48 protein-coding genes (2 of these 48 running past the window's edge) are annotated in these 57671 nt (G+C 65.0%); 23 read left to right on the top strand and 25 right to left on the bottom strand.

Annotation, left to right across the window (positions count from 1 at the left end; genetic code table 11):
- Both O1A05_RS05565 and O1A05_RS05560 read right to left on the bottom strand, forming a co-directional pair.
- Nucleotides 1–1287: the 5' portion of a hypothetical protein gene (locus tag O1A05_RS05565; protein WP_270107058.1), read on the bottom strand. The gene continues 246 nt to the left of window position 1, outside the view; 1287 of the gene's 1533 nt are visible here — the first part of the coding sequence; its start codon is at nucleotides 1285–1287; the stop codon falls past the left edge of the window.
- Nucleotides 1281–1742 carry a hypothetical protein gene (locus O1A05_RS05560; protein ID WP_270107057.1) on the bottom strand — a complete coding sequence of 154 codons (462 nt, stop codon included), beginning with the start codon at nucleotides 1740–1742 and terminating at the stop codon, nucleotides 1281–1283. Before O1A05_RS05560 ends, O1A05_RS05565 begins: the two co-directional genes overlap by 7 nt.
- 144 nt (nucleotides 1743–1886) lie before the next feature.
- On the opposite strand from O1A05_RS05560, the gene O1A05_RS05555 reads away from it, so the two are divergent.
- The 5 genes from O1A05_RS05555 (at nucleotide 1887) to O1A05_RS05535 (ending at nucleotide 7766) form a co-directional block, all read left to right on the top strand.
- Nucleotides 1887–2507, top strand: coding sequence for a flavin reductase family protein (locus O1A05_RS05555; RefSeq protein WP_270107056.1), 621 nt, complete (start codon nucleotides 1887–1889; stop codon nucleotides 2505–2507).
- 9 nt (nucleotides 2508–2516) lie between these two features.
- Nucleotides 2517–3962, top strand: coding sequence for an adenylosuccinate lyase (purB, locus tag O1A05_RS05550; protein WP_270107055.1), 1446 nt, complete (start codon nucleotides 2517–2519; stop codon nucleotides 3960–3962).
- 23 nt (nucleotides 3963–3985) lie between these two features.
- Nucleotides 3986–4696 carry a trimeric intracellular cation channel family protein gene (locus tag O1A05_RS05545; RefSeq protein WP_270107054.1) on the top strand — a complete coding sequence of 237 codons (711 nt, stop codon included), beginning with the start codon at nucleotides 3986–3988 and terminating at the stop codon, nucleotides 4694–4696.
- 244 nt (nucleotides 4697–4940) lie between these two features.
- A complete protein-coding gene (locus tag O1A05_RS05540; RefSeq protein WP_270107053.1) occupies nucleotides 4941–6443 on the top strand; it encodes an MFS transporter in 1503 nt (500 codons plus the stop codon).
- A 471-nt stretch (nucleotides 6444–6914) separates the two neighbouring features.
- Nucleotides 6915–7766: a methylenetetrahydrofolate reductase gene (locus tag O1A05_RS05535; RefSeq protein WP_270107052.1), complete on the top strand. Its 852-nt coding sequence runs from the start codon at nucleotides 6915–6917 to the stop codon at nucleotides 7764–7766.
- 422 nt (nucleotides 7767–8188) lie between these two features.
- Here O1A05_RS05535 and ligM read toward each other — a convergent pair whose 3' ends face one another.
- From ligM to O1A05_RS05510, 5 genes are all read right to left on the bottom strand, one after another.
- Nucleotides 8189–9601, bottom strand: coding sequence for a vanillate/3-O-methylgallate O-demethylase (ligM, locus tag O1A05_RS05530; RefSeq protein ID WP_270107051.1), 1413 nt, complete (start codon nucleotides 9599–9601; stop codon nucleotides 8189–8191).
- A 337-nt stretch (nucleotides 9602–9938) separates the two neighbouring features.
- Complete coding sequence (locus tag O1A05_RS05525) at nucleotides 9939–11342, bottom strand: aldehyde dehydrogenase family protein (RefSeq protein ID WP_442867680.1); 1404 nt, start codon at nucleotides 11340–11342, stop codon at nucleotides 9939–9941.
- Between the two features lie 70 nt (nucleotides 11343–11412).
- Complete coding sequence (locus O1A05_RS05520) at nucleotides 11413–12894, bottom strand: APC family permease (RefSeq protein WP_270107049.1); 1482 nt, start codon at nucleotides 12892–12894, stop codon at nucleotides 11413–11415.
- A gap of 106 nt (nucleotides 12895–13000) precedes the next feature.
- Nucleotides 13001–13939, bottom strand: coding sequence for a helix-turn-helix domain-containing protein (locus tag O1A05_RS05515; protein ID WP_270107048.1), 939 nt, complete (start codon nucleotides 13937–13939; stop codon nucleotides 13001–13003).
- Nucleotides 13940–14062: 123 nt separating this feature from the next.
- The gene (locus tag O1A05_RS05510) at nucleotides 14063–14665 is read right to left on the bottom strand and encodes a TetR/AcrR family transcriptional regulator (RefSeq protein WP_270107047.1); all 603 of its coding nucleotides are present in this window, start codon (nucleotides 14663–14665) and stop codon (nucleotides 14063–14065) included.
- 90 nt (nucleotides 14666–14755) lie between these two features.
- On the opposite strand from O1A05_RS05510, the gene O1A05_RS05505 reads away from it, so the two are divergent.
- The 6 genes from O1A05_RS05505 (at nucleotide 14756) to ehuA (ending at nucleotide 20733) form a co-directional block, all read left to right on the top strand.
- Nucleotides 14756–16699, top strand: a complete 1944-nt coding sequence (locus tag O1A05_RS05505; protein ID WP_270107046.1) for a primary-amine oxidase — start codon at nucleotides 14756–14758, stop codon at nucleotides 16697–16699.
- Entirely contained in the window at nucleotides 16683–17261 is a 579-nt protein-coding gene (locus O1A05_RS05500) for a hypothetical protein (RefSeq protein ID WP_270107045.1), read from the top strand. Before O1A05_RS05505 ends, O1A05_RS05500 begins: the two co-directional genes overlap by 17 nt.
- 303 nt (nucleotides 17262–17564) lie before the next feature.
- Nucleotides 17565–18452, top strand: a complete 888-nt coding sequence (locus O1A05_RS05495) for a transporter substrate-binding domain-containing protein (RefSeq protein WP_270107044.1) — start codon at nucleotides 17565–17567, stop codon at nucleotides 18450–18452.
- 22 nt (nucleotides 18453–18474) lie between these two features.
- Complete coding sequence (locus O1A05_RS05490) at nucleotides 18475–19215, top strand: amino acid ABC transporter permease (RefSeq protein WP_270107043.1); 741 nt, start codon at nucleotides 18475–18477, stop codon at nucleotides 19213–19215.
- Complete coding sequence (gene ehuD, locus O1A05_RS05485) at nucleotides 19212–19922, top strand: ectoine/hydroxyectoine ABC transporter permease subunit EhuD (protein ID WP_270107042.1); 711 nt, start codon at nucleotides 19212–19214, stop codon at nucleotides 19920–19922. The genes O1A05_RS05490 and ehuD overlap by 4 nt, the downstream gene beginning before the upstream one ends.
- Nucleotides 19906–20733, top strand: a complete 828-nt coding sequence (gene ehuA, locus O1A05_RS05480) for an ectoine/hydroxyectoine ABC transporter ATP-binding protein EhuA (protein ID WP_442867667.1) — start codon at nucleotides 19906–19908, stop codon at nucleotides 20731–20733. Before ehuD ends, ehuA begins: the two co-directional genes overlap by 17 nt.
- A gap of 35 nt (nucleotides 20734–20768) precedes the next feature.
- On the opposite strand, the gene O1A05_RS05475 is transcribed toward ehuA, so the two are convergent.
- The 4 genes from O1A05_RS05475 to O1A05_RS05460 all read right to left on the bottom strand — a co-directional run bounded on the left by O1A05_RS05475 (nucleotide 20769) and on the right by O1A05_RS05460 (nucleotide 27777).
- The gene (locus O1A05_RS05475) at nucleotides 20769–22058 is read right to left on the bottom strand and encodes an MFS transporter (protein ID WP_270107041.1); all 1290 of its coding nucleotides are present in this window, start codon (nucleotides 22056–22058) and stop codon (nucleotides 20769–20771) included.
- A gap of 113 nt (nucleotides 22059–22171) precedes the next feature.
- Entirely contained in the window at nucleotides 22172–26044 is a 3873-nt protein-coding gene (locus O1A05_RS05470; RefSeq protein WP_270107040.1) for a hydantoinase B/oxoprolinase family protein, read from the bottom strand.
- Between the two features lie 405 nt (nucleotides 26045–26449).
- Nucleotides 26450–26752 (bottom strand): MFS transporter, encoded by a 303-nt coding sequence (locus tag O1A05_RS05465; protein ID WP_270107039.1) that lies wholly within the window; start codon nucleotides 26750–26752, stop codon nucleotides 26450–26452.
- Nucleotides 26753–26991: 239 nt separating this feature from the next.
- Nucleotides 26992–27777, bottom strand: coding sequence for an isochorismatase family protein (locus O1A05_RS05460; RefSeq protein WP_270107038.1), 786 nt, complete (start codon nucleotides 27775–27777; stop codon nucleotides 26992–26994).
- A 190-nt stretch (nucleotides 27778–27967) separates the two neighbouring features.
- Here O1A05_RS05460 and O1A05_RS05455 point away from each other — a divergent pair, with 190 nt between their 5' ends.
- The 3 genes from O1A05_RS05455 (at nucleotide 27968) to O1A05_RS05445 (ending at nucleotide 31269) form a co-directional block, all read left to right on the top strand.
- The gene (locus O1A05_RS05455) at nucleotides 27968–28759 is read left to right on the top strand and encodes an IclR family transcriptional regulator (RefSeq protein ID WP_270107037.1); all 792 of its coding nucleotides are present in this window, start codon (nucleotides 27968–27970) and stop codon (nucleotides 28757–28759) included.
- A gap of 241 nt (nucleotides 28760–29000) precedes the next feature.
- Nucleotides 29001–30803, top strand: a complete 1803-nt coding sequence (locus O1A05_RS05450) for an HNH endonuclease signature motif containing protein (protein WP_270107036.1) — start codon at nucleotides 29001–29003, stop codon at nucleotides 30801–30803.
- A gap of 4 nt (nucleotides 30804–30807) precedes the next feature.
- Nucleotides 30808–31269: an acyl-CoA thioesterase gene (locus O1A05_RS05445; protein ID WP_431521119.1), complete on the top strand. Its 462-nt coding sequence runs from the start codon at nucleotides 30808–30810 to the stop codon at nucleotides 31267–31269.
- A gap of 20 nt (nucleotides 31270–31289) precedes the next feature.
- Here O1A05_RS05445 and O1A05_RS05440 read toward each other — a convergent pair whose 3' ends face one another.
- Nucleotides 31290–34400: a DUF3427 domain-containing protein gene (locus O1A05_RS05440; protein ID WP_270107035.1), complete on the bottom strand. Its 3111-nt coding sequence runs from the start codon at nucleotides 34398–34400 to the stop codon at nucleotides 31290–31292.
- 57 nt (nucleotides 34401–34457) lie between these two features.
- The gene (locus tag O1A05_RS05435) at nucleotides 34458–36299 is read right to left on the bottom strand and encodes an IS1096 element passenger TnpR family protein (RefSeq protein ID WP_270107034.1); all 1842 of its coding nucleotides are present in this window, start codon (nucleotides 36297–36299) and stop codon (nucleotides 34458–34460) included.
- A 122-nt stretch (nucleotides 36300–36421) separates the two neighbouring features.
- Here O1A05_RS05435 and O1A05_RS05430 point away from each other — a divergent pair, with 122 nt between their 5' ends.
- The gene (locus tag O1A05_RS05430; protein WP_270107033.1) at nucleotides 36422–37135 is read left to right on the top strand and encodes a GAP family protein; all 714 of its coding nucleotides are present in this window, start codon (nucleotides 36422–36424) and stop codon (nucleotides 37133–37135) included.
- Nucleotides 37136–37168: 33 nt separating this feature from the next.
- Here O1A05_RS05430 and O1A05_RS05425 read toward each other — a convergent pair whose 3' ends face one another.
- Together O1A05_RS05425 and O1A05_RS05420 are read right to left on the bottom strand one after the other, a co-directional pair.
- A complete protein-coding gene (locus tag O1A05_RS05425) occupies nucleotides 37169–39856 on the bottom strand; it encodes a hypothetical protein (protein ID WP_270107032.1) in 2688 nt (895 codons plus the stop codon).
- Nucleotides 39857–39944: 88 nt separating this feature from the next.
- Complete coding sequence (locus tag O1A05_RS05420; RefSeq protein WP_270107031.1) at nucleotides 39945–41186, bottom strand: acyl-CoA dehydrogenase family protein; 1242 nt, start codon at nucleotides 41184–41186, stop codon at nucleotides 39945–39947.
- Between the two features lie 190 nt (nucleotides 41187–41376).
- Between O1A05_RS05420 and O1A05_RS05415 the strand changes: the two genes are divergently transcribed.
- Both O1A05_RS05415 and O1A05_RS05410 read left to right on the top strand, forming a co-directional pair.
- The gene (locus O1A05_RS05415) at nucleotides 41377–42834 is read left to right on the top strand and encodes a benzaldehyde dehydrogenase (protein WP_270107030.1); all 1458 of its coding nucleotides are present in this window, start codon (nucleotides 41377–41379) and stop codon (nucleotides 42832–42834) included.
- 143 nt (nucleotides 42835–42977) lie between these two features.
- A complete protein-coding gene (locus tag O1A05_RS05410) occupies nucleotides 42978–43607 on the top strand; it encodes a DUF6037 family protein (RefSeq protein WP_270107029.1) in 630 nt (209 codons plus the stop codon).
- 33 nt (nucleotides 43608–43640) lie between these two features.
- Here the strand turns inward: O1A05_RS05410 and O1A05_RS05405 are convergent, their stop codons facing one another.
- Complete coding sequence (locus tag O1A05_RS05405; protein ID WP_270107028.1) at nucleotides 43641–44753, bottom strand: hypothetical protein; 1113 nt, start codon at nucleotides 44751–44753, stop codon at nucleotides 43641–43643.
- A gap of 69 nt (nucleotides 44754–44822) precedes the next feature.
- Here O1A05_RS05405 and O1A05_RS05400 point away from each other — a divergent pair, with 69 nt between their 5' ends.
- On the top strand, nucleotides 44823–45989 hold the full coding sequence (locus O1A05_RS05400) for an MFS transporter (RefSeq protein WP_270107027.1): 1167 nt from the start codon (nucleotides 44823–44825) through the stop codon (nucleotides 45987–45989).
- An 11-nt stretch (nucleotides 45990–46000) separates the two neighbouring features.
- Here O1A05_RS05400 and O1A05_RS05395 read toward each other — a convergent pair whose 3' ends face one another.
- Nucleotides 46001–47209, bottom strand: coding sequence for an aminotransferase class I/II-fold pyridoxal phosphate-dependent enzyme (locus O1A05_RS05395; RefSeq protein ID WP_270107026.1), 1209 nt, complete (start codon nucleotides 47207–47209; stop codon nucleotides 46001–46003).
- 9 nt (nucleotides 47210–47218) lie between these two features.
- Complete coding sequence (locus O1A05_RS05390; RefSeq protein WP_270107025.1) at nucleotides 47219–48514, bottom strand: AI-2E family transporter; 1296 nt, start codon at nucleotides 48512–48514, stop codon at nucleotides 47219–47221.
- Between the two features lie 231 nt (nucleotides 48515–48745).
- Between O1A05_RS05390 and O1A05_RS05385 the strand changes: the two genes are divergently transcribed.
- Together O1A05_RS05385 and O1A05_RS05380 are read left to right on the top strand one after the other, a co-directional pair.
- Nucleotides 48746–49363: an ATP-binding cassette domain-containing protein gene (locus O1A05_RS05385; RefSeq protein ID WP_270107024.1), complete on the top strand. Its 618-nt coding sequence runs from the start codon at nucleotides 48746–48748 to the stop codon at nucleotides 49361–49363.
- A 254-nt stretch (nucleotides 49364–49617) separates the two neighbouring features.
- Nucleotides 49618–50232 (top strand): methionine ABC transporter permease, encoded by a 615-nt coding sequence (locus O1A05_RS05380; protein WP_270107023.1) that lies wholly within the window; start codon nucleotides 49618–49620, stop codon nucleotides 50230–50232.
- 64 nt (nucleotides 50233–50296) lie between these two features.
- Here the strand turns inward: O1A05_RS05380 and O1A05_RS05375 are convergent, their stop codons facing one another.
- Complete coding sequence (locus tag O1A05_RS05375) at nucleotides 50297–51103, bottom strand: ATP-binding protein (RefSeq protein ID WP_270105186.1); 807 nt, start codon at nucleotides 51101–51103, stop codon at nucleotides 50297–50299.
- An 8-nt stretch (nucleotides 51104–51111) separates the two neighbouring features.
- A complete protein-coding gene (gene istA, locus O1A05_RS05370; protein ID WP_270105187.1) occupies nucleotides 51112–52695 on the bottom strand; it encodes an IS21 family transposase in 1584 nt (527 codons plus the stop codon).
- A 180-nt stretch (nucleotides 52696–52875) separates the two neighbouring features.
- On the opposite strand from istA, the gene O1A05_RS05365 reads away from it, so the two are divergent.
- Nucleotides 52876–53019, top strand: coding sequence for a hypothetical protein (locus tag O1A05_RS05365; protein WP_270107022.1), 144 nt, complete (start codon nucleotides 52876–52878; stop codon nucleotides 53017–53019).
- A gap of 52 nt (nucleotides 53020–53071) precedes the next feature.
- On the opposite strand, the gene O1A05_RS05360 is transcribed toward O1A05_RS05365, so the two are convergent.
- Nucleotides 53072–53257 (bottom strand): hypothetical protein, encoded by a 186-nt coding sequence (locus O1A05_RS05360; protein ID WP_270107021.1) that lies wholly within the window; start codon nucleotides 53255–53257, stop codon nucleotides 53072–53074.
- A 25-nt stretch (nucleotides 53258–53282) separates the two neighbouring features.
- Between O1A05_RS05360 and O1A05_RS05355 the strand changes: the two genes are divergently transcribed.
- Nucleotides 53283–53960 (top strand): MetQ/NlpA family ABC transporter substrate-binding protein, encoded by a 678-nt coding sequence (locus O1A05_RS05355; RefSeq protein WP_270107020.1) that lies wholly within the window; start codon nucleotides 53283–53285, stop codon nucleotides 53958–53960.
- Nucleotides 53961–53981: 21 nt separating this feature from the next.
- Here the strand turns inward: O1A05_RS05355 and O1A05_RS05350 are convergent, their stop codons facing one another.
- From O1A05_RS05350 to rlmN, 3 genes are all read right to left on the bottom strand, one after another.
- Nucleotides 53982–54881, bottom strand: a complete 900-nt coding sequence (locus O1A05_RS05350; RefSeq protein WP_270107019.1) for an SDR family oxidoreductase — start codon at nucleotides 54879–54881, stop codon at nucleotides 53982–53984.
- A gap of 57 nt (nucleotides 54882–54938) precedes the next feature.
- Nucleotides 54939–55358, bottom strand: coding sequence for a ChaB family protein (locus O1A05_RS05345; RefSeq protein ID WP_270107018.1), 420 nt, complete (start codon nucleotides 55356–55358; stop codon nucleotides 54939–54941).
- 302 nt (nucleotides 55359–55660) lie between these two features.
- Nucleotides 55661–56872 carry a 23S rRNA (adenine(2503)-C(2))-methyltransferase RlmN gene (gene rlmN, locus O1A05_RS05340; protein ID WP_270107510.1) on the bottom strand — a complete coding sequence of 404 codons (1212 nt, stop codon included), beginning with the start codon at nucleotides 56870–56872 and terminating at the stop codon, nucleotides 55661–55663.
- Nucleotides 56873–57187: 315 nt separating this feature from the next.
- On the opposite strand from rlmN, the gene O1A05_RS05335 reads away from it, so the two are divergent.
- Complete coding sequence (locus O1A05_RS05335; protein WP_270107017.1) at nucleotides 57188–57424, top strand: hypothetical protein; 237 nt, start codon at nucleotides 57188–57190, stop codon at nucleotides 57422–57424.
- Nucleotides 57425–57447: 23 nt separating this feature from the next.
- On the opposite strand, the gene O1A05_RS05330 is transcribed toward O1A05_RS05335, so the two are convergent.
- On the bottom strand, nucleotides 57448–57671 hold the 3' portion of the coding sequence (locus O1A05_RS05330) for a GMC family oxidoreductase (protein ID WP_270107016.1). 1288 nt of this gene lie beyond the right edge of the window; the window shows 224 of its 1512 coding nt (coding positions 1289–1512); the start codon falls outside the window, past its right edge; the stop codon is at nucleotides 57448–57450.

Raw genomic sequence — 57671 nt, 5'->3', positions numbered from 1 at the left:
GTCACCGGAGGCTTCCATCTCGGGGGTATAGCCGGAAAACATCACCGTGGTGCGCTGCATCCCCACCGGGTTGGGCGCCCCGTCCAGTGCGATGGCGACGTCTTCCTCATGCTCCAAGTGCAGGGCCACCACATCGTCGGGCAACTCCACATTGGCCGAAAGCCCACCGTAGGTGACCACTGTGTCGACGTCGTAGACCTCGGCGATGCGCGGATCCGTCGCCACATTCACCGCATGGGATCCGCCCTGGCTGTACCCCACCGTCACGATGCGCTCCCCCGGCTGTGCGCCGGCCGCCACGAGCGCCTCGTCCACGGCGGTCACCACGTGCTGCGAGCGCAGCGCCATCGCCTCCCGCACCCCGGAGGCACCCCAGGCGTTATCCTCGTGCTCCACCGACGACAGTAACGCGCCGAGCCCCGTCTCTTCTGGGGTGCATATTTCCACGGAGTCGGTGGTGTTGACCGAGCCGAACTGGGTGCCCGGGATCGCCACCACCCAGGTCGGTTGCCCGTCGGACGCATCAATGCGGGTCACGCCCAACGCCGAGGAACCCGCGGTGTCCTCGAAGGTGCGGCGCAGGTTCTGGGTCAGCCACGTCATCGACCCGTCCGACACCGACTCATGCGACGGCGCCGCCGACCGCTGCACCTGATATCCGCCCAGCTGCAATACGCCTGCCGCAGACACCGCCCCGGAAAGGGTCTGCCACATGCGCTCATTCCGGGTCCGCGGGTCGGTCGACTCCAGCGGCCCGGAACTTTGTGCCCAGGCATCGATCCGGCCCATCCCCACCGCGGTGACCGTGGCCACCCCGAGCAGATTGCTGCCCCCCGGGAACACTCCGTTGAGCACTCCGGCCAGGGCACGGGGGCCGTGGGAGAGCACTCGCTCCAGATCCGCCGTACGCAGCGGGGCGCCCCGCGCCAGATCCAGCGCGAGCTGCCCCGCCGAGGCTGGCAACATCAGCGCGTCGATGCTCTTGGTCACGGCGGACTCCACCGTCCGGTACGCCTCAATCGAGGCCACCACGCCCCGATGCAGCCCCGCCAACTGCGTTCCCAACGTCACCAACCCGGTCGACACGCTCGCCACGCGCGCCAAGAGCAAGCTGCCCGAGGGTGCCGACCAGGTAATCAGGGATGAGACAGCACCCCAGCCGGCCACCCGCGCTCCCATCGCCTCGGCGTCGGAAACGCAGGCATCCAGCAGCACCGCCCCGCGCTGCAATTCCTCAAAATTCGCGTGCAGACTGGTGTGCCCGCCCAGCACCGTGGTCATCAGCACTGCCCCATCGTCGCCACCGATGCCACCGCTGCCTTCGCCGCCGTGATCAACTGACGCATCCGGGTCATCCGCTGCTGGATTTCCTCGAGCCCCACCCGGGCCAGTGCGGCCGATTCTTCCGCCTGCTGCGCCAATTCGTCAGCCCGTCCCCGCACCCGCAGCGCCTTTTCGGCGAAAGCCTGCCCCGCCGGCGAACGCCAGTCCAACTGTGAGACGGCCAGGATCCGCTGGCACATCTGCTCGATGTCGGTCTGCACCGCGCGCAGCCGATCGGCCAGCACCCCCAGCTCGGCCAGCCCGGCCTCCAACTGGATCAAGCTTCGCTCTGCCTGAGTGCTCGGCAGTGCCACCCACGGCGCCAACGGCTCACACATGGCCCGGCCCGCCATCGCCCACGCCTGCAACGGGACCTGCGCCACCTGCTGCTCCACCTCTCCGAATGACGCTCCGATCATGATCTCCTCCTCCACGTCCGCCCATTGCGCTGCTCGCCTCCCAGCCTTCGTCACCACCACCATCGCCCGGTCTCATGGTCGCCGAGAGTGTGGACAACATGCCTCACTGGCGCCGCGGTGGAGGAGTCGCGCACACTGAGAACCATGACCCTGCCTGAACACCGCGACCACCGACTCTCCGAGATGGACCCCCGTGAGGCGGGATTGCTGCTGAAATCTGTGGTGATTCCGCGCCCCATCGCCTGGGTGGGCACCGTGTCCAGCGACGGGGTGACCAACCTGGCCCCGCATTCGTACTTCACCATGGTCTCCGCGGACCCGCCGATCATCCTGTTCTCCGCCACCCGCCTAGCCGGCGCCCTCAAAGACACCGCCACCAATGTGTTGTCCACCGGGGAATTCACGGTGTCGCTGGTGTCGTGGCCCTTGCGCACTCAGGCGAACCGCACTTCAGCCCGGTTAGGCCCGGAATCGTCAGAATTCGACGACGCCGAACTCACCCCGCTGCCCTCGCACACCGTCAGCGCGCCGGGCGTCGCTGAGTCCCCGGCCATACTGGAATGCCAGCTGCACCGCGCCGAAGACGTGGGTGATGCCACCGTGTTCTTCGGGCAGGTGCTGCACGTGCGCATCGACGAGACCGCCCTGCGCGCTGACGACCGCGGCCGAGCGCTGCCGGATCCCGCTCTGTTAGACCCGGTGACGCGCCTGGGCCGCAATGAATGGGCCCGCCTGGGGGATGTGTTCACGCAGGACCGCCCATGATGGGACAATATGGCTATGCCTGAATCTGTCTCTGATGCTTCTGTTGCTTCCACCGGTCGTGTCCGCCTCGCCGACGCGAACATCCCGCTAGGTCCGCTGGATGGCCGCTACCGCGCCGCCGTCGCCGATCTCAGCGACCACCTTTCCGAGGCCGCGCTGAACCGCAACCGCATCCACGTCGAAATCGAGTGGTTCATCCACCTCGCCAACCACCAGGTGCTCCCCGGGCTGTCCCCGCTCACCGACGAGCAGCGCGCCGGACTGCGCGCCATCGTCACCGATTTCGGTCCGGCAGAAGTCACAGAACTCGCCGAGATCGAAGCAGTCACCGTGCACGACGTCAAGGCGGTCGAGTACTTCATCGGCAACCGTCTCGAAGCACTGGGCCTGGGCGCGCTGAAGCCGCTGGTGCACTTCGCCTGCACCTCCGAAGACATCAACAACCTCTCCTACGCCGTCGGCATTCGCGACGCCGTTCAGCAGGTCTGGCTGCCCGCCGCCCGCAAGGCCGTGGGGGCCATCGCCGCCGCAGCCCGCGCCGCGGCTGACACCCCCATGCTCTCGCGCACCCACGGCCAGCCCGCCACACCCTCCACCCTGGGCAAGGAACTCGCCGTGTTCGTGCACCGGCTGAACCGCCAGCTCGCCCGCGTGGAATCCCAGCAGTACCTGGGCAAGATCAACGGCGCCACCGGCACCTACGCCGCCCACACCGTGGCCGCCCCCGAAGCCGACTGGCCCGAGGTCGCCCGCACCTTCGTCGAGCACCTGGGGTTGACCTTCAACCCGCTGACCACCCAGATCGAATCCCACGACTGGCAGGCCGAGCTCTACGCCGACATCGCCCGGTTCAACACCATCCTGCACGGCTACTGCGTAGACGTCTGGTCTTACATCTCCATCGGCTACTTCGCGCAGATCCCCGTGGCCGGCGCCACCGGATCTTCCACCATGCCGCACAAGGTGAACCCGATCCGCTTCGAAAACGCGGAGGCGAACCTGGAGCTCTCTACCGCGCTGCTGAACTCGCTGGGCGCCACCCTAGTGGAATCCCGCTGGCAGCGTGACCTCACCGACTCCACCTCGCAGCGCAATATCGGCGTGGCTCTGGGGCACTCCGCGCTCGCACTGTCCAACGTGACCAAGGGTATGGGCCAGCTCCAGGTGGCCGCCGGCGTGCTCGCCGAAGACCTCAACACCAACTGGGAGGTGCTCGGCGAGGCCATCCAGACGGTCATGCGCGCCGAGGCTCTCAACGGCGTGCCCGGCATGGACAACCCCTACGAGCGGCTCAAGGAACTCACCCGCGGCCACCGCGTCGACGCCGAGCGAATGCGCGAATTCGTCGGCTCCCTGGGACTGTCCGAAGCTGCCGAACAGCGTCTGCTCGCACTCACCCCGGACACCTACACCGGCCTGGCAGCACGGCTCGCACACGAGCACGCCGACGGCTGACGCGCTGAGCGGACCCTCAACCGGTGGACGTCGAACTGATCGCATCGTATCTGCCCAGCGCCCTGCAGCTCGCTGACCTGATCGGCGTGCTGTTCTTCGCCGTCTCCGGGGCCCTGCTCGCCGCGCGCCGGCGTTTCGATGTGGTGGGCTCCCTGCTGCTGGCGTCCCTGGCCGGGCTCGGCGGTGGCGTGGTGCGGGATGTGATTCTCAACGACGGCGTCCCGAACGCCTTCGCCCAGCCGATCTACCTCGTCCCGGTGGTCATGGCCGTGCTCGCGGTCTACCTGCGTGCGGTACAACCTGACCGGCTGCGCCGCACCCTGCTGGTCTTCGACGCCGCCGGACTGGCGCTCTTCTGCGTCACCGGCACCCAGATTGCTTTGGATGCCGGCGCCCACCCCGTCTCCGCCGCACTGCTGGGCACCACGACCGGTGTCGTCGGGGGTCTACTGCGCGACGTCGTCGCCAACCAGGTTCCCGACCTTTTCGACCCCCGCGGCGTCTATGCCGTCCCCGCCCTGTTCGGTGCCGCGCTCGTGGCCGCACTCGATTCCCTGGGCTGGTATAGCACCTGGTCCGGACTCACCATCGTGGTCCTGGTCTTCACCACCCGCCTGCTGGCGCTGAAGTTTCGCTGGCGCGTTCCCGGTGCCGCGCTCGGGCAGCGCCGCACCGAACCGCTCACCCAGCCGGTTCCGATCATCGACCCCGAAGGTGACCAGCGTCGCAGCTGACGTGGGCAAACTCACAGTCTGATCGAGGCGCAAATCACGGCGGATTCCCGCGGAATCTCGAGATTTTCACCGCGAGACGAATTGACGTCACCCAGGTCACGTCGGCTAAAGTACTTCTCCAGTGAGGGCAATCACACCGTCCTCTGCAAGCAATTGCAAACGCTTGCATACTGCAGCGCCACCGCCGATGCATGAGGATTGCGGACCGCTGCGCATGCAGCCGCACGGAAAGTCACGACAGATCATGAACGAGAACACCTCGTCGACTGCAACCGGTCTCAACGGGCAGCCGAGCACCACCGAGGCCAACCTGATGGCCACGGACAACATCAGCGAAGCCGAGCAGGCTGAGCGCATGCGCCGCGCCAAGAAGGCTGGCTTCTCCGCCTTCCTCGGCGCCGCGCTCGAGTACTACGACTTCTTCATCTACGCCACCGCCGCGTCGCTGGTCTTCGGGCAGGTCTTCTTCCCGGAGGCCGAAGGTCCCGTCGCATTGGTGGCCTCCTTCGCCACCCTCGGCGTCGCCTACGTCGCCCGCCCCTTCGGCGCCATCTTCTTCGGCCACCTCGGCGACCGCGTGGGCCGTAAGAACGTCCTGGTCATCACCCTCGTCTTGATGGGTGCCGCCACCTTCATCATCGGCCTGATCCCCAGCTACGAGACCATCGGCATCTGGGCCCCGATCATCCTGGTGCTCATGCGACTGGCTCAGGGCATGTCCGCCGGCGCGGAAATCGCCGGCGCGTCCACCCTGACCACCGAGGAATCCCCGGTCGGACTGCGCGGATTCTTCCCCTCGCTGTCCATGTCCGGCATCGCCGCGGGCATCACCCTGGCCTCACTGGCCTTCATCCCCGTCTCCGCTCTCGACGACGAGGCGCTGCACTCCTGGGGCTGGCGCATTCCGTTCCTGCTCTCCATCCTGGTGCTCGCCGCCGCCCTGTGGGTCCGCACCCACCTCGAAGAGCCCGAGGACTTCCAGGAAGTTCAGGCCGAGCGCGAAGAGCAGGAAAAGGCCGGCAAGAAGGAACAGGCTCCCTTCCTGGTCATGATCAAAACCCACCCGGCCCAGTTCTTCCAGGTCTCGGTCATGGGCTTGCAGGCCGTGACCAACACCCTGGTCCAGGCGTTCGGCCTGGCTTACGGCGTCTCTCAAGGTGTCTCAGCCACCACCATGCTCTGGGTCACTGTGGTCGCCAACGTCATCGCCATCTTCACCACACCCGCCGCCGCCTTCCTGTCGGACAAGATCGGCCGCAAGCCGACCTTCATCATTGGCATCGTGGGTTCGGCGATCATGATCTGGATCTACTTCTCGGTCCTGGAGACCGGCAATGTCCCCGGGATCTTCGTCGCTACCATCGCCCTGCTGGCCGGCACCTACGTGATGTCCAACGGCGTCTACCCGTCCTGGTTCTCCGAGCTGTACAACCGCAAGGTGCGCTATTCGGGCATGGCGGTCAGCCTGCAGGTCGGCATCATGCTCTCCGGCTTCACCCCGATGATCGCCTCGGCTCTGGCCGGCGAACGCACGGAAGAAGTCGTCAACGAGTTCGGTGAGATGGAGACGATCACCATTATCGCCAACTGGCATCCGGCTGCTTGGCTCGTGGTGATCTGCTCGGCCCTGGCCTTCATCGGCGCCATCACGGCCCGTGAGACCTTCAAGACGCCGCTGAAGGAACTCGGCAACCCCGTCTCTGACGAGGAAATCGCCGCCGGCCTGCACCACGGCTCCAAGAAGTAATCTCGCCGACTCGGATCATTCCGAGCCAGCGACCTCAGCACCGGGGCGCCATGTCTTTTCAGATATGGCGCCCCGGTGCTGTCTGCCGCAACAAGTGCAGACCTGCTCTGGTGCGTTCTTGACGGGAACGTGCAGCCTAGAGGCCCAGCGAAGAGACGAGATCGACCACGAATGCGCCGAGATCGCCGGTAATTCCGCCAGCCAGTGCCAACACGTCGTTAAGAAGTCCAGAAATCATGGAGTTCACCTTTCCTCGGATGAGGGATCAGAGTTATTCACGTCGCGCCCGGTGCTCCAGGCACGCGTCCATCCTGGCAAGCCCGTGTTTCCGTCGCACTGTGCCCCTGTAAAAGGCCGGTAAATTGCCCGACGACGAACCATACCGAACCCCTATACCTAAAGAGATAGTTATTGTAGGCTCGAAGAGAGTGACGCAGACCACGTCGTACGCACATAAGAAATGAGGCTCCCATGACCGAAACGTCCGGCATGTCCGATTCCGTGATGACCGATCCCTCCCTGGAGATGACCGGGAAGGACGTCGACGCCCTCGCCGAGGCGCGTGCTTCCATCCGCCCCGGCACCCGCATCAACGTGACCTTCCTGGGCAACGAAGACCTGGAGATGCGCGTCACCGCCGCCACCGCGGTGCGCGACGCCGGTTTCATCCCGGTCCCCCACGTCTCCGCCCGGCGCCTGAGTTCACAGGCCGAGCTGGAGGAATTTCTGGGCGCTCTGCGCGACCGTGTGGGCGGCGAGCATATGTTTGCCGTCGGCGGTGACCCGTCCGAGCCCATGGGCCCGTACGCGTCCTCCGCCGACCTGATTTCCTCGGGGTTGCCGAAGCAGTATGGATTCACGCAGATCTCCATCGCCGGCTACCCCGAGGGCCATCCCGATATCACCGACGCCCAGCTCTGGGAGGCGCTGGAGCAGAAGGACGCCAGCCTCAAGGAGCAGGGGCTCAACGGCACGATCCTCACCCAGTTTGGCTTCGACGTCGACCCGGTGTTCACCTGGATCGAGGAGGTCCGTTCCCGCGGCATCGACCTGCCGATCCGTATCGGTGTCCCCGGCCCGGCCGGCATCAAGCGCCTGCTGAGCTACGCGAAGCGCTTCGGCGTCTCCACCTCGGCTGGCATCGCCAAAAAGTACGGCTTCTCGATCACCAACCTGCTGGGCACCGCCGGCCCGGACAAGATGATCAACCAACTCGACGCCGGCCTCACCCCGGCCCACGGCGACGTGAAGCTGCACTTCTACACCTTCGGTGGCATGAAGACCACCGCCGACTGGATTAAGGACTTCCAGGCGAAGCACTGACGCGCAACATTTCGACTGTCAGAGTCTGTCACGCAGGGCCCATGCATCCTGAGGGGGATGCTCGTGGGGTCCTGCAGACCGCGAACCCCCGGCATGACCGGGGGTTCTTGCGTTTCTACTCACCCCAGCGCCGGGAAGTGGCCTTCCGCCACTCACGAGGATCCGTGTGGAACCCAAGACATCAAAGAATGCACCTCATGAGATGAGACCCGCATACAGGAGAAGCGCCAAGAATGTCGGACTGATCCATCCGAAGGTGAACAGACTCACGGGCCCACCGGTGAGATTTCTCCACACACTTTCAACAAGCCGCACGACACCTTTTATATGTCATCCTCACAACCAGAGAACCTACCGTTGCGCGTTAACCACAACGGCGCCCCACCGGATAGGTGAGGCGCCGCCGTCGCTAGTGAGTTAGATCAGCTCTCGTAGTTGGTGCGCCAGCCGGTCTGGTACTGCTCACGGGCCACCGCGGAGTACGGTACCGGGGAGACGGTCACGGTGACTTCGGTCTGCTGGTGCGGCTCGACGGTGGTCTTGGCGGTGCCGCCGTCCTCCTCGCCCCAGACGACCTTGAGCTGTGCACCCTCGGGCACGTCATGGTTAATGATGGCCAGGGACAGGGCGCGCTTCTCGTTCGCGGAGTAACCGGTGAACATGGAGAAGCCGACCACGTTGCCGTCGGCGTCGATGACCTTGTCGTAGTTCGACGAACCATAGTTGGCCAGCGGCAGGTCGAAGTACTTGAAGGGCAGCTCCTCACCGTCGGTGTACAGCGAGGACTGGATGCGCTGGATGTCAGCGTTGTCCCAGGCCAAGGTGACCTTCTTGCGTTGGGTGGCCGGGTCGATCTTCTCCAGGGCCTCGCGGCCGATGAAGTCGTGGTCGAACTTCACGAACGAGCCGTAGCCCAGCTCCCACGGGGTGAGGTAGTAGTCCTCGATGTTGTCGGAGACAAAAGACCCGGCCACCGCGTTGTTGGCCTCGTAGGAGTCAGCGCCGAGCCAGGCACGGTACTCGGCCATGATCCCGTCACCGGTGTAGATGGCGGGCAGGGGCGAGGGAATCCAGCCGGACTCCAGGGTATTGGAGGGGTAGGCGCGGGAGCCGACAGCCAGCATGCCGAATTCTTCGCCGGCGGCGAGGATGGCGTCGCGGATGCGATCGTAGTCGGCGTAGGGACCCCAGATCTCCAGACCCGGCGCGCCGGACATGCCGTGGCGCAGGGTGCGGACCTGAGTGCCGTCGATGTTCATCCAGGACATGTTGAAGAACTTCAGCTGCTCGAGCTCGCCGCCGTGCAGTTTCTCGATGATCTCCCAGGCACGCGGTCCCTGGATCTGGAAGCGGTAGTACTCACGCTTGACCGGCTTGCCCATGGGGCGCGACGGCGAGCGGCGGTCCTCGATGATCTCGAGATTCTTGTAGCCGTTGCGCTCGGCGTTGAACAACAGCCAGTTGGTCGAGGGGGCGCGGCCCACGTAGACAATCTCGTCTTCTTCCTGGCGGAAGATGATGCCGTCGCCGATGACGTGACCGGCCGGGGTGGTCGGCACGTACTGCTTCGCTTTGTTCACGGAGAAGTTGGCCACCGAGTTGATGGCGGTGTCCGAGATGAGGTTGATCGCATCAGCACCGCGCAGGATCAGGTTGTCCATGTGGTGGGACTGGTCGAAGAGCACGGCGGTCTCACGCCAGGCGCGCTGCTCCGAACGCCAGTTGCTGAATTCCGGGGCGACCACGGGGTAGATATAGGCGCCGATCTTCGAGTTACGGAGACGCTCGACGACGTTGCCGGAGGAGTCCAGAACGTCCTGCAGTGACTGTGCCATCTGCGGTTCCTTTCGTGAGGGTGGGTGACACGCGTCCTCGTGATGCGCGCCACGTTGTTCACGACCGAGCATATAACTAAGTCCATAGTTATGTCGAGAGGTAGATCACATGAAAAGAATCGCTCGCAGACACACAACGGCGCCCGCCAGGACAACCCGGTGGCGGACGCCGTCTGCTGTGATCAATGTGATCGGAGGTGCGGCTCGTGCGCTCCGCCCCTCATCACCACACGCTACTCAGCGAATGTTTCACCGTCGTGCTCGCCATGTGTCGACGGTGTTTCGTATGGAATCTCCGTATCTCCGGCGCGCGCGGGCGCGTGCGCGATCACCGCAGTCACCACGAGGTGACCTTCGGCAGACCCATGTGCTTAAGCCCTTCGACGCCGAACTCGAGACCGAACCCGGATTCTTTCACGCCGCCGAACGGCACGCGCGGGTCGATGGCGCCGTGCTTGTTGATCCAGGTGGTGCCGGCCTGGAGTCGGGCGGCGACCTGCTTGGCGGCGTCGAGATCATCCGACCACACCGAGGAGCCGAGCCCGACATCGAGGCCGTTGGCCCACTCGATCGCCTGATCCAGGTCCGAGTAGCGGATGATCGGCAGGGCAGGTCCGAACTGCTCCTCGGCCACCAGCGGGTTCGCGTTGTCGATGTCAGACACCAGAGTGGTCGGGTAGAAGTAACCGGCACCGGAGGCGTCCGGGTTGCCACCGGTAAGGATGGTGGCACCTGAGTCGCGGGCGGCGTCGACCAGTCGGGCGACGATGTCGTACTGCGCCTGGTTCTGCAGCGGCCCCAGCACGTTGTTCTCGTCCAGCCCCTCGCCCATCGGCATCTTCTGCGCCAGGTCGGTGAGGGCCTGGCAGACCTCGTCGTACTTCGAGTCGGGCACGTAGAGCCGCTTGAGAGCGGCACAGGTCTGGCCGGTGTTGATGAACGCGCCCCAGAACAGGTCCTCGGCATGGGCGGCGACGTCGAAATCCTCCAGCACGATGCCCGCGTCGTTGCCACCCAGCTCGAGGGTGATGCGCTTCAGATCGTCGGCCACGGTGCGCATGATCGCCTTGCCGGTTTCGACCGAGCCGGTGAAGGTGATCTTGTCGATCCCGTCGTGGGTGGTCAGCGCGCGGCCGAGCTCACCCTCACCGGCCACCACCTGCAGCACGCCGGCGGGCAGTACCTGGTTCATGACGGCAACGAGGCCGAGCACCGACAGCGGGGTGTATTCGGAGGGCTTCAGCACGATGGTATTGCCCATGCGCAAGGCGGGGGCGATCTGCCAGATGGAGATCATCATCGGCCAGTTCCAGGGCCCGATACCGCCGACGACGCCGATGGGCTCGTAGGTCAGCTCCGCGTGGCCGGATTCGTCGTCAACCAGCACTTCCGGCTCCAGCGGGAACGCGGCGTTGGCGCGGGTCCAGGCGGAGCAGGCGCCCACCTCGAAGCGGGCGTTCGGACCGTTCAGGGGTTTGCCCTGTTCGCGGGAGAGCAGTCCGGCCAGCGCTTCGGCGGAGGCCTCGATCGCGTCGGCCGCACGGTTCAGCGCCTCGCTGCGCTCGGCGTGACTGCGGGCCGCCCAGTCGCGCTGGGCCTGACGGGCCGTGGCCACGGCGCGATCCAGGTCGGCTTCGGTGTGCACGGGGGTTTTGCCCACGAGTTGCCCGGTGGCCGGGTTGAGCACCTCGCGGCCGCCGTCGTCGTTGATGGCGTCCAGGAGTCCTTCAAAGGTGGTCAGGTCGGTCATGATCTTCCTTTCGATCGGGATGGTTTCGTACAGGTCTGCAGGGTGTGTAGGGCCTATGGGTTCAGCCCAGTGCGCCTCCGGAGCCGATGCCGGCGTAGATCTGGGGGCGTCGGGCGCGCAGCCGCCAGGCCCAGGCGGTGCCGAGGATGCCGGGCACCAACACGAGCGCGGGTAGCAGCCAGGACAGGGTGGTCGGCTCTTCGGTGCCGATGAGCACGTTGAAGTTCACCACGATGGTGATGAACAGGGCGATCAGGCCTAGGGCCGCGACTCCGGGGGCGATCACGCGGGTCCACAGCGAGTATTCGGCGGCGTGGGCGCGCAGGAACCCGACGACGGCGAGCGCGGTGAGCGCCATGAGCAGCACCAGCCCGAATGCGCCCATATTGGTCAGCCAGGTGAAGAGGGTGACCACGGGGAACAGCGGATCCTCGGAGCCTGCGCCAACGACGGCGAACACCAGGATGATCACCAGGGCCAGGGCGGACTGGGTGAGCGATCCGGCCACCGGGGCTCCGGTGCGGCGCGAGGTGCGGGCCAGTGCCTGCGGGAGCACCTGCTCGCGACCCAGGGCGAAGATGTAGCGGGCGACGATGTTGTGGAAGGCGAGCAGCGCGGCCAGCAGGGAGGTCAGGAAGAGCACGTTGGCCAGCTCCACGAACCAGCCTGGCGAGCGCTCGGCGAGGAAGACGAACATCAGGTCGGGGCCGAACTCCTGCGAGCGCGGGACCACGCCGTTGGGGCCCTCCGCCATCACCATTGCCCAGGCGGAGAACGCGTAGAACACGGCGATGAGGCTGACCGCGATAATGGTGGCTCGGCCGGCGGTGCGCCGCGGGTCCTTGACCTCCTCGTTGTAGATCGCCCCGGATTCGAACCCCATGAACGCGGCGATGGAGAAGGCCAGCGCCGCGCCGACGCCGCCGGCGAACAGCTGGGTGGGCACCATTCCGTCCGCGGAGAACCCCTCGGGGGCGTGGCTGAGTCCGACGACGTCGTAAATCACCACGATGAGGAACTCGGCCAGCACGATGACGCCGAGGACCTTCGCGTTCAGGTCGATGCGGTTCACGCCCAGCAGTCCGACGATCACCCAGCCGGCCAGCGCGCACAGCCACCAGGAGATCTCGAGGCCGAACTGCCCGCCCAGGAAGGAGGAGAGCACGAAGCCGAACATCCCGGCGATGCCGATCTGCATCGAGTTGTACGCCACCAGGGCGGTCAGCGAGGCCCCCACGCCGGCCGGCTTGCCCAGGCCCTTGGCGATGTAGGCGAAGAAGGCGCCCGCGTTGTGCACGTGCCGGCTCATGGCGGCGTAGCCGATGGAGAACAGCACCAGGACGATGCCGAGCACGATGAAGGACAGCGGGATGCCGACGAGCCCGGTGACGGCGAAATTCGAGGGCACCCCGCCCGCGGCCACGGTGAGCGGGGCGGAGGCGGCGATGATCATAAACACCAGGGCCGGGGTGCCGATGCGGCGCGCGTCGAGGCTCTGCCGGTCGTCGGCGACGGGCTGGGCGGGCTGGGTGTGCGCGTTCATGTGATCCACCTGACATTGTGCGTGAGCTTGTCAGCCAGGATCCCCCGGAGCGGGCGGCGGTGTCTTGCATCTGCGCGCAGGCCGGGTTGCCGTCCCGCGCAGAGTCTCACGCCCAGCGCACCTGCTGCCGGTACTGCGCCGGGGAGAGCCCGACGACGGCGCGGAACAGCCGGGAGAAATGGGCCGGATCGGCCAGTCCCCAGCGCGCCCCGATCTGGGCCACCGGCACGTCATGCTGCAGCGGGTCGGCGAGATCGCGGCGGCTGCCCTCCACGCGACGGCGGCGGATCAGCCCGGAGACGGTCTCCCCGGAGCCCTCGAACACCCCGTGCAGGGAGCGCACCGACATGAAGTGGGCCGCCGCGATGGATGCCGGGGTGAGCTGCGGGTCGGCCAGCCGGGCCTCGATGTAGTCGGTCACGGTGGCGCGCAGTCGCTGCTGTTCGGTGAGTTCTTGCCCCTCGCGCCCCGCCAGCTCATCCGCCATCACGGTGGTGAGCAGGTCCACCACGTTGCCGGCCAGTCGGCGGCCCACGCCATCGTTCAGCTCAGGCAACACCTGTTCGGTGCGGGCGATGAGCCGACCCACGACGTCAGCCAGCTGATGCTCGGCACCCAGCCGGGTGGCGGTCAACTGCCCGACCAGCCGCGGATCCAGGCTGATCTGCTCATGCGGGAACATCAACACGCAGCTGGAGAACCGCTCGTCGAAGCTCAGCGTGTAGGGCCGGGAGGTGTCGTAGATCGACAGGGTCCCGGGTTCCAGCACCACCTCGCGACCGTCCTGGATCAGCAGTCCGTGCCCCTCCAGCTGCAGGCTGACCTTGAAGAAGCGTTCCGGTGCCGAGGCGGCAAGGGCTTCAGTGCGCACGACGGCGTGGGAGCGGGCCTGGACACCGGTCATCACGACGGCCCCGCAGTCCTGGACGTCGATGCGCCCGGTGAAGGCCCCGGGGGCGACCCGCTCAGCCTCGAGCGGAACGAACGACTGGGAGACGGTGTGCCGCCACTGATCGAAATCCGCGGTCTCGCTGCGCTGATACATCCCCACCTCCGGCGCCCGTGTGACCGATCTCACTGACCTTACTGTAGCCCCGGGCTCGCCTAAAGTCACGACGCTTCAGGGTGCACGCTATCGCGCGAGGCGCATCGCCAGCGGGACCGCCGTTCAAGCGTCCTGCTCGCCGCGCAGCCGGTCCAGGTGTCGGCGCACCATCCGCCGCAGGTTCTCGGAGGTGAAGCGCTGTCGATCCAGAATGCTCATCGGCTGGGCGCCGATCGCCAGGGTGAGCAGCAGGTCGGCGTGAATGTCCACGTCGAGACCGGCCGCAACCTCGCCATCCTCGATCGCCTCCGCGAGCCAGTCCCGAATCCAGGTCCGCCATTCCTCCATGGAGTTCCGGGACACCCGCAGGTGCTCGGGGTTCTGCGCCGCCTCTCCGAGAAACGCCAGAAAGACCATCGCCTCCTCCTGCAGCGCCGGATTCACGGGCAGCACTTCCTCGGCGAAGCCCTCCAGTGCCGCCAAGCCGCGCTTCCCCCGCGTACGGGCGCGCATCCGCGCATTAGTGGCCCGGTAGATGTGCTCATAGGTAGCCAGCAACAGGTCCGCCTTGGTCTGAAAGTAGGGCTTGATGGCGCCGTTGGCGAATCCGGCCTCGTGGGCGATGTCACGCATCGTGGCGCCGCTGAGGCCCGAACGGACGACGATGCGCAGCGCGGCCTGCACCAATTCGGTGCGGCGGTGCTCATGATCCACGATCTTCGGCATTCGCCTATCTTCTCACCCCGCGCCCTTGACTTATTTCTCTACGTGCGTAGATTTAAGCGTGATTCAGATCACGAACGAGAGGGTTTCCCCATGACCACCACCGCCTTCACCCTGCAGACCCCCGAGGAAATCGACCGGGTGCGCGAGATTCTGCGGGACGCCGATCTGTTCCCCGACACCGCCCGCATGGCTTACCTCGGCCTCATCGACCCGCCCCGCGGCGCCGGGCGCGACCCTGAATACCAGGTGGACCGCCGGTTCCGGGTGAGCGTGCTGAACGAGGGCGTCTCCACCGACGTCGTCGTCTCCGTGACGCACGCGCGCGTGCTGAGCGCCGTCGTGCTCGATACCGCGGTGGACGGCGAGTTCCCCGTGCTGGAGGAGGAGTTCGAGGTGGTCGAGGCCGTGCTGGCCGAAAACGAGCAGTGGCTGGAGATTCTCGCCCGGCGCGGGCTGCCGGTGGAGCAGGTGCGCGTCGCCCCGCTGTCGGCCGGGGTATTCGAGTACCCGGAGGAGAAGGGGCGCCGAATTCTGCGCGGGCTGGCGTTCCAGCAGTTTCACGACGCCGACTCCGCCTGGGCGCACCCCATCGACGGGCTGGTGGCCTACGTGGATGTGACGAACCGGGTGGTCGACCAGATTCTCGACCTCGCCGACGTGCCGGTGCCGCAAGAACACGGTAACTACACCGACCCGGAGCTCACCGGCCCGCTGCGCACCACGCAGAAACCGATTGAGGTCACCCAGCCGGAGGGCCCCTCCTTCACAGTGACCGACGGCAACCACGTGGAGTGGGAGAAGTGGTCCCTCGACGTCGGGTTCGACATGCGCGAGGGGCTGGTCCTGCGCAACATCGCCTTCACTGACGGCGAGCGCACCCGTACCATCCTCGACCGGGCCGCCATCGCCGAGATGGTGGTGCCCTACGGGGATCCCTCACCGGTGCGGTCCTGGCAGAACTACTTCGACACCGGGGAGTACCTGGTGGGCCAGTGGGCGAACTCGCTCGAGCTGGGTTGCGACTGCCTGGGTGACATCACCTATCTCTCCCCCTGGATTGCCGATAACCGCGGCGCCCCTCGTCAGATCACCAACGGGATCTGCATGCACGAGGAGGACGCCTCTATTCTCGCCAAGCACTCGGATCTATGGTCCGGGGTGGCCTACACCCGCCGGAATCGGCGCCTGGTGATCAGCTTCTTCACCACCGTGGGCAACTACGACTACGGCTTCTACTGGTACCTCTACCTCGACGGGACAATTGAGCTCGAGGCGAAGGCCACCGGCGTCGTGTTCACCTCTGCGCTGCCCGAGGGGCCCACCGATTTCGCGTCCGAGTTGGCTCCGGGGTTGGGCGCGCCATTCCATCAGCACCTGTTCTCGGCCCGGCTGGATTTTGCGCTCGACGACGGCGCCTGCCGGGTGGAAGAGGAAGAGGCGGTGCGGCTGCCATTCTCCGAGACGAATCCGCGCGGCAACGCGTTCTCTCGCCGGCGCACCGTGCTGGCGACCGAGCAGCAGGCGGCCCGGGATTCGGCGCAGGAGCGCGGCCGTGCCTGGGTGGTGACCTCGACCGAGCACCGGAATCGGCTGGGACACCCGGTGGGCTACAAGCTGCACCCGGAGGGCCTGCCTACCCTGCTCGCCGCCGAGGATTCCTCCATCCACCGGCGCGCCACGTTCGCCTCGAAGTCGCTGTGGGTGACCCAGTACCACGAGGACGAAAAGTACCCGACGGGCGATCACCCGAACCAGCACGCCGGCGGGGCGGGAATTCCGGCGTGGATCGCGCAGGACCGGCCCCTGGACGGCACCGACCTGGTGGTCTGGCACAGCTTCGGCCTCACCCACTTCCCACGGGTGGAGGACTGGCCGATCATGCCGGTGGACCGAGTGGGCTTCAAGCTCCGCCCGGAAGGGTTCTTCGACCGCTCACCGGTGCTCGATGTGCCGGCCCCGGCGTCGGGACACTGCACTGCCGGTGGGGCCGACGGCGCGGGTGTTGCGGGCGAGACCGGTGGCAGCTGCCACTGAGCGGGCGATGACGCCGCCGATGCCCACGGCGCTCCTCGCAGGTGTCGTCCTTGCGGGCGCGGTGAGTACCGCGGGCCACGTGTGGATGCTCCTCGCGCACGCGCACGAGACTGGGCTCACGGTGGTGATGGCGGCGATGGCCCTGTGGTGCGCCGTCTGCACCGTGGAGGTCTGGGTCCGCCCGTCGCCGCACTGCCTGCGCCGGCTGTGCCTGATGTCGCTGGCCATGGTCATCACCCACGCGGTGCTCGTGGCCGGGGTGCCAGGGGTCGGCATCATCGGTGGGATCGGCGGAACCAGCGGGCACACCCACCACGCCGGTGGCTCCCCGAGCGCATTGTCCCTGGCGCCGTCGACCGGTCACGCCTCCGCGATGCTGGCACTCATCGCCGTCGAACTCGCCGTCGCCCTCACCGCCGGATTCGCTCTTCGGCAGATTCATCGCTTTCCAGACACAAGCCACCCGAAACACCCCCGGATCTGTCTGAAACTCGATGATTCTGCAAAACCAACGGGGTCCTCTACACCGCCGACCCACAGCACCCGTCATCCCCGTCGGTGATTCAGGAGTCGATCGCGAAGCAGACCCCGCGCACCGCCAGGAGACCACTGTGCTGCGGACCTCTTCCGAAGGATCCGTGGTCTACGAGCGCGCGTGACCCGCCAACATCACGCATCGGTAACAATTAGCCGGCGCCGTTCATGACCGGTTGAACCCCTCCCAGCATCTCCGTAGGGTATTTATCAGCCTGCCCAGCAGGTGACACACATCACCCAATGAAGAGGAACAACGCGCCGGTCTCCGGCTGCGGCGCTCATCGACAGGGCTCGTGGCGGGTGCGGCGTGGCGAAGGATGGTTATCCCATGACCCGCACAGCGACAACCCTGAAAACCGCAGCATTCGGCTCCATTGCCCTCCTGGCACTCACCGGGTGTGGCGGCGACGACGGCGGTGGCGACGGCGAGAGCGGTGACACCATCACGGTCGGCATCGCCGGCGAAGTCCCCTACTCCTACCTCAACGATTCCGGTGACCCCGAGGGCGCCACCGTGGCCCTGGCCGAGCGCATCTTCGGCGATATGGGGTACGACGTCGAGGCCGAACTGGTCAACTGGGACAACCTGATCCCCGGGCTCAACGCCGGGCGCTACGATGCGATCTCCGCGGGCATGTCCATCACCCCGGAACGCTGCGAGGAAGCCGCGTTCGCCGAACCCGAGATCATGTACACCACCGCCCTGCTCGTCGAAGAGGGCAACCCGCACGGTGTCGAGACCCTCGACGACGTCCTCGAGCTGCAGGAAAGCGGCGAGGACATCACCCTGGCCACCCTCACCGCCGGCATCGAAGCGGACTACTCCACCCGCATGGGGCTGGACTACAACGGGGTCGGCAGCGCCGATGAAGGTGTCGAGATGGTCCAGGGCGGGCGCGCCGACGTCTTCGCCCTGACCGCCATCTCCCTGTCCGAAATGGCCGGCGACATCGAAGGCCTCGAAGTCACCGAACCCTTCGTGCAGGAAGTCGACGGCGTGATGCAGTACGGCGCCGGGTCCACCGTGTTCCGTCAGGACGACACCGAGCTGCTCGACGAATACAACGAGCATCTGGCCGAGCTGAAGGCCAACGACGAGCTGGGCGCCATCATCGGCGAGTTCGGATTCACCGACGCCGAGGTCCCGCCGGAGGACCTGACCGCCGAGGCCCTGTGCGCCGGCGATCTCGAATCCCTCCAGGACATCGAGCAGTGATCAGCTCGCCCCGCATCTCGCTGTGAGTTATCTCGACGCACTCTCCGTTCACGCGCCCCGCCTGTGGGAGGGCATGCTGGTCACCATCCAGCTCACCCTGATCAGCGGCGTGCTAGCGTTCGTGGTCTCGGTCGTTTTGGGCCTGATGGCTGGCAGCCCCCGCAAGCTGCTGCGCATCCCGGCCCGGATCATCATCGAGTTCTTCCGCGGCACCTCCCTGATCGTGCAGCTGGTGTGGCTCTACTATGTGCTGCCGCTGTTCGGGCCGAGTCTGGACGCCTTCGCCGTCGGCATCTTCGCCCTCACCATCAACTATGGGGCGTATGGCGCCGAGGCGGTGCGCGCGTCGCTGACCTCGGTGCCGAAGGGCCAGTGGGAGGCCACCGTGGCACTGTCCATGTCGTGGCCGCATAAGATCCGCCGCATCATCTTCCCGCAGGCGTGGGCGCTGATGATCCCGTCGCTGACGAACCTGTGGGTGCACCTGCTCAAGGGCTCCTCCATCGTGTATATCATCGGGCTCAGCGAGTTCACCTTCGAACTCATCCAACTCAACCGCACCACCGACTGGTTCTTCGCCCTGGCCGTGGTGGGGCTGATCGGCTACTTCCTGTTCGCCCTGCTGCTCACCCAGCTGATGCGGCTGATCGAAGCCCGCGCCAAGCACCGGCTTGGCCAGGGACCCAGCCTGAAGGAGATTCTCTCCCCTGCCCCGAAGATCTCGGTCTCCCCCGCCGACGTCCCCGCAGGAGGTGCCCGATGAGCCCGACGACGCTCAGCCTGCTCGCCACCGTCGACACCCCCGACATCCAAGACCGCACCAGCTTCTGGCGCTGGGACTTTGCCTTCGAGATCTTCCCGCAGATGCTCACCTCTTTCCTGCAGGTCACCCTGCTGGTCACCGCCGTCGGCACCCTCATCGCCGCTGTGCTCGGACTGATCATCGCCATCCTGCAGCGGGTGCTGCCCAAACCCCTCTCCGTCCTGCTCACCTGGATCGCCAACTTCATCCGGATGACGCCGATTGTGGTGCAGCTGCTCATCCTGTTCTACGGGTTCGTGTGGATGGATCCACTGACCATCGCGCTCATCGTCTACGGCGTGCACTATTCGACCTACATGTCCGAGGTGTACCGCGCCGGCATTGAGTCCGTGCCGCGCGGCCAGTGGGAGGCGACGACGGCGCTGTCGATGGCACCGGGCCGCACCTGGCGCCGGGTCATCATCCCGCAGGCGCTGCGCTCCACCGTGCCCTCACTGGGTAACTACGCGATCTCCATGTTCAAGGACACCCCGTTCTTGATCTCGATCAGCCTGATGGAGATGGTCAACACCGCGCTCGAGGTCGGCGGGTTCACCTACCGCTACATCGAGGCGATCACCATCGCCGGCGTCATCTTCCTGGTGGCCAGCTATGTCACCGCCATCCTCGTTAACCGATTGGAGAAGCGTCTTGCCTACGCCCACTGATCCCGCCGTGGCGCCCACCGAGGCCCGCACCGGCGGGGACCAGACGCCCGTCATCGAGTTCCGCGACGTCGAGAAGCGCTTCGGCGACAACGTGGTGCTCAAAGACCTGAACTTCACGGTCGCCCGCGGCGAGCGCGTCACCCTGATCGGGCCCTCGGGCTCCGGCAAGACCACCATCTTGCGCCTGGTGATGACCCTGGAGGAACTCACCGGCGGCTACATCTACGTCGACGGCGAACCCCTGAGCCACGAAGACCGCGACGGCAAGCGCGTCCCGGTGTCGAAGAGCCAGCAGAAGCGACTGCGCACCCGCATCGGCATGGTGTTCCAGCAGTTCAACCTGTTCCCCAATATGACGGTGCTCGAGAACATCATCGAGGCACCCGTGCACGTGCTGGGAATGTCGAAACGAGACGCCACCGACAAGGCTCACCGCCTCCTCGAGCAAGTGGGGCTGCCCGACAAGGCCAACGCGCACCCGACGTCGCTCTCCGGCGGGCAGCAACAGCGCGTGGCCATCGCCCGCGCCCTCGCCATGGACCCGGAGATCCTGCTGCTCGACGAGGTCACCTCCGCCTTGGACCCCGAAGTCGTCGGCGACGTGCTCGAGATCCTGCGCGAGGTCGCCGAAACCACCAACGTGACCATGTTGATCGTCACCCACGAGATGGGCTTCGCCCGGGATGTCTCCCACCGGGTGATGATGTTCGACGGCGGCCGCGTGATCGAGGACGGCCCGCCCGAGAAGATCTTCAGCCACCCGGAGCACGAACGCACCCAGCAGTTCCTCTCCGCCGTGCTCCGGGACTGAAGCCGTAGCTCACCAACTCTGCCCTGGACGGGATCTCAGTCTGCCCGCACCGTCTCCGGGCTGACATTACGCGCCCCGAAGACCAGCAGCCCGGCCAGCAGGATCGGCAGGCAACCTGCGATCATACCGGCGGTGATCCACCCCTGACCGGCCGCGAGTATCCCGGTCACCAGGATCCCGGCGAAGATCGCCCCCACCTGGCCCATGGCGTTGACCAGGGCGGCACCGGTGGCGCGGGTCTCCACCGGGAAGCTCTCCCCTGTGAAGAACAGCAGCGCGGAGAACGGCCCGATCAGGAAGAACAGCCCGGCGCTGTACAGCGCCACGATCAGCGGGAAGTTGCCGTCGGGGGCGAAGAGCATCGCGGTGAAGCACACGGAGCAAGCGATCCAGGCCAGGCCGATGGTGTTGCGGCGTCCGATCCGGTCACCCAGCCAGCCGTGGAACAGGTACCCCACGAAGGCGGTCGCGTTCGAGATCACCAGCACCGTCAGGGCGCTGTCAAAGCTGATGTTCTTACCCGACGTCAAAAACGAGGTCCCCAGGATCGAGAAAGCGAGCACACCGAACCAGGTGAGCATGAACGGCAGCCCGATGAAGACGGTGGCACGCAGCGATTCTCCGCGGAAGACGTCCACCAGCGACGTCGAGCCCGTCTCGTGCTGCGACTGTCCGGAGAACTGGGGGCTCTCCTTCAGATAGCGGCCGGCCCAGAGAATGAACACCACGGGCAGCGCGGCGACGACGAAGCAGAGCTGCCAGCCACCGATGGGCATCAGCAGATACACCGATCCGGCGGCGAGCACGGAGCCGACGGGCCACCCGGACTGCACCAGCGAGTAGATGAGGCCTCGGCGACGCGCCCGCACCGGATCATCGGCCTGGGTCGCGTACATCTCGTTGAGGTAGGCGGCGTTGATCGCCTGCTCGGCGTAGCCCAGCCCGGCCAGCGAGCGCACCAGCACGAGGAAGACGATCCCCAGCCCTGCCGCGATGCCGCTGACCCAGCCGACCGTCGCTGTGAGCAGCGAGGCCATGGCGGCCCCGGTCACCGCGATGAGGATACCCTTGCGTCGGCCCATGCGGTCGGCAATCGGACCGATGGAGAACGCCACGAGAGCGGTGCCCAGGGTGACCCAGGTGTTGATCTGCGTGGACTGCGGCTCGCTCCAGCCCAGATCGGCTGCCAGCTCGGGGAGCAGGTTGCCGAAGAGAACGAAGTCGTAGACGGCGCTGGTCCAGGCGAAGAAGCAGATCCAGGAGGCGATCTTCACGTCCCTGGGTGTGATCTCTTCCGTCGATGAACGGATTAGTGTGTCAGTCATGATGGGCATTCCTTGAGCTCATGCAACGAGGCGGCGCCGAGACTGTCGGTCTCACAGGGAGACCAGTCGCCCAGCGCCGCCTCGTTGCGGTCAGTTGAGATGAGGTTGTTGAATCAGCGGCTGGTGGCGGCCGCCGGTGTGCCCAGGCTGCTCCGCGCCTGGTTTGTGGCGTGGTCGTTCACGGTCAGGGCACCGCCGTCGCCGTCGTTGAGCACGACGCCGTAGTCCCGTTCAGCTGCCTCGCGGGTGGTGAAACCATCGAGCACATCGGCCAGCACTTTCTCCGGGTCACGTTTCCGGGGATCGCCGAAACCACCGCCCGAAGGAACCGTGATCTGCACAGAATCTCCGGCCAACAGCTGGCGTCCTGTCACCTTCGAAGGCCAGTACTCTTCACCGTCGCGACCGGGGTTCTTCACCAGCGATGCGTTCAGCCCATCGTGACCGCCGAACGCTCCCCAGGGGACGTCGGAATCGTGACGCTCGCCTTCACAGGTCACCACCGTGTCCGTGAGGAACGTGTTCTCACGGACGATGCCGATGCCACCACGGAACTCACCCGCCGCCGCCGGCTCCGAACGCAGCTCATAGCGGTCGGTGCGCATCGGGAAACGCCATTCCAGCTCCTCGATCGGGTTGTTGCGCGTGTTCGCGATGAGGTTGTCCACGGAGTCAGGACCATCGGAGGTCTTGCGGGCACCATAGGAACCCTCGTTGACTTCGAGATAGACCCAGTACTCACCGGCGCGGACGTCCCATCCGGAGTAGGACATGAAGTGAATGTGTGCTGAGTTTCCGGCTGTCACCCGCTCGGGGATGACCGGGGTCAGCGCCCGCAGCGCCAGGTCCACCGCACGCTGCACCTGCGAGAACCGGGAGAAGGTCGCCGCCGGGTAGGTGGGATTGAAGATCGTGCCCTCCGGCGCGATCACCTTCAACGGCTTGAGCATGCCCTCGTTCTGAGGGACGAACACCGGGAAGGCCACCTCGTCCAGGAACATCATGCGCGTGATGAATGTGAAGGCCGAGACCGTGGTTCCTTCGAACGCGCAGTTGTAGGCCGTCGGCACCTGCTCGGAGGATCCGGTCAGGTCGTAGGTGATCTCGTCTCCCTCCACGATGACCTTGACCTTGATCGGCAGCTTCTTGCCGTAGTTGCGGCCGTCGTCGTCCAGATAGCCGACCTCGGTCTCGTAGGTGCCATCCGGGATCTTGGCGATCTCCTGACGCAGCATCTTCTCCGAGTAGTCGATCCAGGCCTGCCCCGATTCCTGCACAGCACCGACACCATAGCGCTCGATGAGGGCCAGGTAACGGGACTTCGCCAGCTCACACGCCGCAATCATGGCTTGGAAGTCGCCCTCGTTGGAGGTAGGGGTGCGAGAGTTGTTCAGGATGTGCCGGATCAGCGAATCCTGCCGGACCCCCTTCTCATAGATCTTGACCGCCCGGAAGATAGTTCCTTCGGACTGCACGTCCTGGATGTCCACCATCAGCCCGGAGAAGGCGCCGCCGTTGTCGATCAGCTGGCCCGAGGCGCCGGCGAATCCGACCAGGGTGCCATCATGGAAGATCGGCTCGATGATCGCCACGTCCGGAGAGTGGGTCGCCCCCAGATAGGGGTCGTTGTGCAGGATGACGTCGCCCTCGTGGATGTCGTCGCCGAGCACGGAAATCACGCCCTTGACGATCTTCGGCATGGATCCCATGAACATCGGGGTGGAATCGGACTCGGCCAGCACGTTGCCCTCGCGGTCGAAGAGGCCCGCTCCCAGGTCCTCGGACTCGCGGATGATCGAGGAGTACGCCATGCGGAACAGCACCGAGGCCATTTCCTTGGCCGCGGAGTTGAGCGCCCCGCCAATGACGCGCATCAGGATCGGCGTTGCCAGGGTCTCGTCCGACGCCTTGCTGGCCGGGCAGTCGATGACCAGGTTTCCAGCCTCATCCACGGTCACGGTGAAGCCGGGAGGCACGACCGTGGTGGAGTCGTACTGCTCGACGATGGCGGGACCGACGAACGTCGTGCCGACGCCCAGCTTCTCCCGGTCATAGAACGGGGTGTCCACGGTGACGGCGGTGCCGTCGCTGTCGAAGGTCACCGGACGCGTCTCCACCCGGGCGTCCTTCAGACCGCCAGCGGCGGTGGGCTTCGGTGTGGGGAGCTCGTCCATCACGGCGATGGCCTCGACGCGGATGTTGATCACTTCCACCACGCCGTGGTCGAAGCGGTGGCCGTACTCCTCGAAGTGGGCCTCATGGAATGCGGCTTCCACCTGGGAGACCCAGTGTTCATCCACGGGACCTTCGGGGACGTCGAAACGGATCTCGTAGCCCTGGCCCTCGTAACGGGCGTCGGCGAGCCACTGGATACGGCGTCGATCCTGCGGAACGTTTTCGGCGTCGAGTTGCGCCGTCGCCTGGGCTTCAAGCCGATCGAAGTGTCCCTGGATCTCGGCCGGCTTGGCGTCGGCGATCTTGAACCGGGAGGTAGCGACGAACTCGTAGGACTCGTCGGTGGCCAGCAGGCCTGTGGCCGCGATGATGCCCGGGTGCGCCGGGATCAGCACGTGGGGCACTTCGAGCTCCGCGGCGATCTCGCAGGCGAACAGGGCGCCGGCGCCTCCGGCAGCGACCAGCGTGAAGTCGCGCGGGTCGTATCCTCGACGCACCGAGTTCTGCTCGATGGCCTGGGTCATACCGAACTTCTGGATCTGCAGCGCCCCGAGAGCCGCCTCTTCGACACTCATGTCCATCCTGTCGGCCAGTTCGCCGACAGCCTTCCGTGCCGAGTCGAGGTCCAGGTCCATGCCGGACCCGGCGAGCATACGTGCCGGCCGCATCCGGCCCAGCACGGCCTGGGCATCGGTCGAGGCCGGCTGTGTACCGCCCTTGCCGTAGCAGACCGGACCGGGGGTCGCCCCGGCGGACTGGGGTCCGACCCGGAACACACCGCCCTCATCGACGTAGGCGATGGATCCACCGCCAGCGCCGATGGTGTCGATATCGACCATCGGCACCATCGCCTGGTAGTCGCCGATCTTCGTGTCGAGCAGATGGCGCATCCGCAGCTCGCCTTGATAGGCGACGCCGATATCCGCCGAGGTGCCGCCGATATCCAGGGTGATCACGTTCTCGAAGCCGGACTGCTGTCCCGCCCATATGCCGCCGACCAGTCCACCGACCGGACCCGACATCATCAGGGTCACCGGGCGGATCGCCGCCTCCTTGATCGGCACCATTCCGCCGGAGGACTGCATCAGCAGGATCTCGCGCTGATAGCCCATCGTCTCCACTTCGGCCTGGAGGCGGTACAGATAGCGTGAGACGGTCGGGCCGACGAAAGCGTTGAGTGCGGTCGTAGAGAACCGCTCATACTCGCGATAGAGGGGAACGATGTCGTGTGACAGTGAGAGATAGGCCTCGGGGAACTCTTCCTTCACGATGGCACCGATGCGGCGCTCATGGTCCGGGTTCAGGTACGAGTGCAGCAGGCAGACCGCGATTGCTTCAACCCCAGCAGCCTTGAGCTGACGGACCTTCTCCCGCACCTCGTCCTCGTCCAGCGGAATCAACACATCGCCGTCCGGGGCCGTGATGCGCTCTTTAACGGTCAAACGGTGACGGCGCTTCACCAGGGGATGGGTCTGCCACGGCAAGTCCTGCTGCAGTGAGAAGTTGTGGGGCTTCTTGTGCCGGGCAATGTGCAGGATGTCCCGAAATCCCTCGGTGGTGATCATGCCGACTTCGGCGCCGCGATGCGTGAGCGCCGTGTTGGTGGCCACCGTGGTGCCGTGGACGATCTGATCGACCTCCGATAGGGAGATGCCGGCCTTCTGGCTGAGTCGCTTCAGCCCATCGATCACGGCTTCTGAAGGGTCGTGCGGGGTGGAGGGGACCTTCTCGACCACCGCTTCACGGCGCTCGTCGTCCGAATAATAGAGGTCGGTGAAGGTTCCACCGACGTCGACACCAATGCGTTTCATGAGATGCTTCCTTCCGTAGCGTTGCACCCTGACCCGCCTGCTGAAGCGGCTGCAGTCTCGAGTACGAACGGGGGGGCTGGTTGTCAGCGCGAGGCTGGCGAAAAGCTGGATCGGCCTTATTCGAGCGCCCATCGCGTTGCTTTCCAGTCAATCTAGTTGCTGGCAAAGCAACACACAAGCGGTTTTTCGTCGTTTTCGTGACTCGTTTCACGACCGGAACGAGCTTGTAGCAAGCAGGAAACATAAGGCCGGAAACGGGCTCCGGGCACGCCGAGGGCACCCCTTCCCACGGGCGGATCAGCGCGCCAGAAGAGGTGCCGTCGTCGGCGTCAGAGACTAGACGCTCAGGGTCTTTCCACCTGCCGTAATCGCCCCCTCATCTGTGCCGATTCCCAGCGCCCTGCCTCAGGTCTCCGGAAGTAGCAGCGCGGCACAGAAGGAGCCAATGGCGATCACCGACAGATAGATGGCGGGCGCATAGGGAAGACCCGTCGCGTCGATCAACCAGGTGGCCACGAAGGGCGCCGTACCGCCGAAGATCGCGTAGCTGAGGTTGTAGGTGACGGCGGAGGCCGTATACCGCACCTTGGTCGGGAACACCTCGGTCAGCAGCACCGACATGGCGAAGGCGAATAAGGTCGCGGTCGGTATGGCGGAGCCCCAGCGAGCGCGCTGTTGTGCAGGCGCATGTTCGATCACATAGGTCACGGCCCTGGCATACTCACCGCCGGTCGAGAAGCCCTGGGCGCAGCGCGCAACAGTCAGCAACTGCGCCGCCCACATCCCGATGGGCTTGTACCCGGGTAGCAGGCCGATGGCTGCTATAGAAGCGGGCAGGGTTCAAAACCTGGGATCGACGAAAAATGGCGGGTCACCGGCGCCGATCTCGCAGATCGGCACCGGCAACCCGCCAGTGGGTGTGAAAGTTTCACCAGATGGCCTGACGCTCAGGCGTCGACCGGAACCGTGTTCTTCGCGTCGAAGTCGACCTCGATCTGACGATCAGGACTGGGCTTCGGAACGGTCTCACCGAAAGGCGGCATGGTGTTCAGGTAGTTCAACACGTCTGCCAGCGGCTCAACGTCACCGAATTTGGAGTCGATGTCAAACAAGTTCCACTGCACCACGCCGGGCACACGGTCGCCGATGGCCTCCTTGACCAGAATCGGACGGTACCCGTAAGCCAGGGCATCCTCGGCGGTGTGGCGCACACAACCGGCGGCGGTGCAGCCGGTGATGATCAGGGTGTCGATGTGGTTGGCCGCCAGGAAGAGCTGCAGGTCGGTGCCAGGAAAGGCCGAGGCCCGTCGCTTCTCCAGGACGATATCGTTTCCTTCCGGGGCGATCCGGTCGTCAATCTGCGCCCAATAGGAGTCCGCCGGCAACGATTCAACCGGAATCTTAGAGTGCCACAGGCCCATGTCGTTCGGGACGGAAGAGTCGGTGATCTCGTACACATTGGTGGTGTAGAAGATCGGCACCCCTTTGGCGCGGGCTGCGGTGTTGACCTGCTGGATCGCATCGATCAACCCGTCGACACCACGGCAGGTGAACGGGTGACCCTCACGCGTCCAGGCGTTGGCCATGTCGATGTGCACGATCGCAGGACGGTTGCCGTAGCCGACACGGCGCTTGAAACCACGCTTGTAATACTCCTCGGCGCCAACCTTGAACACCTTCTCTAGCAGAACCTCGAGCTGGGCTTCGAGTTCTTCGCGGGTTTCTTCAACCATGGTTCTTTCCTCCTTGAGCCGCGGAAACGATCCGCCTGTCTGTTGCTGTCCTATCAATGTAGTTTCTTTAACAGCAACACACAAGCCCCTTCTGCGAAATTCGTGATTCGTATCACGACGGAAACAAACCAGTAGCATGGTGGAAGCATTCGCCCCCGACGATTGCACACAGATCGACTGGAGGACGCTCATGACCGAACGCTCCGCCCCCGCACCACAAGGTGCTGCGGCGTCACTGCTGAATGGCCTGAATGTCCTCGAAGCATTCACGCCGGCCCATCCCGTTCTCGGCGTCACAGAGATCTCCGACCGTGTCGGTCTCCACAAGTCCACGGTGTCGCGCATGCTCCAGGGGTTCGCCGAAGCCGGATACGTCCAGCGGGACGAGACGACGGGACGCTACCGCCTCGGGCTGGGACTGCTGGGGCTTGCTGCGCCCTTGCTCGCCGATCTCGATGTCCGCCGCGCCGCGCTGCCGCATCTGGAACACCTCACCGAGGTGACCGGTGAAACTTCAGGACTGTCCCTGTGGAACGGGACCGAGGCCGTGGTGGTCGAGCAGGTCGACAGTCCGCATCAGGTCAAGCACTCCGCCCACATCGGTACCCGGTACAACCGCTGGGCCTCCTCATCGGTGCGCCTCTTTCTCTCCAGCATGGATCTCGATCACGTCCACAGCCTGGTCGAGTCTGGGCACATCATCGTCTCCGAGCAAGACCGTCAAGATGGCGGTTTCGACTCCCCCGAAGAGCACCTACGCCAGGTCCAGAACGACGAACTGGCCATCAATGACGGACAGACCACTTATGAAGAGTTCGGCGTCTCCACAGCAATCCGCGACTACAGGGGTCGGATCGCGGGATGCATCACCGTCTCCGCACCGCGCTCACGCGTTCAACACCTGAAACTCAAGGATCTTCTGATCAGTTCAGTCCGTGACACAGCCAAAGCGGTGTCAGCGCGATTGGGCGACGAAGCGTAAGCGCCGCCTCGAGTTTCCCCCGCGCGCCGCGACACACGCGTTAACACCCATCGTTCTCACGGTCCGGCTCCTCCACAGAGTGCTTCACAGACGTCGATTCTGACCGATTCACGCACTCCTGTGGATACACCCCCGAAGTTGTTTGCGAGCCCTGCCATGGTGGATATATCGCCATCACCCGTGCAGGACATCCTGACTGTTCGGGGCATGGCCTGACGGAGCGGTAAGGACGGTGGGGACCATGGCACTGGCAGCGATCGGCCACACCCCCACCTCCGCGCCCGCCTTCGATCAGCTCTCCCTCGGAGACGTATTCGACCTGGTCCAGGACGGTCTGCGCCACCTCTCTCAACGCATGTCGACGCCCGACGCCCGCCGCGAATTTGCCGTGTTCATCGCCCCAGAGTCCACGCCCGACGACGCGCCGAGCGACCGAGTACCGACCAACCAGGACCCGGTCGACCGGGTTCGTGGGGACGTACGCAACACCCTGCCGTCCCTGCTCCAATCCGCGCAGAGCACCGCGCAGCTCATCGCCGGTGTGCAGGCCCGCCTCGATGGCTTCACTCACGACATGTTTGCCCGCCCGCAGGACCGCGCCGATCTGCTCGGACTCCCCAAGAAGGGCAAGCTCGCCTACCGCGACGCCAGCGAACTCATCCAGGGCGCCACGAACATCTCACGTCACGAGGCGAAGCGCCGCACACAACAGGCACAGGATTTCCGTCCCCACGCCAGCAAGTCCGGCAGCAAGGACACGCCTCCGCCCGGTTCCGGCCGTCTCGCAGGGCTGTTACCCCACGTCGCCTCCGCGTTCGCCCGCTCCCTGATTGCCCCGGCGCGCCTGTCCATCATCACGGCCGCAATCGACAAACTCGAGAAAGTCCTCGCGACGGCGGGGCTGCCGGTAGCCACCCTTCATGATCAGCTGCGCGACGTCGACGAGCGTATGGCTTACCGCGCCAGCGTCGAGTCGCACGATGAATTCCGCTCCTTCGTGAACCATTGGCGTGACAGCGTGCTGCGCCTGATCGCCGACGACGCCGTCACCTCCGCAGAGCATCAGGCCCGCGAAAATCGCAGCCTCGTCTACATGGGACAGTCCGGCGAACTCTTCGACTGGCTGGTCCGCACCACGCGCGAGGGCCACGAAACCCTGATGACCATCAAGTCCGCCAGCTCCAATCCTCGACGGCGGTCCTCCTGCGCCACCGACGAGTCCGAATCAGACAGCACTTCCGACAGCACCGCATCCGCGGAGGAACCCACCGACGACCGGTCCCCCGTTCAGCGCGCCCACGACGGGTTCTTCGGCGTCGTCGAAGCCGGGCTGCGTTCCACCGAGAACAGCCTTCCCGACCAGGGCGGCAGCCGACCCCAGCTGATCGTCTCGGCCGGCATCACCTCCCTGCTGAAGATGGCACACCAGGACGGGCTGCTGGCCGACACCTTCGACCCGCAGCTGCTGAACACCGGGTCCACCGAGGACCTGATGATCTCCGCGGGTTATTCCGGATCCAGCGGCGCCGGCATCATCCGCCGCATGCTCTGCACCGCCGACATCACCCCGGTGGTGCTCGGCACCGACAGTGAGATTCTCGACGTCGGCAAGAAACACCGGCTCTTCACCCCGGCCCAGCGCAAGGCACTGATCGCCCGAGACGGCGGATGCGCCGCACCGGGATGCACGTTCCCCGCTGCCTGGTGCGAGTCCCATCACATTCAACCGTGGTCTCAGGGCGGCAAAACCTCCGTGGATAACGGGGTCCTGCTGTGCAGCCACCATCATCACGCCGTGCATGAGGGCGCCTGGTCCATCCGCGTGTACCGGGGTTCGCCCTGGTTCACCCCGACGGCGAAGCTGAATCTGTTCACCACCGATCGTTCCCCGCGGCGCAACAACTATTGGCGCCCGGACCGAGAATCCCCACCGCCGCCAGACGACGTAGACCCAGCAGACGCGGCCCCAGCCGACATAGACCTGTCCAACGCAGATCCTTCCGACACTGGCTCATCCGAGACGCACCCGATGCCACTAAGCTGACAGCATGGCTGACATATCACCGCGCACCCAACGTTTGTCCGTGCTCGACGACGGCATGAACTTCCACACCCGCAAGTGGGTGAAGCCCGAGGATCTCAACGCTAACGGCACCCTCTTCGGCGGCGCCCTGCTCCGCTGGATCGACGAAGAGGCCGCCATCTACGCCATCCTGCAGATGGGCAACCACCGGGCGGTCACCAAAATGATGTCGGAAATCAACTTCGTCTCCTCCGCAATGCAGGGCGACATGATCGAGATGGGCCTGAAGGCGACCCGCTTCGGCCGCACCTCGGTCACCATGCGCGCCGAGGTTCGCAACATGATCACCCGCCAGCTGATCCTGACCATCGAGAAGATCGTGTTCGTCTCCCTCGACGCCGACGGCAAACCGGTCCCCCACGGTTACACCGACATCACCTACGACCGCGACCGGATGCCCACCCGTCTGCCGAACGCCGAGTCCTGACTGCCCATGGGTCAACAGAACTAGGCGACGGCGTTGGCCGCACGGAACCAGTCAGCGGGCATCGGCCGGTCCAGCTTCCACACGATCTGGATCGGCCGTTCCCCCGTTGCGGAGACCAGGTCAGCGGTGCCCAGGCAGAGGAACGGCTCGGTGCCGATCTCGTCGTTCTTCGAGTGCCGCACGAACAGCAGGGTCGAGGTTCCATTGCTGTTCTTCGTGAGATACCGCTGTCCGGTTTCGCTGTCGCGTCGTGTCTTGCCCTGCGACTCCCAGTGAAACTCTGTCGGGCTGATCGCGTAGTCCCGATACATGGTCGCCGGGCTGAAGTCACGTTCGGACTTCTTGAGGTTGATCAGCAGCGCATCAGTCTGGAAAGTCTCCGAGAAGGCGACGCCCTCGACATGTGATTGGAACGCGCGGTCCCACGAGGAAATCGCCAGGGCTGCCAGAATCTCTTCGCGGCGATAGCGGACGTGCGAGAGCAACGGAATACGTCCACCGAGGCCGGTCGGCCGTGGAACTGTATGCGCCCGATCCATCGCGTACTCGAGCACTTCCCCTGCTTCGGCCACGAACGCTGTGCGCGAGCGTAGCCACTGCAGTCCATCGCTGAATCCGGTCAGCCCCATCCGCGAGTGCTTCTGACCGGCGATGGTGAAGTACAGCATGCGGGCGTAGTCCTGTGACCGCGGCTGCAGCTGCTCATACGGCGTCATGTCCATCAACAGTGACCGATAGGCTTCCGCGCGTTCACGATCGTCCACGTGGAGTAGCTTCCACGCGTCTTCGGATTCCTTGAGAGCCTCAGCTCTTGGGGCACCCTGCGGCTCAGCCTTCGCCCGCAGGGACGTCCATGAGCGCCGATTGCTCGTGCTTCCTCCGTAAACGTCTCGCAGGGTGCGACCCGCCTCGTCGAGATAGGTCTTCAGCCGGTACTCCCAGATGTTCCGATCTCCGGCATGCTCCCGTATATCCTGAGCCAGCTGATTCGCGTTGAGGTTCAGCTGCGCACGCACGTTCTCCAGAATGCGTTCGGTGGAAACGTCGTCGAGCACAATCCGGGACCCGGCGGGCAGGAACGGGAATCCGTTCTCGATGTCTTTCAGTAAGGCGGATCGACCCGAGCCGGTCAGCGCCCGCAGCTTCTGGTCGAACCGGAACTCGCGACGCTGAGCACCGACGAAGTCCAACACCGACAGCACGCTCTTGCCGTGAGTCCGACGCAGCCCGCGGCCGAGCTGTTGCAAAAAGATGGTCGCGGACTGGGTCGGGCGGAGGAAGAGTACCGTGTTCACTTCAGGCACATCGAGTCCCTCGTTGAACACGTCAACGGCGAAAATACATTGAATCGAGCCGGAGCGCAGGTCATCCAGTGCCTGACGACGGTCAGCGCTGGTGGTTTCTCCGACCACGACGGCGCTGGGAATCCCAGCCTCGTTGAAGCGATGGCTCATGAACATTGCGTGATCGACGCTGACACAGAAACCCAGCGCCCGCATCGCGCTCAGGTCGCCCACCTTGTCCTGGAGCTCTCGCACCACCAGACGCACGCGAGCATCGTCACCGGTGTAGAGAGTGCTGAGTTCGCTGACGTCGTACGTTCCATGACGCCAACCGACGCGATCCAGCTGAACGGTGTCAGCGATGCCGAAATAGTGGAACGGCACCAGAATGTCCGCCTCCAAAGCGTCCCACAGCCGCAATTCAGACGCGATGCGTCCGCCGAACAATTCGCGGACATTGAGTCCATCTGCGCGTTCCGGCGTGGCCGTCAGCCCCAACAGCTCGCGCGGTTCCAGATGCTCAAGAAGCCTCCGGTAGGTGGCAGCTGATGCGTGGTGGAATTCGTCGATCACGATGACGTCGAACCGGTCCCGCGCCAAGGCCTCCAACCGTTCGGCACTCAGCGACTGCACCGAGGCGAAGACATGGTCCCATCGTTGCGGGACCTGCCCGTCCACGAGCAGTTCCCCGAACCCGCCATCCGCCAGCACCTCGCGATAGGTCCGTCGGGCCTGCGCCAGAATCTCCTGACGATGCGCCACGAAAAGCAACCGCGGTCGGTGCCCAAGATCAACCTCAAGATTTCGGTAGTCCAGGGCGGCGATCACCGTCTTGCCGGTTCCGGTGGCCGCGACCAGAAGATTCCTGTGCCGATCGTGAATGGACCGTTCTGCGGCCAAGTCTTCGAGCATGATCGTCTGGTGCGGGTACGGGCGCACTTCCAGACCGGAGACGTCGATCGTCGTCCCGGATTGCCTTGCCGCGCTGCGGCCCAAGGCGCGATCGAGACGCTCACTGTCCGTGTCCGGATCGAACCTTTCGAATCCTGGATCCGCCCAGTAGGTGGCGAAAGTGGCCTCGAATTTCCGCAACAGTTCCGGAGTGCTGATGGCGGAGAGCCGGACGTTCCATTCCAGTCCGTCGAGCAGTGCGGATTTCGAGAGGTTGGACGAGCCGACGTAGGCCGTTGAGAATCCGGACTCACGGTGGAAGAGCCAGGCTTTGGCGTGCAACCGCGTCGAGTTCGTCTCGTAGTTGACCTTCACCTCGCCGCCGAATTCTCGCACGATGCGCTCGAGCGCCTGTCGCTCAGTGGCGCCGATATAGGTGGTCGTGATCACGCGGAAAGGAATCTTGCGGCGAGCCAGCTCGCGCAGCGGCTCCGCCAGCGTCGTCAGCCCATGCCACTTAACAAAAGCACAGAGCAGGTCAACCCGGTCCGCGCTGGCGAGCTCCGCGCTCAATTCGCTCCCCAAGCTCGGCTCATCACGGGCGTTGGTGATCAGCGCGGCTTGCGTGAAGGGCGTCTGTGGCCGAGGCAGAGCGTGCACGACCGTTGTGGGAGCGACTTGGGTCAGTTCCTGTAGTCCGTCGGAGTCGTCGGGGACGTCAACCTCAAAATCCTCACCGAGCAATCCGATAATGCGGTGTGCCAGGGCCAGTCGATCCTCCGGCTCCTTGAGCGAGACCAGCGCGCGGTCGATGAGTGTTCCAAGGTGACGCCCGAGTGTAAGAGCGTCTTCTCCCTCAGGCACCTTGGCCTGGGCCGTCTCCCAGTGGGCCTGGTCGATCGCAGCCCGCAACCGCCGCGTCAGCAACGATTCATAGACACCCGGGTAAAACTCCACCTGCTCATCATAAGTTGACGGCGCAGCCAAAATCAGCCGTTACAGAACAGGCACCGGCTACGGGTAGGGCAGCGGGTGGTCGACCAGTTCGTAGTAGCCCGGTTCCGGGGTGGTGAGTTGCTCGCGCGTGGTGCGTAGCCAACCGGCCAGGTGGTGGATCTCCTCCGACTCGTAATCCGGGTAGTCCTGTGCGAACTGCTCCGGGTCCTCCAGAGCCAGTACCTTCTGCTGGTATCCGCCCGGACCGCCTGCGTCCTCGGGCGGGCAGTCGCCGTCGACGCTGAGCAGTTCGGCCTCCTCGCCGGCCACACGCGTCCCCACCGGGCTGATGCGCATCTCCCAATTGTCGCCGTAGTCGTAGGTCAGCAGCAGCGCTGGACCATCGGCACGCAGCACGTCCCCGACGTGCATCTCCGCAGCCAGGGGACCATCGGAGTCCTCAGCGATCCCCTCGGAGGAGTGCGCTACCAACTGACTGCGATCGGCGACGTCGAGCTGCCACAGGTGGGTGAGCTCCCAGCCGAACATCACCAGGATGGTTTCGACGGCGGAGTGCAGGTTCGCCTCCAGTGGCACCGACATTCGTCGGCTCACCGTTTCGTGAAGCCCCTCCAGCTCGATGGTGAACTCGATGTGCTCGACGTCGTCGCGCTCTTCCTCATCCACGGTGTTCTCTTCCATCAGCTGGCGCAGCAGCTCCTCCGGCGAGGTGGCGGCAGCGCTGATCAGGCTATCCGCGTAGTCCTGGGCGGATTCGTAGTCGGTGGTGGGACTGACGCGGTCCACCGGGGAGCCGTCGGGGGCGTATCCGGCAACGTATCCGGAGCGCAGCATCCACGCCAGCACGGCGGTCTCCACCCAGAAGCGGCGCCATTCGTGGCTGGCGCCCACCAAGTGCTCACATGGCTCGGCGACGACGGCGCGCTTGTCAGCGATGCGGATGAGTCCGGTGTCCCGCAGTGCGGCCCAGGCTTCGTCCACCAGCGGCAGGTCGCCGGCGCGCAGCACGGGAGCGTCGTCGTCGTCCGGGTCGCGTCCGACGTCGTCAACGTTGTCCGGCTCCCCTTGGAGCTCTCGGATCCAGGGCGATTCGGCGGCGAGACGGCGCAGCTCGGCCACGGGGAGCCGTCCGGTGGCCGTTGCGGAAACCGGCTGCTCGGAGACGAAGCAGAACACCTCGAGGGCGACCGTGGTGAGCGGATACTCCGCGTGCAGCACCGGCAGCAGGTCGGCGGCACCCGGCACCAGCCCGTGGGTCACGGCGGCCAGGGTGCCCAGGGCGCGGGCCTGGGCGATCTGGGTGAAGGGCAGCTGCAGCGGCACCTCCAGGTGCACCAGCACCTGCTGTTCCAGGGGGGTGAGCTGTTCGCCGTCGGACGCCTTGAGCAGCACGTCGATCTCGGCCGCGCTGTGCAGCAGCGGGATGCCGAAGGGCTCGACCCGCACCCGCAGCGGGGAGCCGTTCTCGCCGTCGGCGTCGTCGTCGTGATGGTGGTCAAGGGTGATCCGCGCCCGCCAGCCGCGGGCCGGGTCGATTTCGGCGTAGAGCTCCGTGTCTCGGCGGAACAGCTGGGCGAACTGCAGGCCGTTCAGGTCGTGGACGGCGTCCTCGTTGGAGGTCTCGCGCCAGGCGGCGGCCACCCCGAAACACACCGGATCCTTGCCTTCGCGGGTGAGCAGCGCGGCGGGCTGGGGCTCAAGACCGGCGGCGGCCCACAGCACGTACATCACGTGCTCGGCGGGTAGCGAGACGTCCAAGCGCACGCGCACGGTGAGCGGTCGCTCCATGCCGGTGGTGGCCAGTTGCACCGTGCGCACCGTTTCGGCGGGCACTAGTTCCGGGAGCAGCTCGTCGTCCAGCTCGGCCTCCCAGGGCTCTCGCTCGTCTCCGGTCGTCATCGGTGGCCCCCTTCTGGTCGGCCCCGGCCGCCCCATCGCCACCGGAGCTTTGTCCCAGCGTAGCGCCACGGACGGGCAATGTCAGCGGCTGGATTCTCGTGCAGAACCGATACGCTGAGGCGATGATGCTCCTCGTCTCGCTGCTCGGGCTGGCGCTGCTGGACTCGACGACGGTCGGCACCCTGCTCATCCCGCTGTGGCTGCTGATCGCCGCAGTGGCTCCGCGCCGGATTCTGGGGTACCTGGGCGCGGTGGCGGGCGCGTATTTCCTCATCGGACTGGCGCTGCAGCTGGGCTTCGGTGCGGTGCTCGAGGCGTATCGCGATGCGCTGACGTCCGTCCTCTCCTACCAGGTGCAGCTGGTCCTGGGCGTGCTGCTGGTGCTCACCGCACTGGTGTTGTGGTTGCGCGCACGACGGCGAACGGGGCAACCCGCCGCACCAGAGCAACCCGGCTGGGTGGGTGCCCGGCTCGTGCGCGTGCGCGCGCGCATCGCTGAGGGCTCGACGACGACGATGCTCTCCCTCGCCCTGGCCGCGGTGGCCCTGGAGGTAGCGACGATGTTCCCGTACCTGGGCGCGATCGGGCTGATGACCCAGCATGGCCCCGGGTTCCCGGCGACGGTGCTGCTGCTGGCCGGCTACTGCGTCGTGATGGTGCTCCCGGCCGCCGCACTCGTGGGCGCCCGCGCGCGATGGGGCACCGAATTCGATGAGCCGCTGCGCTGGATCGAGGAGCAAGCCGGGTCGAGTACGGCGCGGTCGGCCAGCCGGTGGTTGCTGGCCGCGTTCGGGGTGGTGCTCGCGGTCAACTCCGCCTACACCTTGTGGGGGTGAGCTACCCGCCGGAAGAGTCAGCCGCCGGGTGAGTCAGACGTTAGGTGAATGACTGGCCGGGTGTGCCCGCTGCGCGCGCAGCAGCTCGTTGGCCCGGTGGGCGACGTCGCGATCGCGCTGGGCGAGGGTGTCCACCAATCGCTGCACGTACCGCACCCGAGATTCCCAGTCCTCGCCACTTTGTTCGGCGCGCGGCAGATCCTCCAGGTGCTGCACCTCGCGCCACGCGGTGACCAGGGAGGATTCATAGAGCCGCTGATCAGCTACCGCGGCGTCGCCAGACTCCCCACCCAGCACGGCGACCATGTCGAGCCGAGACAGGTCCAGCCCCAGGGCCAGCCGGTCCAGCTGGGCGCGCAGGTCCTTCAGCTGCGCTCGGGAGGCGCGGGTTCCGGCACGCCGTCGTCCACTCTCGACGACGGCGACGCCCGCCAACACCAGCGTCTGCGCCCCGGCCCAGAACGCCAGCGCCACCGTCCAGAAGATCCCGGAGGTGTTCTCGGGGCCGGTCTCCTGGTGGTTGTACTCCATGATCCGCCCGAGCTTCTGCAGCTCGTACGGCACCAGATCAGCAGCGGTGAGGTCCGCGCGTTCGGCAGGCACCGCACGCCGGAAGGGCTCGGTGTAGGTGAAGGAGTAGGTGCCCAGCCGGGAATCCACCCCGGCGCTGATCTCCCCGGTCAGCGTGCCGCCGATCGCCCAGGCGCCGTCGGGGAAGATCCAGATCGGCATCACCGCCTGGCCCTGCACCACCTCGCCGGTCACTGGATCCAGCAGCTCGGGATACTCGACGGCGACGTCGGTCTTGATCTGCTGGTAGGCCTCCAGCATGTCCCAGTAGTCGATCTCCACGCGGCCCTCGCCGGCGGCCCGGCGCTCGGGGTTCTCCTCGATGTCGGTGTAGTCGGCGTAGTCGTCGATGGGCAGCACCGCCACGATCAGGTCCAGCTGTTCGGGGAGCAGGGCGGCGTCGTCGGAGGAGCGCAGCGAGCGGTCCATCGCGTAGCGCACGTAGTCCAGCGTGATCTCGGGCGTGCGCAGCGGGCTGCCCTCGGGCTCCTCGTCGGCGGCCGGCACCAGATCTAGATCGCCGTAGATACTCAGGCTGTGCAGGGGCTGGTCCCCCACCAGGGTGCGCCCGTAGCGGGTGTTGGTATCGGCATCGGCGACGGCGATCCACCCGGCGATGAGCCCCACCGCCAACGGCGCCACGATGCCCACCCCGATGCCGACTTTCGCCGTGGGGCTGACCGGTTTGGTCACGCGGGCGCGCGCAGGGGTGGCGTCCGCACGCAGCGCCCCGAATCCGGTTTCGCGCACCGTTAGCACCCGCTCCAGCGCCTTCAGCGGGCCCGGGGTGGCCAGGCCGAGCAGCGTGCGCAACCGGGTGAGCGACTCGGTTTCGCCCACCGTCATCGCGCGCAGCCGTTCTGCGCTGCGTTCCTCGGCGGCCGCGCGCAGTTCTTCTTCGGTGGGAATGTTCTGTCCAGTGTTTCTGCTGTTCCGGCCAGCCCGCTCCAGGCGCCTGGCCGTGTCAATCAGCCGGGCCTCGACATCGTTCCACCGGCTCAGCAGCTCGGCGTGGCGCTCCACGAGTCCGGCGGCTTCGGCGTCGTCGTCTCGTTCTGCGTCGTTTGGCTCAGGGCCTTCGTCATTCGCCGTCGCGGCCTCCCCCAGCAAACCCAGCAGCTCGCCGCGTAGCTCGCGCAGGTCACGCGATTCAGACACATCCGCGTGGCCCAGCACGTCATCCACCGCCTGCACCACGGGTGCGGCCAGCTGGTCCAGCACGGTACGCGATCCGGCGTGACCCGCGTGCAGTTCAGCCGCCGCGGCCACCGCATCCGCCCGCCGGTGCAACTCCAGCGTGTCCGCCTCAAACTTCGCCAGCGCCTCCTCGTCCTCGGGTTTCAGCACGGCCCACTGCCCCAGGTCGCGCTCGACCCGGGCCAACTCCATACTGCGACGCCGCACCCCGCGCCACTGGTTCCGCAGGCTGCGATCCCCCGCCGCCGACACCCGCGCCTCGAGCGCATCCACCTCCAGCACCGAACGCGCCAGCCGCAGCCGACCCGCGTCGAAACGGCGCTTGCGCTCCCGTTCGGCCCGACGATCGCGCAACCACAGGTACATCACTCCGCAGGCGGCGAACAGTGGCAGCGCGGTGAGCGATCCCCAAAACAGCGCCGACCGGTTCCCGTCGTCCACGTACATATCCGCCGCCGTCGACGCCGCGCCCACCACCGCGCTCGGCCCGTGCCCCAGAGTGCGGTTGTTGATGAACGTGGCCCGAATCTCGGTGGCAGCCCGGTAGTGATCGCCGGAATCTTCGCCATCGAACGCCACCCGGGTGAAGTCGCTGAGACTCAGATCCGGATCGTCGACGTCGTCGCCCATCGACAGCAGCACATCCGCCTCGCCGATCTCGCCGCGATAGTGCTCGGCCCAGTCCAGATCGCGCTCCACCACGTGCAAGGTGAAGGGCTCGTACACGCGCAGTCCCCGCTGTTCGGCAGCGTACTCCACCGATTCCTGAGTGATTCCGTACGGCAGACCGTCATCGATGACGAACTCGACGCGGTGCTCCGGTTCCGCGGTGACCTGTCCATACCCGACGACGCCGAAGCCCACCGCAAGCCCCGCCAGCGCCAGGGCGCCCCAGGCCGAGCGCCAGAGGGCGCGCAGCTGTTTGCGTTTCGGTGGAGCAGCAGGGTCAGCCATGCCTCACATCATAAGACGCCGCCGCACCCCGGCATCCCACCACAGAGCAGGACTCAGAAACAGTGCCGCGCCGTCGTCGGTGTCAGCATCAGGCGAAGGCGGACTTTCCGGTCAGGTCACGGCCGATGAGCAGCGCCTGCACCGATTCGGTGCCCTCGTAGGTGGTGATCGCCTCGATATCGGCCATGTGGCGGATGACCCCGTGCTCGAGGAGGATGCCGTTGCCGCCCATCAGGTCACGGGCCTCAACGGCGATGCGACGGGCCAGCCGGGTGTTGTTGTACTTCGCCAGCGAGGCTTGGGTCGGGCGCAGCTTTCCGGCGGCTTCTAGCTCCGCCAGCTGTGCGCAGTAGAGCTGCATGGTGGTCAATTCGGAGAGCATCCGGGTGAGCCGCTCCTGCACCAGCTGGTGCTGCGACAGGTACTTACCGAACTGTTTGCGCTGGTTCGCGTAGCTCAGCGCGGCCTCGAAGCAACCGGTGGCGTGGCCCAGGGCGGACCAGGCGACGCCGAGCCGCGTGGCGTAGAGCACCGTGGAGGCGTCCTTGAAGGTGTGGGTGCCCGGCAGCACGGCGTCGGCGGGCAGGCTGACGTCGGTCAAGGTGATGTAGGCCTGGTCGATAGCACGCAGCGAGGCTTTTCCGGGGATGACCTCACCGTGGTAGCCGGCGGTCTCCTGCGGGACGGCGAAGCAGCGCACACCACCGTGATCCTCGGCCCCTTCCGAGTCCACGCGCGCCCACACGAAGGTAACCCCGCCGGCCGCACCATTGCCGATCCACTTCTTGGTCCCGTTGAGCACCCAGGAGCCGTCCGTCTGACGGGTGGCCTGGGTTTCCAGCCCTGCCGAATCGGAGCCGTGGTCGGGTTCGGTGAGCGCGAAGGCACCCGGCATCGTTCCCGCGGCCAACGGTTTCACGTAACGGTTTTGCTGCTCGTCAGAGCCGAACAGGGCCACGGTGCGCAGCGCCAGCCCGCCCTGCACGGCCAGCACGGTGCCCAGCGAACCGTCGATCCGGGAGAGCTCCATGTTCACCAATCCGGCCGCCAGCGGCGAGAGCAGCTCGACGTCGGGATGCTCGACGCCGTCGCCCAACAGCCCGGCCGCGCCGAGCCCCTCCACCACCTGCAGCGGGTAGCGGTACTCGTCCCAAGCCTGGGTGAGCTCCGCCTGCACCGATTCCCCGTACGCGCGGGCGCGCTGCCAGACCTCACGGTCGGCCGCCGGGATGTCGGCGAACACCTCGTAGTAGTCGATGTCGAGGGCATCGGTGACGCGGTATGCGGGTTCGAGGTGGCCGGGCAGGCCGGAGGGAGTGTTCTGAGTCATACCTCATACTCTACGTCCCGGTAACCTCCGTGCCAAGAGGACGAACCGGCGTTCCGTTGCCATCAAGTTGCATGCCACGCGCCTCGTGCCCGTCGCCGCAGACACCTGCATCAGGACAGCTGACCGCCTCATCTCAGAGCTGAATTACTCACTCTGGAGTGAGTGGGGTGTGATGGGGCACACTGGGAGCATGACTCTTCTTGATTCCTCCCTCTGGTCCGACAAGATCTTCACCGGCAGCTGGACGGCTGGCTCGGCTGACTCGATCGACATCCTCAACCCTGCTGATGGCACCGTGCTGGGGCGCAGCGGCATGGCCTCCGCCGACGACATGCGCGACGCCGCCCGGACAGCTGCAGCCGCCCAGAAGGACTGGGCGCGCACCAAGCCCGCCGAGCGTGCCGCAGTGCTGCGCCGGGCCGGTCAGATCTTCGAAGACCATCAGGCCGAACTCATCGACTGGGTACAGCGCGAAACCGGCGCGATCCCCGCGAAGGCCGGCCTGGAGATCCATGTGGCCGCCAACGAGTGCTTTGACGCCGCAGCCCTCCCCCACCATGCGATGGGCGAGGTGCTGACCTCGGACGAGGACCACTGGTCGTTCGCCCGCCGGCTGCCCGTCGGCGTCGTCGGCGTGATCTCGCCGTTCAACTTTCCGCTGATCCTCTCGATCCGTTCCGTGGTGCCCGCCCTCGCGCTGGGCAACGCGGTGGTGCTGAAGCCAGATCCACGTACCCCGGTCTCCGGCGGCGTGATGATCGCCCGTGCCCTGGAAGCGGCCGGACTGCCGGCCGGGGTGTTCCAGATGCTGCCCGGCGGCGCCGAGGCCGGTGCCGTGCTGACGGAAGCACCGGAAATTTCTGTCGTCTCCTTCACGGGCTCGACGGCGGCGGGCCGCAAGGTCGGCGAGGCCGCGGGCCGGAACCTGAAGCGGGTGCACCTGGAGCTCGGCGGCAACAACGCCACCGTGGTGCTGCCCGGGGCCGACGTCGCGAAAGCCGCTTCTGCCGGCGCCTTCGGTTCGTTTCTGCACCAGGGCCAGGTGTGCATGACCACCGGGCGCCACCTGGTGCACGAATCCCTGGCAGATGAGTACGTCAGCGCGCTGAAAGAGAAGGCCGAGCACCTGCCCGTGGGCGATCCGACGCACGACAACATCGCGCTCGGACCGATCATCGACGAGAAGCAACGCGACAACATCGACCGCATCGTCCGCGAGGCCAAAGACGCCGGGGCGAACATCGTGGCCGGCGGCACCTACGAGAACCTGTTCTACGCGCCCACCGTGATCACGGACTTGACTGAGAACAACCCGGCCTGGTCGGAGGAGATCTTCGGGCCCGTCGCCCCGGTGCGCACCTTCGCCACCGTGGAGGAGGCGGCGGAGATCGTGAACTCTTCGGAGTACGGTCTTTCGGTGGGGATTCTCGGCGACGTCGGCGAGGCCATGAAGCTGGCGGATCTGGTGCGCTCGGGCAAGGTGCACATCAACGAGCAGACCGTCTCCGATGAGTCCAACGCGCCCTTCGGCGGGTTCGGGGATTCCGGCAATGGCTCCCGCTTCGGCGGGTACAGCGCGAACATCGAGGCGTTCACCGAGATCCAATGGCTCACCATGCGCTCGGAGATCGCGCCCTACCCGTTCTGATCGTCACGGTCCGTCGTCGGTTACCTGCCCCGCCTCGGCATGAAATGCTTGGACTCGCTGAGGCGAGGCTACAACCGCAAAACATATTCGTCATCTAGGTTCGTGCTATTGCACCCACCCTGACACGGTGAAACCATCGAAGCATGGTAGCTCCACTGAAGGACCTCCGTGCTCTTAGAGATGAATTGATAGCCCGCGAATGGGTCATAACCTGCTTCGAATTCAAGTACAAGAAGCACACGTATTTTGTTCTGGTTGAAAGATACGTACCCAAAGAACGTGCACCGGCCTACGCCCTGGTGCAGATGACTTTCATCGACAGCATGGACCGCAACAGAATCCTTGCAACATCAGCGAATTCAGTCCGAATCAGAGCCAGTGCAACAGAAATTCGTGAGTACTTTGGCATCGATTGGGCACCCAATCTCCGCGAGTTTATCGACCAGTTTCACGAGCATCTCGGCCTGTTCGTTCCTTCCCAGATTCCTCAGAGAATTTCTCCACAAGAACAGTCAGTGGTGCTTCGTCAACTGGACCAGCGAGCCGATGAGAATGAAGGAAAGGTTCACTGCTTCGGAGTACGGCGAAATCCGAATCGAGCGGATGGCAGCCTTGGGCAGCGATCGCTATTCAACTCGCAGAAGACCGAAATGCTACGCCCCGAGCTATACGCACGCCTAAAGAACGATAAAAATATCAGCTTCCTCTACTCTGTTAACCCAGCGGATGGCCAATCGGACGCGGAGATACTCAGCCGTTTCAGCGGCATGTAAATCAGCGATCCGACTCTGAGGTTCCCTCGGTTTCTAGGACGAGGCATGCCCATCATTAGTGCTCATCTCGCGATCGCGCCCTACCCCGTTCTGATCGTCGCGGCTCCACTGCCGCTGTCGTTCCCGTTGGCCGTGGGTGATCCGGCGCAGATCCGGCTCGGAGTCGAACCCTGAGCCGAGTGCGCCGGCCACGGTGCCCATCGCAGCAGACAACCAGGCAATGTCGAGATAGTTGCTGAAGTGGGCCTCCTCGCCGAGGATGTCGGACATGAACCCGGGGTCGATCACAATCAGCGCGCCACCCAGAATCAGCACCACCAGCACCGCGTAAAGCGCGAGCATGCATAGTGCCAGAGTCAGCACGGTGGAGAGGTTGTAGTAGAGCACCACCCGCGAGAGGCTCTCCTGCTTCGGTCGATCCCACAGCCCGTTACTCAGAATCAGCCAGGCACCCATCGCCGTCATGGCAGTCACCCCGATGAGCAGCAGCCGGCTGGTGGTCAGTGCGTCCGACATCTGCCAGATCGAGTGGTAGAAGATACCGAAAGCTCCAGTGGCGGAAGCGGCAGCCAACGCGTGAGACAGCTTCGGCACAGTGCGCCAAGGGTCGTTGGCCATGGTCATCCCGGCCACGGTGCGTGGGGCGCCCGTGAACGTGTGCGCATGCAGGGCGTAGCTGACGTCGCGCTGCGACCACTGGCTCCAGCGCAAGGTGTATCGCTTCGGCGTCGGCACAGTCACCCCCGGGGCCACCCGCAGCACGGCGTCGACCATCACCCGCAGCAGCCGCCTCTTGGTCATCCAGGCGCCGAAAGTCGGGCACGACAGCACCGCAAGCTGCTGATCAGGGAAGATCTCGGCCATCAGCGGTTTGCCCTCACTGTGCCGCGGAATCTCGGTGAGCAGCAGGATGACGTCGACGTGCTCGTACTCCTCGGCGATGGCGCGGGCATCACGGTACTCCAGGACATTGTCGGGGTCGATCCGGATCATCTCCGTATGGAACGAGACCCGCACGGTGCGCTGCAGTAACTTCGTCAGATCCGTTTCAAACCGCTCGCGCACGGCTCGCGCCCGTCGGGTGGGCAGGCCCGGGTCGGCCACCATCAACACGTGGAGGCTCACCGAATCGGTCGAATTTCCCATGGGCCCCCACCCTAGTAGCGCCGTCGCAAAGCCCACAAGGAGAGATACACGGTCATTTAGGCTGAGCGGGTGACGACTCACGACGACGCCTCCGCGCACCGCCGCCCACCGCTGGCGATTTCTCTCGCCGCGCTCACCTCGAGTGTGGACCGGTTCGGCATCTCTCCGCTGCTGATGTTCATCGCCGTCGATTTCGGGGTGTCGCTGGCCGGTTCCGTCGCCGTCGCCTCGGTCTATTTCCTCTGCTACGGGCTCAGCCAACCGGTGTGGGGCATCCTTTCGGACGCACTCGGCCGACTTCCCGTCATGCGGATCGCCCTGATCGGGTCCGTGCTTGGCTCGCTGGCGTCTCTGCTGGCACCGGAGCTGCTCAGCCTCACCCTGGCCCGCGCTGTCACCGGGGCGTTCTTCGGTGCCGTCGTGCCCGCCTCGATCACCTACGTGGGCGACACGTCGACGCCGCGGCACCGGCAGTCCGCGCTATCGGATCTGATGGCCGCCATTGCCGTGGGCACCGCGCTGGCCACCGCCGCAGCCGGACTGGTGGGCCAGTGGCTGGATTGGCGCGTGATGTTCGCCGTCTCCGCAGGTCTGGCCCTGCTCAGCCTGATTCCCCTGTTTCGCCTGCCCGAACCCGAGCGCGAAACCGGGGTGTCCATCCTCCGCGGCATGTCTTTGTTCTTCCGCGAGCGGTGGGCGCTGCTGGTCGTGGGCCTGGCGTTCGTGGAGGGCGCCCTGGTGCTGGGACTGCTGACCCTACTTGCCCCCGCGCTGGAGCATCAGGGGGTCTCCCCCGGCGCGGCCGGGCTGTCGGTGGCGGCCTACGGTGTGGCCACCATCCTGGTCAGCCGTGGGGTGCGGCCCCTCACTGCACGCTGGTCTTCAGCACGTATCATCGCCCTCGGCGGGACGTGTCTGACCCTGGGGCTGGGCATCGTGGCGCTGCATCAGTCGGTGCCCACCGTGATCGTGGCCGCTCTGCTGTTGGGCGCCACCTGGGCGCTGATGCACACCTCGCTGCAGGCCTGGGTCACCGAGGTGGTCCCGTCAGCGCGCGGGCTGTCGGTCGCGTTCTTCGCCGGGTGCCTTTTCGCTGGCAGTGCGGCCGGATCCGGGCTGGCCGGCCCGCTGGCCGAGGCCGGGCACTGGGGCCTGCTGTTCGGTGTGGCCGCCGTCGTCGCGCTGGCGCTCACCGTCGTCGCCGCGGCCACCCGCTCCCGCTACCAGTATGGCTGAGCAGCCACCTCTTATTTTTGGAACGCGATGATCCGTTCAATTCCGGCGGCCACGGCGTCATAGCCTGCCGCGAAGGAGATCCGCACGTATTCGTTGCCGCGTGCGGTGTCGAAATCATCGCCCGGGGTCAGTGCCACATGAGCCTCCTCGAGCAGCGCCCGGCAGTAGGCACCCGAGCTACCGAACCGGTCCAGCATGTCCTGCGGGATCCGCGCGTAGAAGTAGAACGCCCCGTCCGCCGGTGCCGCGTCGGTCCAGCGCAGAGACCCCTGATGCTCCAGCATCAACGAGCGGGTGCGCGCAAATTCCTGCACCTGCGCGTCGCATTCGGCGTAGGCCTCAGGGCTGAACGCCTCGATCGCCGCGTACTGCGCCGCCGCGGGCGGGCACAGCGACACCGATCCGCTCAACGCGTTGACGGCTGGGGCCAGATCATCGGGCATGAGCATCCATCCGACCCTCCAGCCCGGCATGCCCCAGTATTTGGAGAAGGAACTGATCACGATGGCGTCGCGGCCGAATTCCCAGGCGCTGTGGCCGCGCCCCTCCCCGGCGTAGGTGATGCCGTGGTAGATCTCATCCGACACCAACCGCACCCCGCGTGCGGAGGTCCATTCGGTGAGCTCGCGCAGGTTCTCGGCCGTGATCATGGTGCCGGTCGGATTGTTCGGCGAAGCCACCACCACGCCCGCCAGTTCTCCATGCTCTTCGACGGCGCGATCCAGCATCGCACCGGTCAGCTGGAATCCGGTCTCCGCGCCCGCGTCGACTTCCACCACGTCACAGCCCAGCGCGGTGAGGATGTTCCGGTACGCGGCGTATCCCGGGCGCGCCACCGCCACCCGATCACCCACATCGAACGCAGCCAGGAATGCCGCGACGAAGGCGCCGGAAGAGCCGGTGGTCACCGCCACGTGCTCGGCTCGCACCCCGGCACCCGAGTCATCGAATCCGTACCAGCCGCGGTAGTGTCCGGCGATCGCCTCGCGCAGACCCTGCACGCCCAGCACCGGGGTGTAGTTCAGCGCCCCTCCGGCACCGTGGACAGCCGCAGCGCGTTCGTTGACCGGGGTCGGCGCGCCACCGCCCGGCTCACCCGCGCACAGCGAGACCACGTTGTGGCCCTCCGCTCGCAGCTCGGCCACCCGTCCGAGAATATCCATCACCTGAAACGGAGGCACCTGCGAGCGCCGCGAGGGTCGAAACGATGAACCAGTCATGTCCCGATCCTAGACGCCTTCGCGCCGCGAGGACTCCTCATCTTCGGGGTCGTTGCGGCCCGCATCCTCGTCCGACTTCTCGTCATCCTCGGAGTCCTCCTGCTCCGCCTCGTAGCGCGCCATCTCCTCGTCGATGTCTTCTCGCGCGTGCTCAAGTTCTTCGGCACCCTCACGATCGGTCCACACCTTGACCACGCTCCACGCCACCGCGGCCAACGGCACCGCCAGCACCGCACCCACGATGCCGCCGAGCACCGTGCCGCCGGTCAGGGCCATCAAGATCACCAGGGCGTGCAGGTTCAGGGTCTGGGCCATCACCACCGGCTGCAGGAAGTTGCCCTCGAGCTGGTTCACCAGAATCACCGCGCCCAGCACGATCAGCGCCACAATCGGCCCGTTGGCCACCAGGGCGATCAGCGTGGCGAGAATACCGGCGATGGTCGCGCCCACCAGCGGAATGAACGAGCCCAGGAAGACGACGACACCCAGCGGCAGCGCGAGCGGCACCTGCAGAATGAACAGGGCGATGGTAATACCGATGGCGTCGACCGCGGCGATGATGGCGGTGCCGCGGATGTACCCGCCGAAGGTGTGCAGGGCGCGGTCACCGGACATGATCCACTTGTCGCGGAAGTGCAGCGGGGTCCAGGAGACGAAGAACGCCCAGATCCGGTCGCCGTCTTTGAGCATGAAGAACAGGATCACCAGTAGCAGCACCAGACCGGTGACGAAGCTGCCGGCGGCACTGAGCGTATTGATGGCTCCGGTACCGAACTGCGAACTGGTGGCGAAGGAGGTCACCGTGTCGATCAGGGAATCGATCTGTGATTGATCAATGGTGATGCCGAAATCACCCATGACGCCTTCGACCAGGCTACGTAGCTCGTTGAAGCCTTCGACCGCTTGATTCACTAGCGTCGGCCATTCGCGGACCACCGAGAAGACCAGACCGGTGCCGATTCCGCCGAGCACCAGCAGCGAGCCCAAGAAAACGCTCCACGCCGCCAACAAGGGCGACATGATCTTGCGCGCCTGCATCACCAGCGGCCACAGGGCGCACGAGAGGATCAGGGCAATCAAGGTCGGGATCACGAGCACGGTCAGCCGTAGCGCGGCAATCACGATCAGCCCGACGACGGTGCCGATGATCAGCAGCTGCAGGGCCCGGATGCCCATGCGTCCCATGGTGTCGGTCCACAGACCGCTCACCGTGAAGCTCGGCCGTTCGGTCTTCCCCGGCGACGCGACGACGGCGCCAGTCCCCTTCACAGGGCCAGAAGATTCGGCACGACGGCGTAAAGACATGGATGCTCCTCGAGACGGGAATCGGTGAGAGGTCTGCAGATCATGCTACGCCCACACCCTTGCACCCCTCTATGACGCACCGCCCCGTGGTTTCTCACGAAGATTCGTGCCCACCGGCGCAACATCGGCACGTACATATGTCGCGCAGAGTCGTAAATCGGGCGAATAGGCCCGAGTTCGGGTTTTCGGGGCGCGATGTCGCGGGGGCGACTCACGTCTGGCGCCATCACAGTGAACGGCGAACAGCTCACCGGACTGCCCGAGCGGAAGCTGCGCCTGGCGCGCCGTCGCATCGGCACCGTCTTCCAGTCCGCCTCCCTGCTCTCGCGGAAAACCGCGGCCGAGAATGTTGCGCTGCCGCTGAACCTGCTCGGCGTCACCCCGGCGAAGGTGAAGTCCCGGGTAGGCGAGCTGCTCGAGCGCGTGGGGCTGTCGCATCGAGCGAACCACTTCCCGCACCAGCTCTCCGGCGGCCAGCAGCAGCGGGTGGGCATCGCCCGCGCCTTGGCATTGCGCCCCTCGGTGTTGCTCTCCGATGAGGCGACCAGCGGTCTCGACCCGCAGACCACCCGCTCGGTGGTGGAACTGCTGCGTGAGCTGCGCGACGATCTGGGGCTGGCGATCGTCTTCGTCACTCACGAGATGGACACGGTGTTGCACGCCGCCGACAGCGCCGCGCTGCTCAACCATGGCCGCATCGCCGAACAGGGTCGGCTGGTGGACTTGCTCCGGGACCCGTCATCCGCCCTCGGCCGTGCCCTCCAGCCGCACCTTCCGGCCACGTCGACGACGACGGACGAACAGGTCTGGCAGGTCATCCTCGCCGCTTCGAACATGCCCGGCGATTAGCTGCAGCAGCTCAGCGCCCAGGTCCCCGGCGGAGCAAACCTGCTCTCGGCAAGTATCCAGAGCATCGCCGGCTCGCCCACGGGCAGTGCCACGCTCGGTTTCCGCGCCCCCGAAGACCTCATTCGCCAGGCGCTGCACGCAGTAGGACTGGAACCGGTGCACCAGCGCGCCGTCGAGCGCTCAGCAGAGGTGCAGGCCGAACAGACGCCGCAGACGGCGTCGCTGGACGCGCGCGAACCTGAGGAGGCCATCGCATGATCACCATCGCACAAGCGACCTCGTACAATACCGCCCTCTCCGACATCCCCGGGCTGCTGCTCCCCGCTTTGGGGCAGACCCTGGCCATGGTCGGCATCGCGATGTCGGTGGCGGTGCTGCTCGGCACCCCGCTCGGCGTGCTGCTGCACAACCTGGCACCGGGCGGACTCTTCACCCACCTCACCGGTTACACGGTGATCAGCTGGGTCGCCAATATCGGCCGGTCATTGCCGTTCTTAGTGCTGATGGCCGCCATCATCCCCTTTACCCGCTGGGTGACCGGCACGAACATCGGCATCGCAGGAGCGGTGGTCCCGATGGCGATCGCAGGAACGTTCTTCTTCGCGCGTCTGGTGCAAAACTGCCTGCGAGAGGTGCCCGCCTCGGTCACCCAGGCTACCCGTGCATCCGGCGGATCGACGTGGCAGATCATCCGCACCGCCCAGCTCGGTGAAGCCGTTCCCGGGCTAATCGGGGCGCTGACGTTCAACATCATCGCCATGATCGAATATTCGGCGATCGCGGGCACCATCGGCGCCGGGGGCCTCGGCTATGTGGCCATCACCTGGCGCATAGCCTTAGATGAAAGCGCTGGTCTGGGTAAGTGGTAGCGGAGTTCTGACGACCGGGAAGCACCTCTATGATGCTTCCCGGTCGTCGGTTTCTCGAGTTTTTCTACTCCCAGTAGCCAGGGGCAGCTCGTGTCTGTTCACCTTGGTGGCGCCGCATATCAATGTCGCCAAGGTTTATCGTCCGGGCATTATTCGCCAGTCGATTGACGATACTATCCGCAGCGATTCTGTCAGGGAGAGCTGAAGCCCAGTACGCGGGCCCGGTTTGAGAAGCGATCATGGTGGCTGCCCGGTGTTCTCGGTTTGCCAGTATCGCGAAAAGATCGTTCGCGGCTTCAGGGTCAATACCGACGGTCAGGAAATCGTCGATGATGAGTAGATCCGCATCAGATAGCCGGTTCAACAAGGCCTGATGAGCGATGCCATCGCCTCGAGCGATGACGAGACGACGAGCGAGCTCGTCCATGCGGGTGTAGAAGACTTTATGCTCGTTGTGACATGCCGCTACGGCAATCGCGCAGGCAATATAGGTCTTTCCTCCTCCTGTGGGCGAGGTGATCAACAGGTTAGCGGTCTCATTGGCCCAGTCATGTGCGGCGTAGCGGGCCATCCTGGCTGGGGTAATGTTCCGTCCTTCTTGATAATGGATCTCCGCGATCGAGGCCCGCATGATCGGTAGCTGAGCAGCCAGGAGCAGTTTCTGAATGTTCTTCACTCTTCGCTGGTCTAAAGCGTCATCAACGGCCGCCAGGAATATTTGCTCCGGGGTCAGGTGGTCGTTGCTCTCATCGATGATGAGTTCTTCGAACTTCGCAGCCAAGTGAGTGATCCGTAAGGTACGAAACTTCTCTTTGTCCTCGGTAGTGAACACTGAATTCATCAAGGCCGGGCTCGCCGGTGTCGTGGTCATGGCGCTGTTCACCGTCCCTGCTGGTAGTAGTCAGCTCCACGCACGTAGATCTGTGCTGGATCGAGGGTATCGACGGCCGGCTGGGGCTTGATGGTGGCGGCTGCTGGCCTGTGTGGCCGAGATGTTTTCGTATCAGAATCAATGGCAGCCATGAGTCGCTTGAGTCCGGAATAGCTGGCATACCCACCCAGGTTGGCTAACTGCGTGCACGCAGCCTCGAGGCGTTGCTTATCGCGCTTGCCCAGGGACTCGAGAATGTTCTGGCACTCCAGATACCCCTGAGCCTCGATCTTATGGCGGTCTAAGACCGCGGTGATGATCTCCACGGTGGCCGGCCCAAACGCGGCCGCCCGACGGATAAACCAATCACGAGACCACAACCCCGCAACGTCTTGATGCTGGGCCGGTACATGCGCGGAATCAGTGGAGTACTGGCCCCGGCGGCCGTGTTTTCGTCGGTGCTCTGCAACGATGGCATCGCCATCGAAGATACTGACCTGTTGATCCGTCAGTCGTGCTCGCAGCAATTGACCTGCGAGTCGGTGAGGCACTGAGTAGTGCTGATAATCGCAGGTCACATGATAATTCCGTCCCACTTTGACCTGCCGGTATTCAACATCTTCAAACCCCTCAACAGGCAAGCCTCCCAAAGCAGATGCCTCTTCTGCCATGAATCGTTCGGCCCTGGTGGTCCCATCAGCCCGGCGGATCTCTTCATTGATTTCCCTCATCCGAACAGCGATCGCGGTGTTGAGCTCGGTAACGGTCGTGAAGACGTCTTCGCAGAGATATCCGATGACTCGCTTGTTGATCACCTGAACGGCAGATTCTACGGCGGCTTTGTCTCGAGGCTTGCGCACCCTGGCAGGCACGATCGCCGTTGCGTAGTGATCGGCTAACTGCTGGTACTTCGGATTCACGACCCGGGCAGACTCACCTTTGGTAGGGCGGTGAGTAGCAGTGGGCGCGTTATCAGGGACCACAATCTGGGGCACCCCGCCGAAATACTCGAAAGCTGCCTTGTGAGCGCTCAACCACGCGTTCATACGCATATCAGTGCACCCCGTGCAGTACACCAACCCCGAGTACGGCAACACCGCGACGAACAAGTAGACCTTGGTGATTTCACCGGTGACCGCGTCGCAGACCTGGAGGGTGTCACCGGCCCAATCGATGAATACCGCCCGCCCCGGTTCATGGTGCAAAGTGGCTACAAGATCGTTTCTTGCCGCGTAATCGCTGAAGAGGTGGCAGTACTGAGAATACGAGTATTTCCGCAGTTCGGAGGCCACACCGAGATAAGTTCTCCACCCCTGGAGCAAAGTGAAGTGACGGTTCGAACGCATCGATGCCACGACCGGGCCGAATTCCGGCGCTAGATACTCACCTGCAACTCGTCGGCGCCGATCGGGGAAGAGTTCCTCTACCCGTTCTACGGTCATGACAGCTACTTGATCACCTGTGAGGCCGTGCTCCTTGATCACCGCACGGGCTTTAGCGACGTCTCGTTGAGAACATCCTAAGGACTCAGCGATATCTCGATAAGACCGCGACTCCAGCAACAGAGACATGATCTTCTTGTAATCAACCACGATGAAGGCCTGCTTCCATGAATCTAGAAGAGAAAGCAGCGCCGGACGACGCCGCTACTCCTCAGCAGACCACAGTGCTACCACATACCCAGAACAACGCTTCCAGGTACCCAGACCAGCGCTTTCATCTAACGCTATGCGCCAATCACCTACGGGTACGCCCGGTTCGACAACGCGGTGATGTTCTCCACCATCGTGGTGCTCGTGCTGCTGATCTCTGCGGTGCAGCTGATCGGCGACGCCCTCGTGCGCGCCACCACGCCACGGTTGCGCAAAAAATACCGCATCACCTCGACCTCCACTCCCGCTGAAGCACTCACCTAGAAAGGCCTGCGTCATGTCCAACACCGATTCCACTACGACCGTTTCCCCTTCTTCAACGTCCGGTCAGGATCACGGCTTCACCGTTAAGAAGCGCAAGAAGTGGCCCCTGATCGCCGGTGGCGCCGCACTGGTGCTCGTCGCCGGCGGCCTCGTCGGATTCCGCGTCTTCGGCGGTGCCGAATCCCCGAACGAGATCGAGGGTGCCACCCTGCAGGTGGTCACGGCCGAGGGCAACCACTCCGAACAGGCCCTCGTCGAGTTATGTGGCCGAGGAGATCACTCCCGACTACGGCATCACCGTCGAATTCCGAGGGCTCGAGGACTCCACCACGTTGAACCGCGCGGTTTCCACCGGCGAGGTCGCAGCCACGGTCTACCAGCACGAGCTGTGGCTGGCCCAGGTGCTCGAAGCCAACCCGGACTTCAGCCTCGAAGCGGCTACTCCCGTGTTCCGCTGGGGATTCGGCGTCTACTCCGAAAAGTACGGGTCCATCGAGGAGATTCCCGACGGCGCCACCATATCGCTCTACAACGATCCGGCAAACGAGGCTCAGGGGCTGTGGCTGCTGAAGGAGGCCGGGCTGATCGAGTTGGACGACAGCATCAACACATGGCAGGCCACCCAGGACGATATCATCGCCAACCCGAAGAACCTGGAGTTCCTGCTGCTGGACTTCGCCGCGCAGACTCGGGCCCTCTCCGACGTCGACGCCACGGTCGGCTACACCGAATACTACGCCGCGGCCGGGATCTCGACGGACCTGCAGATTTTCGCCCCGCCGGCACCGGATGAGTTTGCCGGCCAGCTCACCATCGGATCCGACTACAAGGACACCGAGAACATCCAGAACCTGGTCAAAGCATTCCAGGATCCTCGCGTCCAGGAGTTCCTCGCCGAGGATCCGGCCGTGAAGGGTCTACTACTCCCCTACGAGGACTGAGGTCCTCCTACGCAGGGGCGGTCAAGGCGTGGGACGGCCGCCGTTGACGTTGAGTGTCTCTCCGATAACATAGCTTGATTCAGAGGAGGCGAGGAACACAAATGCTGGTGCTATTTCGGTCGGCTGTCCCGCGCGGCCCAGGGGCGTGTTATGTCCGAAAACAGGCAGCTTCTCCTTCGGTTGGCCGTCAGACACCTGGAGAACGGTCCAGATCGGTCCCGGTGCTACCGCGTTGACGCGAATGCCACGCGGAGCCAGGTGCTGCCCAAGACCCTTGGTGAAGTTGTTGATAGCACCTTTGGTCGCAGCGTAGTCGAGGAGCACAGGTGAAGGGTCGTAGGCCTGAATCGAGGTGGAGTTGATAATAGATGAACCTGGCGGAAGGTGAGGCACAGCCGCTCGCGTCACACGATATATTCCGTGAATATTCGTTTCGAATGTTGATGACCACTGGTCATCAGAAAGGTCTTCGAAATTTTCGACGGCAATCTGTCGGCCCGCGTTATTGACGAGAATGTCCAGTTGTCCCAATTCTGCAACGGCATCGTGGACAAGCTGTCGACAAAAGGCCGGATCCGACAGGTCACCGGGTAGGAGAACCGCCCTCTGACCCGCGTCACGAATGACAGCGCAGACGTGCTCAGCGTCCTCTTCTTCTGAGGGCAGATAGTTCAGCGCAACGTCCGCACCTTCACGCGCGAAGGCGATCGCGACCGCAGCCCCAATACCGGAATCAGCGCCCGTAATCAGCGCGTGACGACCCACCAGCCTTCCCGTGCCAACATACGATTCCTCCCCGCGGTCCGGTGTCGGCTCGAGATCGGCATCCAGCCCGGGCTCAGGCTGGTCCTGTTTAGGTGGGCTAATCTTCGGGAAGCGATGGACTGGGTTCTGGAAGGTCAATTGATTCTGCGGAGTCATGGCGGTACTGTCCTTTCCTTACCTGCGGGATAGAGCGAGCGCGCAGAGGTCGGCACGTTACGATTTCTTCTTCGATCGGCGCTGGCTCTCCTTGTCGAGAGCATCAACCAGTTCGGCTTTCGTCATCGACGAGCGCCCTTTGATATCCAGCTTCTGGGCTTGTTTGTAGAGGTGGGCTTTAGACGCGCGAGCATTCACACCTCCGGCGGTCTCACTATCCGCCGCTGACGAGCCGCTCTCGCTACGCGAGTCCGAGGGGCCCGCTTGCTTTTTCGCCTGCCAGCGGTCACCGACTTTCTCATGTGTGTGCTTCAGCGCCGCATAGGCGACTCGATGTGCTCGCTCTTCGTCGTCATACTCGTCCATGGCGGAGTCGTAGGCTTTGGCGAAGGTGCGTTGCGCCTTCTGGCTGGATTTCTTGAGGGTCGAGGGCAGCTCGGATTTCTTGGCATGTCCAGTCGAGGTGGTTTTCGGCATGGCGCTCTCCTTCACAATGCGTTGTCTCGATCCCACGAGACGAGCTGTCCGGATCACGCTAAGTGCGCATGACGGTGAAAACAACCTTCGGTCGCCACGAAAAACTCATAAGACTCAAGATGGGCCGCGAACTTCATGCGTTACTTGAGCTTCATGAGTTACCATTCAGCGCACTATTTTCACGAAACAAAACATCGAGTTCCCGCGCTCCGTGCGGCCCTCTTGCGGGGTCTTCGCCGCATGGAGTTCAGCAGGCGAGGGTACAGCTGCCCTCGGAGAGACAAACTCCGGCTCGGGGAGGATCAGACCTCTTCGGCGGCGAGCTGACCGCAGGCGCCGTCGATCTCCTTGCCGCGTGTATCGCGCAGGGTGGTAGGCACTCCGGCGTCGTTGAGTCTGCGCACGAATTCTGCGGTGACGTCCGGCTCCGAGGACGTCCAGATGGAGCCCGGCGTCGGGTTCAGCGGAATCGGGTTGACGTGCACCCAGCCGCGGCCGCGGGCGTTGAGCTTCTTCGCCAGTAGATCAGCGCGCCAGGCGTGGTCGTTCATGTCCTTGATGAGCGCGTACTCGATGGATACGCGGCGCCCGGTGGTGCGGTAGTAGTTGTAGGCGGCGTCGATGGCCTCGTCCGCTTTCCAGCGCGAGTTCACGGGGATCAGCTCGTCGCGCAGTTCGTCGTCCGGGGCGTGCAGCGAGAGAGCGAAGGTCACCGGGATGCCCTCATCGGCCAGCTTGTTGATGGCCGGGACCAGTCCCACCGTGGACACGGTGATGTTGCGGGCCGACATGCCCAGGCCTTCCGGCGCCGGGTCGACCATGCGGCGCACCGAAGAGATGACGCGCTTGTAGTTGGCCAGCGGCTCGCCCATCCCCATGAACACGATGTTGGAGACACGTTCGGCCGGGGCACTCGGATCGCGGTCACCGCGGCGACCGCCCAGCTCGCCGTCGGCGATGGCCTGATTGGCGCGGACCACCTGCTCGACGATCTCCGCCGTCGACATGTTGCGCGTGAGCCCGTTCTGGCCGGTGGCGCAGAAGGGGCAGTTCATGCCGCAGCCGGCCTGCGAGGACACGCACAGGGTGATGCGGCCGGGATAGCGCATCAGCACCGATTCGACGAGCGCACCGTCGAAGAGGCGCCACAGGAATTTGATGGTGTCACCGGAATCGGTGGAGAATCGGCGCACCTCGGTGAGCAGCGGCGGCAGCATCTGCTCGACCAGCTCGGCGCGACCCGACTGCGGCAGATCCGTCATCTGCTCCGGATCGGAGGTGTGGTGCACGAAGTAGTGCGTGGAGAGCTGCTTGGCACGGAAGCCGGGCAGGCCCAGCTCTTTCACCTTCTCCTGACGTTCGGCGAGGGTGAGGTCGGCCAGGTGCGTCGGCGGCTGCTTCACGCGGGGCTGCTTGAACTGCAGCAGGGGCCGGCCCTCGGAGTTGGTGCGCTGGGTCCAGCCTTCGGCTCTGGGGCGCACCTGAGGGCGCGCGGAAGCCGCCGAGCCGGTCATGTTCCGGGATTCGGCGGGCGAACCGTAGCCGTGCTTCTTCAACCGGTCGCGGTCTTCGGCCAGTTCGGTCAGGGGGCGGGCTTCGACGTCGACGTCGTGCTCGGGGGTGTCCCGGGCGATGACCTTCGACGGAGCAGAATTCTCAGGGATGCGGTGCTCAGACATGGCCCCTCCATTGTCCCACAGTCGCGCAAATCCGCCATCGGCAGGGTCAGGTATGGAGTTGTGAGCGTCAGGCGCCTACCGTGGAAGGGACAGCACTTGATGCCCGCATTGCGTCTCGCATCGGAAACGGCAACCAAAGGAGTGACTGTCATGGCACCGCAGAGTTCGCCAGAAGAACCCGAAGAGACTCCCGGCCGCTTAGGCTTTTTCGCCGTGCCGGTCGAATTACTCGGCGTGGTGGCCGCGACCAGCGCCGGCGTGCTCACCGTGATGGCTCCTGATCAGTCCACCGTGCTCGGCATCATCATCCTCGTCATCGGCGCGGCATTGCTCATCGATGTCAGCCGGCGCATTTGGCGCCTGGCCACCGGCCGCGAACACTACTGACGCCTGTAGGTGGGATGTTCGACTCAGAACGGCGTGACGCCGGTGATGGCGGCGGCAGCTTTCTCGCCAATCAGCACCGAGGGGGCGTTGGTATTGCCGGTGATCACCTGCGGCATGATCGAGGCATCGGCCACCCGCAGCCCCGCCAGCCCATGCACCCGGAAACTCTCGGGATCCACCACGGCGTCGGCGTCGCGCCCCATCCGACAGGTGCCCACCTGGTGGTGGTACGTCGTCGTGGTGTTGC

The organism is Citricoccus sp. NR2, assembly GCF_027594385.1.
Lineage (GTDB): Bacteria > Actinomycetota > Actinomycetes > Actinomycetales > Micrococcaceae > CmP2.
Note: the sequence above shows the minus strand (reverse complement) of the source record. Positions and strands in the feature narration are given on the sequence as shown.

Coding starts and splice junctions, on each gene's coding strand:
- O1A05_RS05560 (WP_270107057.1), bottom strand. CDS start 1,742: ATGATCGGAGCGTCATTCGGAGAGGTGGAGCAGCAGGTGGCGCAGGTC.
- O1A05_RS05555 (WP_270107056.1), top strand. CDS start 1,887: ATGACCCTGCCTGAACACCGCGACCACCGACTCTCCGAGATGGACCCC.
- purB (WP_270107055.1), top strand. CDS start 2,517: ATGGCTATGCCTGAATCTGTCTCTGATGCTTCTGTTGCTTCCACCGGT.
- O1A05_RS05540 (WP_270107053.1), top strand. CDS start 4,941: ATGAACGAGAACACCTCGTCGACTGCAACCGGTCTCAACGGGCAGCCG.
- O1A05_RS05535 (WP_270107052.1), top strand. CDS start 6,915: ATGACCGAAACGTCCGGCATGTCCGATTCCGTGATGACCGATCCCTCC.
- ligM (WP_270107051.1), bottom strand. CDS start 9,601: ATGGCACAGTCACTGCAGGACGTTCTGGACTCCTCCGGCAACGTCGTC.
- O1A05_RS05520 (WP_270107049.1), bottom strand. CDS start 12,894: ATGAACGCGCACACCCAGCCCGCCCAGCCCGTCGCCGACGACCGGCAG.
- O1A05_RS05515 (WP_270107048.1), bottom strand. CDS start 13,939: ATGTATCAGCGCAGCGAGACCGCGGATTTCGATCAGTGGCGGCACACC.
- O1A05_RS05510 (WP_270107047.1), bottom strand. CDS start 14,665: ATGCCGAAGATCGTGGATCATGAGCACCGCCGCACCGAATTGGTGCAG.
- O1A05_RS05505 (WP_270107046.1), top strand. CDS start 14,756: ATGACCACCACCGCCTTCACCCTGCAGACCCCCGAGGAAATCGACCGG.
- O1A05_RS05495 (WP_270107044.1), top strand. CDS start 17,565: ATGACCCGCACAGCGACAACCCTGAAAACCGCAGCATTCGGCTCCATT.
- ehuD (WP_270107042.1), top strand. CDS start 19,212: ATGAGCCCGACGACGCTCAGCCTGCTCGCCACCGTCGACACCCCCGAC.
- O1A05_RS05475 (WP_270107041.1), bottom strand. CDS start 22,058: ATGACTGACACACTAATCCGTTCATCGACGGAAGAGATCACACCCAGG.
- O1A05_RS05470 (WP_270107040.1), bottom strand. CDS start 26,044: ATGAAACGCATTGGTGTCGACGTCGGTGGAACCTTCACCGACCTCTAT.
- O1A05_RS05460 (WP_270107038.1), bottom strand. CDS start 27,777: ATGGTTGAAGAAACCCGCGAAGAACTCGAAGCCCAGCTCGAGGTTCTG.
- O1A05_RS05455 (WP_270107037.1), top strand. CDS start 27,968: ATGACCGAACGCTCCGCCCCCGCACCACAAGGTGCTGCGGCGTCACTG.
- O1A05_RS05450 (WP_270107036.1), top strand. CDS start 29,001: ATGGCACTGGCAGCGATCGGCCACACCCCCACCTCCGCGCCCGCCTTC.
- O1A05_RS05445 (WP_431521119.1), top strand. CDS start 30,808: ATGGCTGACATATCACCGCGCACCCAACGTTTGTCCGTGCTCGACGAC.
- O1A05_RS05435 (WP_270107034.1), bottom strand. CDS start 36,299: ATGACGACCGGAGACGAGCGAGAGCCCTGGGAGGCCGAGCTGGACGAC.
- O1A05_RS05430 (WP_270107033.1), top strand. CDS start 36,422: ATGATGCTCCTCGTCTCGCTGCTCGGGCTGGCGCTGCTGGACTCGACG.
- O1A05_RS05425 (WP_270107032.1), bottom strand. CDS start 39,856: ATGGCTGACCCTGCTGCTCCACCGAAACGCAAACAGCTGCGCGCCCTC.
- O1A05_RS05420 (WP_270107031.1), bottom strand. CDS start 41,186: ATGACTCAGAACACTCCCTCCGGCCTGCCCGGCCACCTCGAACCCGCA.
- O1A05_RS05415 (WP_270107030.1), top strand. CDS start 41,377: ATGACTCTTCTTGATTCCTCCCTCTGGTCCGACAAGATCTTCACCGGC.
- O1A05_RS05410 (WP_270107029.1), top strand. CDS start 42,978: ATGGTAGCTCCACTGAAGGACCTCCGTGCTCTTAGAGATGAATTGATA.
- O1A05_RS05405 (WP_270107028.1), bottom strand. CDS start 44,753: ATGGGAAATTCGACCGATTCGGTGAGCCTCCACGTGTTGATGGTGGCC.
- O1A05_RS05395 (WP_270107026.1), bottom strand. CDS start 47,209: ATGACTGGTTCATCGTTTCGACCCTCGCGGCGCTCGCAGGTGCCTCCG.
- O1A05_RS05390 (WP_270107025.1), bottom strand. CDS start 48,514: ATGTCTTTACGCCGTCGTGCCGAATCTTCTGGCCCTGTGAAGGGGACT.
- O1A05_RS05380 (WP_270107023.1), top strand. CDS start 49,618: ATGATCACCATCGCACAAGCGACCTCGTACAATACCGCCCTCTCCGAC.
- O1A05_RS05375 (WP_270105186.1), bottom strand. CDS start 51,103: ATGACCACGACACCGGCGAGCCCGGCCTTGATGAATTCAGTGTTCACT.
- O1A05_RS05365 (WP_270107022.1), top strand. CDS start 52,876: ATGTTCTCCACCATCGTGGTGCTCGTGCTGCTGATCTCTGCGGTGCAG.
- O1A05_RS05350 (WP_270107019.1), bottom strand. CDS start 54,881: ATGACTCCGCAGAATCAATTGACCTTCCAGAACCCAGTCCATCGCTTC.
- O1A05_RS05345 (WP_270107018.1), bottom strand. CDS start 55,358: ATGCCGAAAACCACCTCGACTGGACATGCCAAGAAATCCGAGCTGCCC.
- rlmN (WP_270107510.1), bottom strand. CDS start 56,872: ATGACCGGCTCGGCGGCTTCCGCGCGCCCTCAGGTGCGCCCCAGAGCC.
- O1A05_RS05335 (WP_270107017.1), top strand. CDS start 57,188: ATGGCACCGCAGAGTTCGCCAGAAGAACCCGAAGAGACTCCCGGCCGC.